The sequence below is a fragment of the Microbacterium panaciterrae genome (genome assembly GCF_039541635.1).
In the GTDB taxonomy this organism is placed as follows: Bacteria; Actinomycetota; Actinomycetes; order Actinomycetales; family Microbacteriaceae; genus Microbacterium; species Microbacterium panaciterrae.
The window spans coordinates 114,389-172,059 of the sequence record NZ_BAABGP010000022.1 but is presented as its reverse complement, the minus strand read 5'-3'; the positions used below and the strand labels follow the sequence as shown (position 1 = coordinate 172,059).

The following is a 57,671-nucleotide window of genomic DNA, read 5'->3' as shown; positions in this document are numbered from 1 at the left end:
CGGACCCGTGAACCGGATCGGGGGCCTCTGCTTCAACGGCCACGACGGTCTCGCGGCGATCCTGCGCGGCAGCCAGGTGCCGAACCAGATCTTCCCGGACGCGATGATGAGCGGCCCGTTCGGCGACGAGCTCAAGGCGCAGGAGCCCACCGGCCCCTTCCCCGCACCCGTGCTCATCGCGCAGGGGCTGGCGGATCCGCTCGTGAAGCCCGCGATCCAGCACGGCTGGGTGCAGGCGCGCTGCGCCGCGGGCGTGCCGATCGACTACCGCACCTACCCCGGTCTCGGTCACGTGGAACTCGTCGGCCCCGATTCTCCGCTCACCCCGCAGCTCGAGCAGTGGACGCTGGATCGCTGGAGCGGCGCGCCGGCGACGCCGGACTGCGACCACCTGCCGGGCTGACGCGAGGGCTGGGGCACGCGCCCTGCGTCGCATCTCCCCATCCGTGCGTGCAGGAAAGCTTGCAATGCTGTAATATTGCAGGGTTGCAAACTTCGTGCGGTGCCGCTGCCCGTGTCGATCGATGACGTCCGCGGGCGGGACTCGCACCGCCACCCCGTCTTCTCCCCCGGAAGGACCTGGATGTCCACCGCTACAGACACCATCGACACGATCGAGCACCTCGAGCCGGTCGTCGCACCGGCGTCGACGCCGATCATGACGCACAAGCAGATCATGCTCGTGATCTACGGCCTGATGAGCGGCATGTTCCTGTCGTCGCTCGCGCAGACCGTCTTCGGCACCGCGATCCGCACGATCGGCGACGACCTGCACGGCCTCGACCAGCAGGCCTGGGTCACCACGGCGTTCCTCATCACCTCGACCATCGCCGTGCCGATCTACGGCAAGCTGTCCGACATCTTCGGCCGCCGACCGCTGTTCATCCTCGGCATCGTGATCTTCATCCTGGGATCCACGCTGTCCGCGTTCTCCACGTCGATGATGATGCTGGCCGCGTTCCGCGCGCTGCAGGGCATCGGCGCCGGCGCGCTGATGGCGTTGCCGCTCGCCGTGATGGGCGACATCCTCGCTCCGCGCGAGCGCGCGAAGTACCAGGGCTACTTCTTCGCCGTGTTCGGCATCGCGACCGTGATCGGCCCGCTCGTGGGCGGCCTGTTCGCCGGCGCGAAGCAGATCCTGTGGATCGACGGATGGCGCTGGTGCTTCCTGATCAACATCCCGCTGGGCCTGTTCGCCCTGTTCATGGTGGTCACCTTCCTGCACCTGCCCAAGGTCGCGGGGCACAAGGGCCCCCGGATCGACTGGTGGGGTGCCGCCGCGGTCATCGTCGCGCTCGTGCCGCTGCTCATCGTCGTCGAGCAGGGCCGCACCTGGGGCTGGGCCTCGACCGCGTCGATTGCCTGCTACGTCCTCGGCGGCGTCGGCCTGGTCGCCTTCATCGTGATCGAGACGCTCATGAAGGATGACGCCATCATCCCGCTGAAGCTGTTCCGCTCCGGCACCTTCTCCATGGCCACCGTGCTCGGCTTCCTGGTGGGCTTCGCGATGTTCGGTGCCATGATGACGATCCCGCTGTACATGCAGATCGTCCTCGGCATGAACCCGACCGAGTCGGGCCTGTCGATGCTGCCGCTCATCATCGGCCTCATCATCGCCTCCCTGGTCTCCGGCCAGCTCACGGCGCGCACCGGGAAGTACCGCATCTTCCCCGTGCTCGGCACGCTGTTCACGGCGGTCGGCTTCCTCTCGCTCACCCTCATCCGGTACGAGACGCCGCTGTGGCAGATCTTCGCCGGCATGTTCGTGCTGGGTCTGGGCCTGGGCCAGCTCATGCAGCCGCTCACGCTCGCGAGCCAGAACTCGGTCGCCCCGCACGAGATGGGCGTCGCGTCGAGTGCGGCCACGTTCTTCCGCCAGATCGGCGGAACCCTGGGTACGGCCGTGATGCTCTCTGTGCTGTTCTCGATGCTGCCGGCCAACATCGTGCACGCCACCGAGGACACCGAGACACTGACCTCCGGCCTCGACGCGGCGCTGGATCCCGCCGTCGCGAGCAAGGCGGAGAATGCCGCGATCATGAAGAAGATGTGGACGCCGATCGTCGCTCCGATCCAGAAGAGCATTCAGGATCAGCTTGATGCGGGCGTGGCAGCCGGCGACGCGCAGGCGAACGCCGGCCTCGGATCGGCGGCGCACGCGGCCGTGCTGAAGGCGGTCGCCGAGAAGGCGCACGCCACGGTGCAGGGCGAGACGGTCGCCGTGGACTGGTCCGACAAGGATCAGCGCGCCTACTGGGTCGGCACGCTGGTGCCGACGCTGCAGGACGAGATGAAGAAGAAGGAGTCGGGATCCGCTGACGCGTCGTCGAGCGCCGTCAACGACACCTCCTTCCTCACCGGATCCGACCCGCACCTGTCGAAGCCGTTCATGTCGGGCTTCATCCAGTCGATCGTGATCCTGTACTGGGTCGGTTTCGCCGTGATCCTGCTTGCCTTCGTGCTGACCTGGTTCTTCACGGTGCCGCCGCTGCGCGCCCGCTCCGCACTGCAGGAGCAGGCCGACAAGGCCGGCGTGACCGAGACCGGAAGCATCAGGACCCACCAGGCCTGAGATCGGCCGGGGCGGGGATTCCCGCCCCGGCCCTCGAGGAGTACGAGATGACGAACATCGACGAGGTCTCCGCGGCGGATCCGCATGCCGAGGCCTGCGGGCGCCGCGAGCGCAAGAAGCAGCAGACCCGGCAGGCTCTGCACGAGGCCGCGCTGCGGCTGGTGGACGAGAACGGCCTCGACGGCACCACGGTCGAGCAGATCTGCGCGGCGGTGGACGTCTCGCCGCGCACGTTCTTCAACTACTTCCCGTCCAAGGCCGCCGCGGCCCTCGATCTGCCGGGTTCGGCGATCTCGCCGGAGGGCGCCGACGCGTTCCGCGCGGCCGACGGCGAGCTGGTGCCGGCGGTGTGCGAACTGATCGGCGCATCGATGGAGGACGCGCAGCACCGCAAGCGCATGAAGTCGCTGGTGGTGCGCCGGCCCGAGCTGATGCCCGCTTTCGCCCACTGGATGGGAAGCGTGCGCGAGCAGTACTACTCCCTCGCCCGCGAGCGCGCGGACGACGCGGAGGCCCTGGCCGCGGTGTCGCTCGCGATGGCGGCACTCAGCATGATCCTGCACGACGGATCCGCCGGAGGGGAACGTCCGGGCGCGGCACGCCTGCTGGAGGGCGTGGAGCAGCTGGTCGCCGCGCGGACGGCCGTGCTCGCCTCGTCCGCCCCGCCCGCGTGACGATCGCGCAGAATCCAGCAACTTCATAGCAACACTGCGCTTACGCAACCTTTCCCGTCGTGTAATGTTGCAGGGCTGCAACATTCTTTGCCGCCAACGTCGGCGCTCGGATCCGACGGGTGTCGTGACGAGCGTGACGTCCGGAACCACCCTGAAGGGCCGTCATGTCCACCGCAACCATCACCACGGGGACCACCCGCGCTGCACGCAAGCAGAGCGCCCCGATCATGACGCACAGGCAGATCCTGCTCGTCATCTACGGCCTCATGGCCGGCATGTTCCTCTCGTCGCTGGACCAGACGATCGTCGGCACGGCGATCCGCACCATCGGCGATGACCTGCACGGCCTCGACCAGCAGGCGTGGGTGACCACGGCCTACATGATCACGTCGACGATCTCTGTGCCGATCTACGGCAAGCTCAGCGACATCTTCGGCCGCCGCCCGCTGTTCATCTTCGGCATCTCGGTGTTCATCCTCGGATCCGTGCTGTCGACGTTCTCGACCTCGATGGTGATGCTCGCCGGCTTCCGCGCCTTCCAGGGCATCGGCGCCGGTGCGCTGATGTCGCTGCCGCTCGCGATCATGGCCGACATCCTCGCCCCGCGCGAGCGCGCCAAGTACCAGGGCTACTTCTTCGCCGTCTTCGGCATCTCCTCCCTGATCGGCCCGCTGGTGGGCGGGCTGTTCGCCGGCGCGAACGAGATCCTCTGGATCTCCGGCTGGCGCTGGGTCTTCCTGATCAACCTTCCGGTCGGCCTCATCGCGCTCGGCATGGTCATCGCCTTCCTGCACCTGCCGAAGGTCGCCAAGCACACGAATCCGCGGATCGACTGGTGGGGTGCGACGGCCGTGATCGTGGCGCTGGTGCCGCTGCTGCTCGTCGCCGAACAGGGCCGCGAATGGGGCTGGGGCTCGGCCGCAGCGATCACCTGCTACGTCATCGGAGGCCTCGGCGCGATCGGGTTCATCCTCATCGAGATCGCGATGAAAGATGACGCGATCATCCCGATCCGGCTGTTCCACTCCAACACGTTCTCGATGGCGACCGTCATCGGCGTGCTCGTCGGCTTCGGCATGTTCGGCGCCATGATGACGATCCCGCTGTACATGCAGATCGTCGCGGGCCTCACCCCGACCGAGTCGGGCTTCGCGATGCTGCCGATGGTCATCGGCCTGATGACGTCGTCGATGGCGAGCGGCCAGATCACCTCGAGGACCGGCCGATACGGCATCTTCCCGCGCACCGGCACGATCTTCACCGCCGCGGGCTTCCTGCTGCTCACCTTCGTGTCGTCGAGCACCCCGATCTGGTTCATGATGATCGGAATGTTCGTCGTGGGTCTCGGCCTCGGTCAGCTCATGCAGTCGCTCACGATGGCGAGTCAGAACGCGGTCGCCGCGCCCGACATGGGCGTCGCGACGAGCGCCGCCCAGTTCTTCCGCCAGATCGGTGGAACGCTGGGCACCGCGATCATGCTCTCGGTGCTGTTCACCCTGCTGCCGCTGAACATCACGCAGAGCATGGCCGACAAGCCGACGCTGACCTCCGCGCTGAACGCCGCGCTCGACCCCGCCGTCGCGGGCAAGGCGCACAACAAGGCCGTCATGAAGCAGCTGTGGAACCCGATCGTGGGGCCGCTGCAGACGAACATCCAGAGCGGGCTCGACAAGGGCGTGACCACGGCCAAGGCCGCCGCCGACAAGGCCGTGACCGACGCGGTGACCGCAGGTGTGAACCAGGCCGTCGCCGCAGGTCAGGTCCCGGCCGCCGCCGCGCAGACCGTGATCGACCAGAAGGTGGCGGAGGCGCTTCCCGGCGCCGAGGCCAAGGCGCTGCAGGCCGTCGCCGACGGCGCGCACGCCACGGTCACGAACGGCTCGGTCGCCGTGGACTGGTCCAACCAGTCCCAGCGCACCTACTGGGTGGACAAGCTCGTGCCGGACATCACCAAGCAGCTCGACAACGCATCGTCCAAGGCATCGAGCGGTTCCAGCAGCTCCGTCAGCGACACGTCGTTCCTGAACGGCGCGGATCCGGCCCTCACGAAGCCGTTCATGGTCGGCTTCACCAAGGCGATCGACGTCATCTACTGGGTCGGCTTCGGCGTGCTGATGCTCGCGTTCGTGCTGAGCCTGTTCTTCAAGGCGCCGCCGCTGCGCACCCGCTCGGCCCTGCAGGAGCAGGCCGACGATGCCGGTGTCAGCGAGACCGGCACCATCAGGACGCAGCAGGCCTGAGCGCGTTGCCGGGGCGGGACGCTTCCCGCCCCGGCAGCCGCACAGCCTCTGTGAGGAGACATGATGAGCATCGATGACAGCGTGCGCGACCCGGGTCGCGAGAGTGCCGGCGAGGGCCGGCGCGAGCGCAAGAAACTGCAGACCAGAGTGGCGCTGCACGAAGCCGCGATGCGGCTCGTGGAGGAGCAGGGCCTCGATCGCGCCACGATCGAGCAGATCTGCGAGGCGGTGGACGTCTCTCCCCGCACCTTCTTCAACTACTTCCCGTCCAAGGCCGCGGCGGCGCTGAACCTGCCCGAGCACGGTGTCGCCGCCGACGTGATCGAACGGTTCCTTGCCGCGCAGGGCGAGATCGTGCCCGCGCTGTGCGAGCTGGTCGGCTCGTCGATGGACGACGGCATGGACCGGCATCGGATCAAGGAGCTGCTCATGAAGCGGCCGGAGCTGCTGCCCGCGTTCTCGCAGTGGATGGGATCGGTGCGTGAGCAGTTCATCGAACTCGCCGAGCGCCGCACAGCGGATCACGACCAGGCGGTCAGTGCCGTGTCTCTCGTGCTCGCCGCGATGAACGTGCTCGTGCACGCGCGCACGACTCCGGATCGGCCGGGAGCGGAGCGCCTGCTGGTGGCGGTCGACGGCCTGGTCGCGGTGCGCGGCGTCCGGATGACGAGCGCCGCGCCTACGCTGGACGAGTGACGCACTCCCCCGACCCTCTCGCCGCGATCGCCTGGCCGCTGCGCACAGAACGTCTGACGGTGCGCCGCGCGACTCCGGCGGACGCGGACGTCATCTGGCCGTACCGCCGGATCGAGGACGTGAACCGCTGGCTCGGCGCCGCCCCGCAGGATCTCGACGCGTTCCGCACGTACTTCACGGACGAGGAGCGCCAGGCGGTCTCGCTGATCGTGGAGCGCGGATCCGTCGTGATCGGCGACGTCATGCTGCGCGTCGAGGACGCGTGGTCGCAGGCCGAGGTGCGCGCACAGGCGCAGGCCGTACAGGCGGAATTGGGCTGGGTGATGGATCCGGCCCATCACGGCCGGGGCTACGCGACCGAAGCCGTGCGCGCCGTGATCGCCGCGTGCTTCGAGCAGCTGGGGCTGCGCCGGGTGAGCGCCGGCTGCTTCGCGGCGAACGAGCCGTCCTGGCGCATGATGGAGCGTCTCGGGATGCATCGCGAGGAGTACAGCCGCGCCACCGCGCTGCACCGCAGCGGCGAATGGATGGACGGCATGGCCTACGGCCTGCTCGCCGACGACTGGCGCGTCGCCCAGGACGGGTGACGGATCCTCAGATCACCCGCCGCTCGCCCTGGACATCGCTGCCATCGGAGTCCTAGGGTTTGAAGCACGCACGTCGTCACGGCAGCTCCCGCCTGAAGTCCCCAGCGAAGGGCGGAAGGTCGTCCCCAAGACCGGCGGCCAGTACGTGCATTGGCCCCCTCGGAGCATCCAGTCCCCAATGGATCCCCCGAGGGGGTCGCCCTCCCCGGTATTCCGATGTACTGAGATGTTAGACCTCTTTCCATGACTTTGTCCCCCTTTTGGGGGACAAAGTGGGAAAACGTGCGTTATGCTGATCTCAGACGCACCCTCCGGTCGTCATCTGGACCCCCATCGCTCCCCCCGCGGTGGGGGTCCGTCCAATTTTCCCGCGAGATTCCGCGGATCCGGCCACCGAAGCGGCGCCCGCAGGGGCCGAAACGCGAACTCACGTCGTGCAACGTTTGTGTCACCATGTCTCACGAGGTGTTGCCAACAGGCCACTCTCGGCTAACGTTGGCAAAGTCGACGCGTTTGCGCCGACGTAAGCCCAAGCAAGAAGGCAGTACATGACTCAGGGCACGGTTAAGTGGTTCAACTCGGAGAAGGGCTTCGGCTTCATCTCCCCCGATGACGGTGGGGCTGACGTGTTCGCGCACTACTCCGCCATTACCTCGTCCGGTTACCGCTCACTCGACGAGAACCAGCGCGTCGAGTTCGATGTGGCACAGGGCCCCAAGGGCCTGCAGGCCGAGAACATCCGTCCGCTCTGAGCGACACGGACTTCTGACTCCCCCGGGGCTTCGGCTCCGGGGGAGTTCTCTTTTGCCCTGAGGCTCTCGAAGAGGTCAGCCCCGCGGCAGCAGGATCCCGAGCAGCTCCTCGGTCGTGGACGCCACGGCGACGGATCCGTCCGACTCCCCCGGCTCGCCGAATCCCCACGTGACGAAGATCACCGGGACGCCGAGCGGCTCCGCGCCCTCGATGTCGTGCAGGCGGTCGCCGATGAGCACGGGTCGGCTGACATCCACGCCCGCCCCGGACAGCCGATCCAGCGCGCGGCGCAGCACCGCCTCCTTGCCGTCGTGCAGCCCTGCGGCGTCCGGCAGAGCGCCCGCGACGATCACGAAGTCGTCGAGGAGCGAGTAGTGCTCCAGGATCGCGAGCACCTGGTTCTCCGGCTTCGAGCTCGCCGTGGCCTGCGGGATCCCTGCGGCCTTCACGGCCCTCAGCGCCTCGACGACGCCGGGATAGATCCGCACGCTCGCGGCGTAGCCGTCACGGGCGGCGAGCTCACGGTACCGCCGCACGGCGATATGCGCGTCCTCCGCCGACATGCCGCCGCGCTCGCGGAACGACTCGAACATCGGCGGCCCGATCCACTGCGACAGTTCGGCGACAGGCGGTGCGGGCAGGCCGAATGAGTCGAACACTTCGGCGAGGCGAGGCAGGATCCCTGCGGAGGCATCCGCGATCGTGCCGTCCACATCCCACAGGACACAGGTGTAGGGGGGAACGCGCATGCTCCCAGCCTAGGACCGCCGCGAGTGTGCGCTGAACCTCCGCCGCAGTCACGGGAGATCCCTGAAGCCGTCGGATTGCTGAAGCCGTCGGATTGCGCTGAAACCTGCAGTTTTATATGCATTTATGGGGTACTTTCTAACCGTGGTTAGGAGTAGTCTCAGGACATGGCCACGAAGCTACTGACCTCCGACCCCCGGCCCGGACTGCGCGCACATCAGGATTCCATCCTGTTGTCGTTCCCGGAGCTGGTCTCGCATCTGCGGGACATTCTGGGCGTGAAGCTGGTCGCTTACATCGGCGGCGTGAAGTCGGCGCGCCAGGTGTCTACCTGGGCAGACGGCGACGGCGAACCCGGTGTGGCCGATCGGGAGCGGCTGCGGCACGCGTTCCACGCCGCGTCCCTGCTGCGGGAGCGTTACGACGTCACCACGGTGCAGTCCTGGTTCAAGGGCATCAACCCGACACTGAACGATGAGGCGCCGGCGCAGCTGCTGCGCGAGGGCGACCCGGTTACTGGACCGCGTGCGGTGATTGCCGCCGCGAAGGCCTTCGCCTACATCGGATGATCGACGCGCACACCATCCGCGTGTCCTACACGTGGGTCGTCACTCAGGATCTGCCCGAGTTGGAGCTCACAGGTGACCCTGGCGAGGTGTGGCACGTCGGATTCGAGCCGGATCCGTGGGGGTGGGCGCCTTGGCATTACGCCAACGACTCCGGGCTGTTCGACGGACGCTGGGACGATCAGCTCGGCGAGTTCCGCACGCTGTACACCGCCGACAGCCTGCTCGGCTGCTTCCTTGAGCTGCTCGCCCGGTTTCGTCCCAGCGAACGGGTGCAGGCGGCCCTCGACGAGATTGTGGACGACGACGGCAGCGTCGGCCAGTACCCGGAGGCGCCGCAGGGAGGCGTCGGGTACCGATGGCTGGAGGATCGGCTTTACGGCCGCGCCCGGCAGGCCGGTCGGTACTGCGCCATCACCCACTCCCGCACCCTCGGTGCACTCAGCAAGTCCTATCCGCTGGGCCGCCACGGACTGACCCCACGCGACGTCGACGCCGCGCTGCTCAAAGACGCCCGCGATCGTGATTTCACTCGGTCGGTCGCGCGCTGGCTGCACGACCTGCACGATGGCGGCAGCCCGCTGGTCGACGGCGTCCAGTTCGCGTCCCGACACGGCGACGAGCTGCGGATGTGGGCGGTGTTTGAGCGTGCGGACTCCTCCTACCGCAGCTCCCACCTTGAACCGCTCAGCGAGCCCGTCCGCGTGACGCCGGATACCCCGGAGCTGTTGGAGGCATTCGAGCGGTTCGGGCTTCACTGGCACGAGGCCTGAGGATCACATTCGAGCCCGGGGCGCTCATCGACTCGACCCCCGTGCCGTGCGGGAAGCCCCGACCTCGGCGACGAGAACCCGAGGTTCGGGAAACTCGGGTGGATCCGGCAATGGGTCGAGTCCGTGTTCGACGCAAAAGGACTCACTCATCTACGGGAAGTCGACGATCGCGAGGTTGAGCGGGAGTTCGCGGGTCCGCGACTCCGACTTCGACAGCTTGCCCTGCAGGAACGTGCCCGACAGATAGCTGTCCGCATCGGCGATCGACTGCGGATCCACCTGGCCGTCGTAGTGGAAGCCCTTGAGCTCATACGGCAGCGAATCTGCCTCGAGGAGGCTCGGGCCGTCCATCAGCTGGAAGTGCAGATGGGACGCGTTGGCGTTGCCGGTGTTGCCGAGCTTGCCGATCACCTGACCCTCGGTCACCTTGTCGCCGGCCTTCACGGTGAGCGATCCGGAGATCATGTGGGCGTACATCGCGTACACGCCGCTGCCCAGATCCAGCACCACGTGGTTGCCGTCGACGTTCTCGACCGTCAGCTTCGCCGCCAATGCCGGATCGCTGGCCGGCAGGACGCCGGGCGCGTTCGCTTCCATGCCGTCGAGGACGGACACCACCGTGGCGTCGGCGACCGCGAGGATCTCGCTGCCGTAGTCGACATAGCTCTTGTTGCTCGTCTTGTCGCCCGAGTAGAACTCACCCTGGTCATTGGTGCGCTTCCAGTCGATCGCGAACCGCTGACTGTTGTTCAGCTTGCCGTTGACCGACATCACGGAGCTGCGGTGCGGGAAGCCCGGTTCGCAGCAGCCGTTGAGGGCGATCCAGTTGTCGCCGCGCAGCGGAGGCGCGATGACCGGCACGGTCTCGGTGGAGATCGCGAGCGGCGTGGTCAGGTAGTCGATCGGGCCCGACTGACCGAACGCGGGCGACGCGGCGCCGGTGCCGTAGAGGTGGTGCAGCAGAGCCTTCGGGGCCTGGGCGAGCGAGTCCAGCGCGAAATCGATGAACAGCACCCGGCTCTCCTGAGCCGGGATCGTCGCGGTGTCGAGGTACCCCGCGGGCAGCGAGCGCAGGCGATTGCAGTCGCCGAAGCTGCACGTCGTGTCGACCAGGGCGGTGCCCGAGAAGCTCGCGATGATCTTCTTCGGATGCAGGCCGTCCACGACCTCGATGCGCTCCAGCGTCGCCGGCGCTTTGGTGGCGTTGGTCAGCTGCAGGTCGTAGACGACGTGGTATCTGCCGTCTGATCCGCGGAACGGCAGGGGCGGATCGCCGATGGGAGCCACTGTGATGGCGGTGAAGGCGTCCGGCACCGTGACGCCAGGGACGGAGTCGGCCGGGGGCTGTGCGGTGCGCACGGGTTCGGAGCCCGCCGAGCATCCGGTCGCGACGAAGGCGACCACGACGGCCATCGAGACGAACAGCACGGGCACGCGGCGGATTGTCACGTGGTAACTCCATTCGTCGGGTTCCCGAAGCCTATCGGCCCGCGGAAGACGGGACGGACCAGCGCCTCCCGCCGTCGCGCGGCGGGCCGGAACGCTCAGAAGAGCGTCGGAACACCCGATTCGACGCCCTTCATCGCGGTGTAGTCGAGCGTGAGGGTGCGGATCCCACGGTCCCCGGCAAGCGTCTTCGCCTGCGGCTTGATCTCCTGTGCGGCGAACACTCCGGTGACGGGAGCGAGGTGAGGGTCGCGGTTCAAGAGTTCGAGATAGCGAGTCAGCTGTTCGACGCCGTCGATGTCGCCGCGCCGCTTCACCTCGATCGCGACTGTCCCGCCGGCGGCGTCTCGGAGCAGGAGGTCGACAGGGCCGATCGCCGTCGGATACTCACGACGCACCAGGGTGAGCCCGTCGCCGACAAGCGCCACCTGTTCCGCGAGCAGGCGCTGCAGGTCTGCTTCGACGCCATCTTTCTGCAGGCCGGGATCGACCCCGAGCTCATGGGAGGAGTCGTGGATGACCTCGTAGATGCTCACCAGCAGGGTGTCGCCGGTCTTCGTGTGACTGACCCTCCACTGTTCGGCGATACCCGCACCGGCAGCCTCCTTGGAGGGTTCCTCCACCGTCACGTTGCACGGCGGCGACATCCAATTCAGAGGCTTGTAGCTGAGCGAATCACTGTGGATGAGCACAGAGCCGTCGGCTTTCAGGACGATCAGCCGCGTGGCGAGGGGCAGGTGGGCGTTGAGCCGGCCGGTGTAGTCCACGGCGCAGCGGGCGATGACGAGACGCACTCGATGAGCCTAGCCGTCCCCGCCCCGGCCGGCGGCGGCTCAGGCGACCGGGGTCTTCTCGTCCGCACGGAGCGGGCGCGCCGCCCCGGAGAACAGCCCGGACAGCGCCGCGAGCACCACGAGGATGAACAGCGTGTTCAGCAGCCCGATGTGGTTGCTGATGAAGCCGAGGATCGGCGGCCCGCCGAGGAACGCGACGTAACCGATCGTGGCGGCGGCACTCACACGCGCGGCGGCCTTGGCCGGGTCGTCGGCGGCGGCCGACATCCCGAGCGGGAAGCCGAGGGAGGCGCCGACGCCCCACAGCGCGGCCCCGACGAAGATCAGTGGGGCGTTCGGCGCGAGGATGAAGAGCAGGATCCCGGCCGCCGCGGTGAGCGCGAGGACGCGCAGCACCACGACCCGGCCGAAACGATCCACGAGCGGGCCGCCGAACACGCGCACCACGGTCATCGCGACCGAGAACGTGGCAAGCGCTGCGGCTCCCATGGCGGGTCCGGCGTGGTGATCCTCCGCGACGCCGAGCGCGAGCCAGTCGTTCGCGCCGCCCTCCGCGAACGACATGCCCAGCATCACGATGCCGAGGAAATACGTGCGCGGCTCGCGCCAGGCCGCGAGTGCCGTGTGCATCCGCTCACGCCAGCGCGGCTTCTCGTGGGGCTGCGGATCGAGCACGGCTTCGCGGGTCGGCACGTTGGCGAAGCAGACGACGGCCAGCGCGGCGATCACGACGGAGACGAGCAGCGCGTGCCCCGTGACGTTCACGCCGAGCTGCACCATCAGTGCGCCCGCCGCGGCTCCGATGACGGTGCCGAAGCTGAAGAAGGCGTGGAACACCGGCAGGATCGTCTTGCCCATCTGCTGCTCGATCGCGGTCGCCTCGACGTTCATCATGACGTCGAGGGATCCGTTGCCGAGGCCGAACAGCACGAGTCCCACGATCACCAGCGGGACGGATCCGAGCAGGTTCGTGCCGAGCCCGATCAGCGCGACACCGGTCGCGAAGCTCAGCATCGTGACGAGCATGCCGAGGCGGGCGCCGGTGCGGGCCATCACCGCAGGGCTCGTGGAGATGCCGATGATCGACGAGATGCCCATGCCGAGCAGCAGCAGACCCATCTGGGCATTGTCGATGCCGAGAGCGATCTTGATGTCGGGCACGCGGGACGCCCAGGTCGCGATCGACAGGCCGCTCGCGAGGAAGATCGCGAAGATCGCCGCGCGCCAGCGCGCGAACTGGGAGGGGGTCAGCGCGGTGTCCATGAGTCAACGGTAGCGAATCGACGCGCTCCGGTCGAATCGATTCGATCACTGTGTTCTCAACGATGTTATGGTCGAATCATGAGCCTCGGCCCCGATCCTGTGAAGAGCCGCCGACGCGCGACGATCGCCGACGTGGCCCGTGCTGCCGGCGTCTCGCCGTCCACCGCCTCGGTCGTGTTCAGCGGCAAGGCCCCCGTCGCCGAGGCGACCAGGGAGCGGGTGCTCGCGGTCGCCGCGGATCTCGGCTACACCGGTCCCGATCCGCGCGCCGCGTCGCTGCGCCGGGGGAGGAGCGGCATCGTCGCCGTGGCCCTCGAGGAGCATCTGCGCACCGCGTTCCTGGATCCCGTGAAGACCGCGATGATGGACGGCCTCACCGACGGCCTCGCCGAACTCGGCGCCGGGGTGCTGCTGCTGCGCGACGATCCGGGCGCCGGGCCCGACGCGCCCACGCTCGCCACCGCGCCGATCGACGCGGCCGTGCTGATCGGCTGCAGCCCGCGGATGCGGGAGACCCTCGAGGCGGTGCGCGCGCGCGGCCTGCCCATCGTCGTGATCGAGGGGGATGCGGGCGACGACGTGCCGCGGATCGAGCTGGACAATCGCGAGGCGGCCGCGCAGATCGCCCGTCACCTGCTCGCGCTCGGGCACCGCAGGGCCGCGATGGTCACGCTGCCCTTCGACAGCGGGCGGGAGCGCGGGGATGCCACGTCTGAGCGGATCGCGGCCATCACCACGCCGGTGACCCGGGAGCGGCTGGAGGGCGTCCGCGAGGTGTACCCCGACGCGCGGGTCGTCTCGGCCGGCGCCAGCATGATCGACGAGGGCCTGATCGCCGGGCGTCTGCTCTTCGCCGACCCCGAGGACCGCCCGACAGCCGTGATGGCGCAGAGCGACCTGATCGCGGCCGGCGTCATCCGCGCCGCCGAGGAGGCGGGCCTGCAGGTCCCGCAGGACGTCAGCGTCGCCGGCTTCGACGGGATCGCCGTGGACGGTCTCGGTGAGCACGTGCTGACCACCGCGGTGCAGCCCGCGGCGGAGAAGGGACGGGCCGCGGGCGCGGCGATCGCACGGATGCTGGCGGGGGAGCAGGCGGCGTCGATCCGGTTCACCTGCACGTTCCGTGAGGGCACGACCACCGGTCCTGCGCCGTCCTGAGCCTCCTGCCACCTCGGGACCCGCGCTCGCGGCCGGTAAACTGAGGCGGAACCGCCCGCCTGCGTCACCGAGACCGACGAGCCAGAGGAGCCGATACTGCTGATCCTCCTCTGCGTGTTCGCCGTCACGGCCCTGCTGCTGCCGCTGCTGGTGGCCCGGATCGGGGCGCGCGCGTTCGCGGTCGCGGCGCTGGTTCCCGCCGCGGCGTTCGTGCACGCGGCGGTGCTCACGCCGCAGGTGCTCGCGGGAGCCACGGATCCGCGCCTCACGCCGCAGGAATCCGTCGCCTGGATTCCGCAGCTCGGCCTCTCCCTCTCCTTCCGCATGGACGAGCTCAGCTGGCTGCTGACGCTCATCGTCACCGGTGTCGGCGCTCTGGTGCTGCTGTACTGCCGCTGGTACTTCCGGGGCGAGCGAGCGGGGATCGGCCAGTTCGCCGCCGTGCTGCTCGCGTTCGCGGGCGCCATGTACGGCCTGGTCACGACCGACGACCTCGTGCTGCTGGTGATGTTCTGGGAGGGCACGAGCATCCTGTCCTACCTGCTCATCGGGCACTATCACCGCCGTGGCGCGAGTCGCCGTGCCGCGCTGCAGGCGCTCCTGGTCACTACGCTCGGGGGCCTGGCGATGTTCGTCGGGGTGGTGTTCCTGGCCGTCGACGCCGGCACGTCCAGCATCTCCCGGATCCTCGAGATCGCGCCGACCGGCCCCCTCGTGGATGCGGCGGTCGTGCTGCTGCTGGTGGGGGCCCTCAGCAAGTCGGCGATCTTCCCCTTCCACTTCTGGCTGCCCGGCGCGATGGCCGCCCCCACCCCCGTGAGCGCGTATCTGCATGCCGCCGCGATGGTCAAGGCCGGCATCTACCTGATCGCCCGGTTCGCGCCGGTGTTCGCGCTGAGCGGTCCGTGGCGGCCGATCACGATCGCGCTGGGCGTGTTCACGATGCTGCTGGGCGCCGTGCAGGCGCTGCGCGAGACCGACCTGAAGCGGATCCTCGCGTTCGGCACCGTCAGCCAGCTCGGCTTCTTCACCGTGGTGCTCGGCTACGGCACCTCCGACGCGATCCTCGCGGGCCTCGCTCTCGTGATCAGCCACGCCCTGTTCAAGTCGGCCCTGTTCCTCATTGTCGGCGTCATCGACCGTCAGCTCTCCACGCGCGATCTCACTGAGATCTCCGGACTCGGGCGGAAGGCTCCGCTGCTCGCGACCGCCGGGTTCCTCGCGGTCGCCTCGATGATGGGGATCCCTCCCACGATCGGCTTCGTCGCGAAGGAGGCGACGCTCGCCGCCCTCTACGACGAGGCGCTGCGCGGTTCGCCCTGGGGGATCGTGGCCCTCGCGGGCGTGATCCTCGGATCCATCCTCACCGCGGCATACGGGGCGCGGTTCCTGTGGGGCGCGTTCTGGCGGAAGAAGGATCCCCGGCACGCCGCGCTGAGCGGATATATGCCGGACACGGAATGGCCGACGCCGCCGTTCGGGTTCCTGGTGTCGCCCGTCATCCTCGCCGCCGGCACGATCGTGGTGGGCGCCATCGCCCCCGCGGTCGACGCGATGCTGTACGGCTACGCCGACGACGCCACCGCGCCCGGTTTCGACGGGCAGGACCTCTCGCCCGGGCATCTCGCGCTCTGGCACGGCTTCGCGCCCGCGCTGTTCCTGTCGCTCGGCGCGGTGCTGCTCGGCCTCGGCCTGTTCCTCGTGCTGCAGCGGATCGGCTGGGATCGCCGCCCGCGCCTGGTGCGCCTGACCGCGCAGGACGCGTACTACTTCGTGATGCGCGGCGTCGATCGCCTCTCGGTCTCGATCACCACGCTCACCCAGCGCGGATCGCTGCCCGTGTACGTCGGCACGATCTTCGTCGTCGTCATCGCGGGGGAGGCCACGGCGCTCATCGCAGGGGGACCGGCGAACGCGAACCTGAGCGGCTGGCACACCCCGATGCAGCTCGTCGCGGCCCCGGTCATGATCGCCGCCGGGATCCTCGCCGTCCGTGCCCGCAAGCGGTACACCGGCGTGGTGCTGGTCTCGGTCACCGGGCTCGGCATGGTGGTGCTGTTCGGCACGAGCGGCGCCCCCGACCTCGCGCTCACGCAGATCCTCGTCGAGACCGTGACGCTCGTCACCTTCGCCCTCGTGCTGCGGCGGCTGCCCGCGCGGATGGGCGAGCACAACGCCTCGGTCGGCCGGGTGCCGCGGGCGATCCTGGCGATCGCGGCCGGCGTGATGATGGCTCTCGTCGCGATCGTCGCCACCGGATCCCGGGTCGCTGCGCCGATCTCGGAGGCGTTCCCGAAGCTCGCCTACGAACTCGGGCACGGCAAGAACGTCGTGAACGTGGCGCTCGTGGACCTGCGCGGCTGGGACACGATGGGGGAGCTGTCGGTGCTCGTGCTGGCCGCCACCGGCGTCGCATCGCTCGTATTCGTCTCGCACCGCGCCGATCGGCTCTCTGCCACCAAGGCGCTGCCCGAGGGACCGCGCCGGGCGCGGCGCCGTCCGCTCGTCGAGACCACCGAGGGCGTGCGGGTGCAGACCGCGGGCGACACCGCCCCGAGGGCCTGGCTCATCGGCGGCGGCAACGTGAAGCCGGAGAACCGGTCGATCCTGCTCGAGGTGATCGTGCGGATCCTGTTCCACACGATCATCGTCGTGTCGATCTACCTGCTGTTCGCCGGGCACAACGCCCCCGGGGGCGGCTTCGCAGGCGGTCTGGTCGCCGGGATGGCCCTGTTCATGCGGTACATCGCCGGCGGACGCTGGGAGCTGGGCGCCGCGGCGCCCACGGACGCCGGACGGCTGCTCGGCGCGGGGCTCATCCTCGCGGTCGGCGCGGCCGTCGTGCCGCTGCTGTTCGGGCTGGCGCCGCTGTCCAGCACGGTCTGGGAGGCCGAGATCCCCGTCGTCGGTCACATCGAGTTCGTCACCTCCACCTTGTTCGACATCGGCGTGTATCTCGTCGTGATCGGACTCGTGCTGGACGTGCTGCGCAGCCTCGGCGCCGAGGTCGACCGGCAGGCCCTCGCCCTTCGACAGGCTCAGGGACCGCGCTCGGGCGCTGAGTCTGTCGACGCTCAGCGATCGCGCACGCGGGGGGTGGGCACCTGATGGACGTCTCCTTGGTGCTGATCATCGTCATGGCCGTGCTGTTCGGGTGCGGCGTCTACGCGATGCTCGAGCGCAGCCTGACCCGCGTGCTGATCGGCTTCCTGCTGCTCGGCAACGCGGTCAACCTGCTGCTGCTGATCGTGATGGGGAGGCCCGGCAAGGCGCCGTTCTTCAGTGCGACGGGCTCGGGGACCGAGCGGCTGAGCGATCCGCTGCCGCAGGCGCTCACGCTCACCGCGATCGTGATCACCTTCGCGGTCTCGGCCTTCCTGCTCGCGCTCATCTACCGCTCCTGGCAGCTCGGCCAGGCCGACACGGTCGAGGACGACGAGGCCGACATCGCCCTGCGCGCACGTACCGAGAGCGAGGAGGACCTCATGGACGACGAGGTCGACCTCGAGGACGACGAGGCGACCACCGACTTCGTGGGCGTGGTCACGTCGCCGATCCGGGTGCTGCACGCCAAGGACTTCGCGGGGATGGTGGACGACGCGCCGGTGGACCGGCCGACGCCTGCCGCTCCGGATGCCGACGACGGGGAGGATGCCCGGTGAACGCGCTCGTCCCGCTGCTGGTCGCCCTGCCGCTGCTCGGCGCCGCCGTCGCACTCGTGTTCGGCCGGAACCCGCGCGTGCAGATGATCGTCACCGTCGTGACGCTCGCGCTGGTCTCGATCATCGCGGCCACCCTGCTCGTCGTCGTGGACCGGACGCATGCGATCGCGGTCATGGTCGGCGGCTGGCCCGCGCCCTTCGGGATCGTGCTGTACGTCGACCGGCTCGCCGCGCTGCTCGTGCTCGTCTCGAGCATCGTGCTCGTCGCCGTGCTGCTGTTCTCGATCGGCCAAGGCGCGGCAGACGGCGATGACGAGACCCCGATCTCGATCTTCAACCCCTCGTACCTGATCCTCGCCGCAGGCATCTTCAACGCCTTCATCGCGGGCGACCTGTTCAATCTGTACGTCGGCTTCGAGATCCTGCTCGTCGCCTCGTACGTGCTCATCACGCTGCGCAGCACCGAGTCCCGGATCCGCACGGGCGCGGTCTACATCGTCGTGTCGCTGGTGTCGTCGGTGCTGTTCCTGGTGGCGATCGCGCTCATCTACGCCTCCCTCGGAACCGTGAACATGGCGCAGATCGCCGAGCGGATCGGCCAGATCCCGCCGAGCACGCAGCTCGTGCTGCACCTCATGCTCGTGATCGCCTTCGGCATCAAGGCGGCGGTGTTCCCCATGTCGTTCTGGCTTCCCGACTCCTATCCGACCGCCCCCGCGCCGGTGACCGCGGTGTTCGCCGGACTGCTCACGAAGGTCGGCGTGTACGCGCTGATCCGCACCGAGACGCAGCTGTTCAACGTGTCCAGCATCAACACGCTGCTGATGATCGTCGCGCTCGCGACCATGGTGATCGGGATCCTCGGTGCCGTCGCGCAGGCCGAGCTGAAGCGGATCCTGTCGTTCACGCTCGTCAGCCACGTCGGCTACATGGTGTTCGGGCTGGCGATCGCGACGCCCGCCGCGATCGGGGCGACGGTGTACTACATCGTGCACCACATCATCGTGCAGACCACGCTGTTCCTGGCCGTCGGGCTCGTCGAGCGCCGGGCCGGCAGCACGTCGATCCTGAAGGTGCGCGGGCTGATGAAGGCGGCGCCGCTGATCGCGGTGCTGTACTTCGTGCCGGCGATCAACCTGGGCGGCCTTCCGCCGTTCTCGGGCTTCATCGGCAAGTTCGCGCTGTTCCAGGCGGCGGCGCAGGTCGCGACGCCGCTGATCTGGGTGCTGATCGTCGGCGGCGTGCTCACTTCGCTGCTCACGCTGTACGCCCTGATGCGCGCGTGGAACCTGGCGTTCTGGCGGGAGAAGGAGGAGGTGCCGGAGGACAACGAGCGGATCGCGCACCTCGGCACCGCCCCGGCCGCCGACGACGAGCGGCAGGAGCGCCGCCGGATCCCGCCCATCATGACCTGGGCGACCGGGGGCATGGTCGCCGTCACGCTGGCACTCACGGTCTTCGCCGGGCCGATCTTCGGACTCTGCGAGCGGATCGGATCCGCGCTGCTCCAGCCCGTGCACCTCGCGACGCTCGAGACCGACGGCGGCCGGTCCGGCGGCGACGGGAGCGGACCATGAGCCCCGGGACGAAGCAGCGGCTCTGGCGGGAGATCGGTCTGCAGCTACCGTTCCTGCTCTGGCTCATCGTGCTGTGGATGCTGCTGTGGGGCCAGTTCACGGTGCTCTCGGCGCTCACGGGCATCGTGGTCGCGCTGTTCGTGACCCGTGTGTTCCGGCTGCCCACGATCGAACTGTCCGGGCGGATCAACCTGTGGTGGACGGCGATCCTCGTCGTGCAGTTCTTCGCGGCCGTCGTGCACGGCTCGCTGAGCGTGGCCGCGCAGGTGCTGAACCTGCGCCGCCAGCCCGGGGCGGCGATCGTCGCGGTGCCGCTGCGCTACGCCGACGACCTGGTGATGACGCACGTCGCCGTGACATCGTCGCTGATCCCCGGCTCGCTCGTCGTCGAGGCAGATCGCGGCACCCGCACCCTGTATCTGCACGTGATCGGGGTGCGCTCCCGCACCGATGTCGACCGGCAGCGTGCGGGGGTGCTGCGCTGGGAGCGCCGGATCGTGCGCGCGCTCGGATCCCCGGCGCAGATTCGCGCGCTGCGGGCGGATGAGCACGGGGTCGAGCAGCACGGGGTTGATCAGCACGGGGCCGATCCGGCCCGCGGAAGAGGGGAGAAGCGCCCATGAATCCGCTGCTGATGATCATCATGATCGTGTTCGGGATCGCCGGGATCCTGACCGTGATCCGGATCGCGATCGGTCCGTCGATCCTCGATCGCGCCGTCGCGAGCGACGTGCTGCTGACCGAGGTGATGTGCGTGCTCGGCGCCGACATGGCGATCAACCACCACACCCGCACGCTGCCCGTGCTCATCGTGGTCGCGGCGGTCGGCGTGTTCGGATCGATCGCCGTCGCGCGGTACGTCGCGCGGAGGGACAACGAACCGTCATGAACGTCTTCGAGTTCCGCATTCCCGACGTCGTGATCGACAGCGCCGTCTGGGTGCTCGTGCTGATCGGGGCGCTGCTCTGCCTCATCGCCGCGATCGGCGTGCTGCGCTTCCGCGACGTGCCGACGAGACTGCACGCCGCGACGAAACCGCAGGTGCTCGGATTGCTGCTGATCTGCCTCGCGATCGCGCTCTCGCAGCGCTCGCTCATCGGGATCGTGGTGGGGCTGCTGCTGGTCGTGCCCGTCGTGATCGTGCAGTTCGCGACCGCTCCGCTGTCGGCGCACATGGTCGGGCGTCAGGCGTACCGCAACGGCACGATCGATCAGCGTTCGCTCGTCGTGGACGAGCTCGCCGAGTCGAAGGAGACCCCGCCCGGAGCGGGGTGAGCGGGGCGGCTTCCGGGGGATGCTTTTCGCCGCCGGGAACGGGCCACGGGCGGCGTTTTCCATCCCCACGAGACGTCCGCGCGTTGTCAGGGATGGATCGTGTCGCGGGGGAGGCGCCACGAGCGACGAAAAGCATCTCCAGCGCAGGGGGCGCGGGCGCTGTCGGGGGGCCACGACGAGCGGCGGCGGGCACTTCACCTGCTGTTTCCCCGCCCGCGATACTCTGAGCGCGCACGCGCCAGGGCGTGCGCAGGGCGGAACGGACACCGATGCAGGAGATCCTCGATCGAGCCGCGCTCGCCGCGTCGCCGCGCACGCTGATCGACATCCTCGTCGACACCGCGCGGCGGCACCCGAACGCGTCGGCCATCGAGGATGCCGTCGGCGCGCTCAGCTACGGCGAGCTGCTCGCTCAGGTCTGGCGCACCGCGACCCGGCTGCACGAGCACGGCGTGGCGCGGGGCGACCGGGTCGGGATCCGCATGCCGTCGGGCGGCCGCGAGCTGTACATCGCGATCCTCGGCACGCTCGCTGCCGGCGCGGCGTACGTGCCCGTGGACGCCGACGACCCGCAGGAGCGCGCCGATCTCGTGTTCGGGGAGGCGCAGGTGCGCGGCGTGATCGGGGCCGGCGGCGCGTTCTTGCCGCACGAGGTCGCCGAGACCGCCGCAGAGACCGGATCCGGCCTGTTCGCGGGCGAGGATCCGCACCCGAACTCCGTCGCGATCACCACCGTGCCGCGTCCCGCGCTCGAGGACGACGCCTGGATCATCTTCACCTCCGGCTCGACCGGCGTGCCGAAGGGTGTCGCCGTGACGCACCGCTCGGCGGCCGCCTTCGTCGACGCCGAGGCGAACCTGTTCCTGCAGCACGCGCCGCTCGGCCCGGGCGATCGGGTGCTTGCCGGGCTCTCCGTCGCGTTCGACGCCTCGTGCGAGGAGATGTGGCTGGCATGGCGTTACGGCGCGTGCCTCGTGCCCGCCCCGCGCGCGCTGGTGCGTTCGGGCGAGGATCTCGGCCCGTGGCTGCTCGGGCACGGGATCACCGCGGTGTCGACCGTGCCCACGCTCGCCGCGCTCTGGCCGCAGGACGCGATCGAGAACCTGCGGCTGCTGATCTTCGGCGGCGAGGCGCTGCCCCCCGAACTCGCCGCACGCCTGGTCGGGGATGACCGCGAGGTCTGGAACACGTATGGCCCCACCGAGGCCACGGTCGTCGCCTGCGCGGCGCTCATGGACGCGGACGCGCTGCGCGCCGGTGAGCCCGTGCGGATCGGGCTGCCGCTGGACGGCTGGACGCTGGCGGTGGTCGATGCGAGCGGCAACCGGGTCGCGGACGGCGAGGTGGGCGAGCTCGTGATCGGCGGGGTCGGGCTCGCGCGCTACCTCGACCCGGCGAAGGACGCGGAGAAGTACGCGCCGATGCCGTCGCTGGGCTGGGAGCGCGCCTACCGCTCCGGCGACCTCGTCAGGTTCGAGGAGGCCGGGCTGGTGTTCCAGGGCCGCGCCGACGACCAGGTCAAGATCGGCGGTCGGCGCATCGAACTCGGCGAGGTCGAGGCCGCGCTGCAGAACCTCACCGCGGTGACGGCGGCGACCGTCGTGGTGCAGCGCAGCGAAGGCGGGATCCCGCTGCTCGTCGGCTACGTCGTGCCGACGGCGGGCTTCGACCGGCAGACCGCGCGCGCCGAGCTCGCCGAGACCCTGCCCGCCCCGCTCATCCCGCTGCTCGCGATCATGGACGACCTGCCCGTGCGCACCTCGGGCAAGGTCGACAAGGCCGCCCTGCCGTGGCCACTGACCGATCCTGACGCTGACGATTCGACCCTCACCGGCACCGCCGCGTGGCTCGCCGAGCAGTGGTTCGCCGCGCTCGGCACCCGCCCACGCGACGAGGACGCCGACTTCTTCCAGCTCGGCGGCGGATCCCTCGCGGCCGCGCAGCTGGTGAGCCGGATCCGCACCCGCGCCCCCGAGTTCACGATGGCCGACGTGTACGACCTGCCGCGGCTGCGCCGCATGGCCGACGCGGTCGAGGCCGAAGCGGGCCAGGAGGACGACGAACACGGCGAGTTCCACGAGTCCCGCCCGACCCCGCGGCGCATGCAGTGGAACCAGACGATCTCCGGGGTGCCGCTGTTCGTGCTCGGCGGGATCCGCTGGCTGCTCTGGATGCTGACGGGCAGCGCGATCCTGCACCTGGTCCCCGGCTTCGAGTGGCTGCCGACCGCGCCGCTGTGGGCGCTGATCCTGGGCCTCGTTGTGTTCGCGACCCCGTTCGGCCGGATGGCGATCACCGCAGTCGCCGCTCGGCTGCTGCTCGCCGGCGTCCGCCCCGGTGACTATCCGCGCGGCGGCGGGGTGCACCTTCGGCTCTGGCTCGCCGAGCAGGTGAGCCACCAGATCGACCCGGTCGGGTTCGCCGGCGCACCCTGGGTCAGCTACTACGCGAGGGCGCTGGGTGCCACGATCGGGCCCGACGTCGATCTGCACACGCTGCCGCCCGTGACTGGCATGCTCGTGATCGGCCGGGGTGCGGCGATCGAGCCCGAGGTCGACCTCTCCGGCTACTGGATCGACGGCGACGTCGTGCGCATCGGCGGGATCAGGATCGGCGCGGGTGCGGTCGTCGGCGCGCGCAGCACACTCGCCCCCGGCACCCGGATCGGACGCGGCGCCGAGGTGGCGCCGGGATCCGCGGTGTTCGGCCGCGTGCGGGCGGGTCAGCGCTGGGAGGGGTCTCCCGCGGTGCGGGTGGGCGGCAAGTCGGCGTCCCTCGCGCCCGAGCGTCCTCCGACGCGACGCCGCTGGCTGTGGGCATATGCCGTATCGAGCATGGGTCTCGGACTGCTGCCGATGCTCTCCTTCGCGGTGGGCGCACTCGTGCTGGCGCAGGGCGCGCGCGGAGCCGCGTCGCTGACCGCGGCGATTCCGGCGCTCGCCGCATGGCTGGTGCCCGGCGTGCTCGTCACGGGGCTGGTCTTCGCCGCGTGCGTCGTGCTCTTCACCCGGCTGCTCGCGATCGGTCTGACCGAGGGGATCCATCCGATCCGCGGCCGGGTAGCCTGGCAGGCGTGGACGACGGAGCGGCTGGCGGACTCGGCGCGCACGCTGCTCTTCCCGCTCTACGCGAGCCTGTTCACGCCCGTCTGGCTGCGGATGCTCGGTGCGAAGGTCGGCGCCGAGGTCGAGATCTCGACGGTGCTGCTGATCCCCTCGATGACCACGATCGACGACGGGGCCTTCCTCGCCGACGACACCATGGTCGCCTCCTACGAACTCGGCGGCGGGTGGATGCGGATCGCCGGAGCCCGCATCGGCAAGCGTGCGTTCCTCGGCAACTCCGGCATGGCCGGCGCCGGCCATCGGGTGCCCAAGGACGGCCTGGTCGCCGTGCTGTCGGCGGCGCCCGACAAGGCGAAGGCGGGATCATCCTGGCTCGGATCTCCGCCGGTACGGCTGCGCCGGGTGGTCAACGAGTCGGATCTCGAGCGCACATACCGGCCGCGCCGCTCGCTGCGGGTCGCACGCGGACTGTGGGAGCTGTGCCGGATCGTCCCGGTGATCCTCAGCTGCGCGCTCGGAGTCGCGGTGCTGCTCTCGCTCGCTGCGCTCTCGGCCGCATTCGGTCTGGTGTGGGCCGCCGTGCTGTCCGGCATCGTGCTGCTGATCGCCGGCGCGGTGGCTGCGGGGTTCGCGACAGCGGCGAAGTGGATCATCGTGGGCCCGATCCGCCCGGGAGAGCATCCGCTGTGGTCGAGTTTCGTGTGGCGCACCGAGGTCGCCGACACGTTCACCGAGATGATGGCCGCGCCCTGGTTCGCCAACGCCGCGGCGGGTACTCCGGCCCTCGCGGTCTGGCTGCGGACGCTGGGCGCGAGGATCGGCAAGGGTGTCTGGACCGACAGCTACTGGCTGCCCGAACCGGATCTGGTGACCCTCGGCGACGGCGCCACCGTGAATCGCGGATGTGTGGTTCAGACGCATCTGTTCCATGATCGAGTGATGAGCATCGACACGGTCACGCTGGAGGCGGGCGCTACCCTCGGCCCGCACAGCGTGATCCTGCCTGCCGCGACGATCGGCGCCGATGCCACGGTGGGACCGGCCTCGCTCGTGATGCGCGGCGAGACCGTGCCCGTGGGCAGCCGCTGGAGCGGCAATCCGATCGGACCGTGGCGCGCGGTGAAGGTGCGCTCGTATCAGGAGCCCCCTGCCGAGCCGGAGGGCCCGCTCGACGCATGAGCCCCGACGACTACACCCCGCACAGCGGCGATTCCCGCTTCACCGTCGAGCACTACGACCTGAGGATCGACTACCGCGTCGCGACCAACCGCCTGGACGGCGTCGCGGTGGTGCGCGGGCGGATCCTGCGGCCGACGAAGACGATCGCGCTGGATCTCGCCGGGCTGCGCGCGACGAAGGTGCTCGGGGGAACCGGCCGGATCGGCTTCACGCAGACGGATCGCAAGCTGAAGATCACGCTGGGGCGGGAGTTCGCCGCGGGTGACCCGTTCGAACTCACGGTCTCGTATGGCGGGGCGCCCCGCCCGCGGCGGACCCGCTGGGGGACTCTCGGCTGGGAGGAGCTCGAGGACGGCGCGATCGTCGCCTCGCAGCCGATCGGGGCACCGTCGTGGTTCCCGTGCAACGATCTGCCCGGCGACAAGGCCTCGTACCGGTTCGCCATCACGACCGATCCCGGCTACATGGTCGCGGCCGCCGAGCCGGTCTCGACGTCGACCAAGGGTGGGCGCACGACGTGGGTTTTCGAGCGCACCGCCCCCACTCCGACCTACCTCGCGACGGTGCAGATCGGGAGATATGTCTCCCGCGGCATGGACCTCGCGGGCGTGCCGGGCCAGGTGCTGCACCCCGCGGCCCTCGGCGACCGGGTGCAGGCCGATCTGGCGCCGCTGCCGCAGATGATGGCCGTGTTCACGGAGGCGTTCGGACCGTACCCGCTGCCGTCCTATCGAGTCGTGGTGACCGCCGACGATCTGGAGATCCCGCTCGAGGCACAGGGGATCGGCGTCTTCGGCGCGAACCACATCGACGGGCACGGCAGCCTGGAGCGCCTCATCGCGCACGAGCTCGCGCACCAGTGGTTCGGCAACAGCGTCGGCGTCGGACGCTGGCAGGACATCTGGCTGAACGAGGGCTTCGCCTGCTACGCCGAGTGGATCTGGTCGGAGCGCAGCGGCCGGCACACCGCGCACGCGAAAGCGCTCGGGCACTGGGCGGCACTGGCGGCCGAGCCGCAGGACCTGGTGCTGTCGGATCCGGGGCCCGACCTCATGTTCGACGACCGGGTGTACAAGCGCGGCGCGCTGCTGCTGCACGCGCTGCGGCTGACCGTGGGCGACGACGCGTTCTTCCGGATCCTGCGGGAATGGGTCGCGCGATACGGCGGAGCGACCGCGACGACGACCGACTTCCGCCTGCTCGCCGCCTCCGTCGCCGGTCGGCGACTGGAGGCGTTCTTCGGCGCCTGGCTCGACGCGACGGCCTTGCCGCCGCTCCCGTCGGCCCCCGCCGAGGATCCGGCCCCCGTGACGCAGGCGCTGAACGTCACCGCGCGGGGATAGTCCGCCTCGGGCCCTCCCAACTCGGAACCTACAATTACACGGCGGCCTGAATCGACTGCCAGAGGTCGTGAAGAGCGCCACGCAACTCCGCCTTTTCTACGCCGGCGATGTGCTGCAGCACGACACCATCGAGCGTCGCGAAGACGCGCCGCGCCATCGAACGCACGTCGCCGCTCATTCCTGCCTGGCGCAGGCTTTCTTCCATGAATGACTGGTATCGGTCGTAGAGTCGTGCAACGTCGGCGCGGAACAACGGGTCTCGGCGCGCCTCGAGGATCATCTCGTACTGAAACGCCTGCAACTCCGGTCGATCGGTGATCGATGCGAGAAGCGCGTCTGCGAACGCCTCTTCAGACCCGAGCGCCAGAAGTCCCGTCGACTCGATCGATTGCTCGACCGCCCATTCGAGAGCGGCAGCGAGCAGAGCCTGTCGAGTCCCAAAATGGTGCGCGACCAGTGAGTTGTTCACACCCGCCCGGGCGGCGACCGCTCGGAACGTGAGACCGCGCAGACCCTTCTCCGACACAACCGCCACCGTGGATGCGACCAACAGGTTGCGCCCCTCGCCGTAGGAAACCGTTCGCGTCACGCGTCCCATGCTACGCACCGACAGGAGTTGGGGATCTGCTCTTGCGAAAGAACTAAGCAACTGCTTAGATTCATTTCGAGTAGTACACACCCCATGTCAAGGAGGACACAATGACCGCACTCGACTACGTCGTCGCAGGATCAATCGATCGCAATGCAGCAGAGCCGTTCGAAGTGGGCACCGTCCAGTGGGTGCGTCGCCCGGGTGACGGCGAACGGGACGCTCTCGGCGCAGGATTCTGGTTCGTCTCGCCAGACGACGCCCCGAAGCCGATGGAGGTTGTCGGTCATGCCGATGAGACCGTCTACATCGTCGAGGGGCGTGTCCGCGTTCAGATTGCAGACGGCGAACCGGCGGACCTCACTGCGGGATCCGTGGCGTCTTTCAACAAGGACGTCGCCGCGGTCTGGACCGTCGTCGAGCCGACTATCGAATTCTTCGTCTACTCCTGAGGGACCGGAGCATTACATCATGACCGAGAAGTACGACACTGTCGTCATCGGTGCTGGCTTCGCCGGCCTCACCGCCGCGCGAGAGCTGTCACATGCGGGACAGCGAGTGGCCCTGATCGAAGCGCGGGATCGGATCGGGGGGCGGACCTGGCTCGCGGAGCGGATGGGGCTGAACCTGGAGCTCGGGGGCACGTGGGTGCACTGGACCCAGCCATTCGTGTGGGCAGAACTCACCCGCTACGGAATCGGTCTCGCCCCAAGCCCGACCCCGCAGACCGCCTCGTGGTGGAACGGCACCGAGGCCGTCGTCGGAAGCCCCGACGAACTGCTCGAGCTTCTCGATCACCCCAATCAGCTCCTGACTCAGCGATCGCGTGAGATCTTCCCAGAGCCGTTCGCTCCGCTGACGTCTGAGCGCTCTGCCGATGTCGATGAGGAGTCTCTCGCCGCGCACATCGCCGCACTCCCGCTCACGGACGCGCAGCGAGCGCTTCTGACCTCGTTCTGGACGCTGAACTTCAACGGGAAGCTTGGTGACGCCGCTTACACACAGGCGCTGCGATGGGTCGCACTCACCAACGGGGACTGGAAAGTCACCTTCGAGGCATGCGCGACATACAAGATCGCCGGCGGCACGAAGGCTCTCGCCGACGCTATCCTCGCCGACTCCGACGTCGACCTCCTGTTCAACACCGACGTGACGGCTGTCTGCACTCGTGATCGACGGGGCGCGGCGGTGTCGAGCGCCGACGGACGCGAGTTCACTGCTGACGACGTCATCGTGACCGCCCCGCTGCACAGTCTTGGACGCATCGACTTCCAGCCACCCCTCGATACGCGGAAACAGGCAGCGGTGAAGGCTGGACAGCTCGGACTCGGCACGAAAATCTGGTTCACGATCGATGGCGAGCGACCTCATTTCGTCGCGCTCGGCGGCGCCGACTGGCCGCTCAACTTCTTCCAGTCCGAGTATCACCGAGACGGGAAGACCTACGTCATCGGATTCGGGTCCGACGCTCACGCGATCAGCCCCGATGACGTCGAGGCCGTGCAGGCGACGCTGCGCCGGCTCGTGCCCGACGCAGTCGTGCTCGAGACTGCGGGCCATGCGTGGGTCGACGACGAACTGTCCGGAGAGACCTGGCCCATGCATCGCACGGGGTATCTCACCACCTCCCTCGCCCATCTCCAGCAGCCGGCCGGCCCGATCCATTTCGCCGGCTCTGACATCGCCGACGGCTGGGGCGGATTCATCGACGGGGCCATCGAAAGCGGTTTGACCGCAGCCCGCGCGATCCTCACCAACCGGGCTCCCGTTCCTGCTTGACCCCCCCCATCGATCCAATACCCGAAAGATCAAGGACGATCATGACCACTGAAGAAGCAACGAAGCGATCGGCGCCAGCCGCAGAGCACTCGACAGCACTACGCCAAGGCGCGATCGGGGTCCTGGGAATCCTGTTCTTCGTGCTGTCCGCTCAAGCGCCGCTGACCGGGATCGCCGGCGCACTGCCGCTGACCGTGTTCCTTGGCAACGGCGCAGGGGCGCCCGGAGCCTACCTCGCGATCGGCGTCATCATCGTGCTCTTCGCCGTCGGCTTCATCGCGATGAGCCGGCGCGTCGAGGCCAAGGGTGCCTTCTACGCTTACATCACCGCCGGCCTGGGCCGACGAGTCGGCACCGGATCAGCGTGGCTTGCCCTGCTCTCCTATGCCACGGTACAAGCCGCAATGTATGGCCTGTATGGGGCCATCGTCGCAGGGCTGTTCGCTTCTGTCGGGATCACGGTCCCCTGGTGGCTGGCGGTTCTGGTCACGATCGCGATCGTGCAGCTTCTCGGTTCCTTGAACATCGAGCTCGGCGCGAAGGTGCTCGCCGTCCTCGTCGGTTGCGAGGTCGCGATCCTACTCGGGTTCGCCATCGGCACTCTCATTCACGGCGGCGGCCCGCAGGGAGGGATCAATCTCGCGGCCAGCTTCTCCCCCTCCGCTGTGCTCGCTGGAGCACCGGGCGTGGCATTGATGTTCGCCGTCGCGTCGATGTTCGGCTTCGAGTCGACGGCCATCTACTCCGGCGAAGCGAAGGACCCGAAGCGCACCGTTGCCCGAGCAACGTACCTCTCGGTCGCCGTGATCGCACTTTTCTTTTCTTTCGTCTCATGGATGTTCGTCTCTTACTACGGAGCGGGCAATGTTGCAGCCGCCGCGAAAAAAGCAGTCGAGTCGGGTGACTCCACGAGCTTCGTGTTTCAGGCGATGAGCGGGATCCTGGGCCCGTGGGCGGGTACGGTCGGAAACCTGCTGCTCGTCACCTCTCTGTTTGCGGGCATTCTCGCGTTTCACAACGGCATCAACCGCTACCTCCACGCCCTCGCCAGCCAGCGCTCGCTGCCCGCGAAGCTCGCCCGCACGAACCAGCACCAGGCCCCGCACATCGCCGCCTGGGCGCAGAGCATCCTTTCGATCATCCTCATCGCCCCGTTCGCAATATTGTCGCTCGATCCCGTTCTGACCCTGTTCTCGTGGTTCAGTGGTCTCAGCGTCGCCGCACTCGTTGCGCTGTACGTCCTGTGCTCGGTCGCCGTGATCGTCTATGGAATCCGGAACCGTCTTGAGGATCGCTGGCAGACCAGGGTTGCTCCCGCTCTCGCCGCCGTTCTGCTGCTCGGAGTGCTGGTGTTGATCGTCGTCAACTTCACGGCGCTGATCGGCGGCGAACTCGTCACCGCCGTCATTCTGCTCGCGGTCGTGCCCGCCGCATTCATCGTCGGCGCGGTCACCGAACGTCACCCCCGCCAACTTCTCACCGCCTGAGCTGAGGAAGGACTCATCAAATGCACGACGAGTCAGTCGGGCGGCTCGAATCGATCAGCTCGGGGTCGCTCAGAGATTTCCCGACCGATCAGCCGCGGCCGATCCTGCGCAGCGAGCGATCGAACACCGTGATCACGAGGAACACCGCGGCGATCCCGACGACGACCCAGCCCAGGGTGTGCAGGCCGGCCGTCGTCGCGCGTGCGCCGTAGGCGTTGCCGTAGATCACGGCGGAGACGATCGCACCGAGGTAGAAGAAGGTGCGCAGCAGCCCTGCGGAGGACGCGATCCGCTCGGGCTCAGCCTGGAAGTACAGCGCGTTCTGGATCGCGAGATTGTTCAAGCCCTGCGGGATGCCGAGCACCAGCATCGCGAGCACGAGGAACCAGATCGGAGAGGATCCGGTCATGAACAGCACCAGCACGCCCGCCGCGAGCTGCGCGAGGGATCCCACCAGCAGCTTCCAGACCACCTCGGGACGCCGCCCGAACGCGATCGCCACCGCCACCCCGGCCGCGAACACCGGCAGCAGCACCAGCCCCGACACGGTCGGCGTGAGACCGCGACCGTCTTCGAGCCACTGCGTGAAGCCGTACACGAACGTGTACGAGATCGTCGCGGTCAGCAGCGAGCGCGCATAGCTGAGCAGCAGCGGCACGTTGCCGGAGAGCACGCGCACGTCGATGAACGGATCCGCTGTCCTGCGCTCCCACCACACGAACCCGGCGCCCGCGATGAGCGCGACGGCGAGCAGCCAGAGCAGCGCGGGCGCGATGTTCTGCAGGAAGACGAGCAGGGAGAGCATGGCGACGGCGAAGAGCACGATCCCGATGCCGTCGATCCGCGGCCGGTCCGAGGGAGCCGGCTCCAGCCCGGTGCGGCGGGGGAAGAACATCGCGCCCAGGATCAGCGACGCGAGCCCGAGTGGGATGTTCACCGCGAACGTCGCGCGCCAGCCCCAGGCGCCGATGAGCAGGCCGCCGAGAGCCGGCGCGACGACCGCCACGGTCTGCGTCGTCACCGACAGCAGGGTCAGGATCGTGGCGGGCGACGCGAGGCCGGTGCGATCGGCCTCCGCGCGGATCATGTGCATCGCCGCCGGGTAGCCGGCGCAGGTGCCGAGGCCGAGGATCACGCGCGCGGCGACCAGCCACCACACGCTGTCCCGGTTCTCGGGCGCGAACAGGCCGATCGCGCCCGCGGCCGCGACGAGGACCGCGCCGAGCAGGAAGAGCGAGCGCACTCCGAAGATGTCCACCAGACGTCCGACCAGCGGCTGCCCGATCGCCGTCGCCAGATACAGGCTCGAGACGAGCCAGACCGTCTCGCTCGCGGGCGCCCCGAGCGCGATGCCGATCGGAGTGAGCGCGACGGCGATGATGGCCGTGTTGATCGGGTTCAGGATCGACCCGACCATCATCGGGGCGAGCAGCCGCCGGTCGAAGCGGCCCTCGGGGGCCGGTCTTCCGAGCAGACCCTGGCGGTTCCGCATCAGGGCAGCATCCGCTCGAGCACGCGCATCGCACCGGACACCGTGCCGAGATCGTCGGCGTCGAGCTCGGCGAGGGCGTGTTCGAGCCAGGCCGCCGCGGCGTCCTTCTGGCCCTCGATGCGCGCCCAGCCGGCGTCGGTGAGATCGATGATCTGCCGGCGGCCGTCGCTTGGATCCTGGCTGCGGGTCACGAACCCGGCACCCTCCAGCGCCTCGACCGTCGCCGCCATCGACTGCGGCCGCACGCGCTCGGCGGATGCCAGAGCGCTCACCGTCGACACGCCGCCCTTGCCCAGCCGTGCGAGCGCCGACGCCTGAGACGGCGTGAGGGCGTCGTCGGCCCCCGCCTCCCGGAAGCGACGGAGCAGGCGCGCCACGACGGTGCGCAGATCGAGGGCGGTCTGCGAGGGGCTCGGGAGTGCGGCGGAGGGCTCAGGCGATGTCGTGGGCATATCTGTCTAACTTTTGCGAAGATGCCCGAATGACCACCGGACGCCTGCGCGGATCAGGATCCCGAGGTGCATCGCGTGCTCCTCGAGAAGGTGTTCCCGCGTCAGGCCGATGTGATCACGGTCGAGGAGTGGGCGGCGGGGCTGGGAGCCGGCTCTCGATAGCGAGCGTCACGATCATGCCCGGATCGGCATATACCGGGCTGATCCGGAACGACCGGCCGCCGGGGACCGTCGCCCCGCCGTCGGCGGAAAACACCACCTGATCCGGCGACACCAGGACGCCGCGCCCGTCGGCCTTGAGGACCGCCTCGATCGCCGTCCATCCGCGCAGATCCGGCGGATCCAGGGGAGCGAACAGCGCAGCGAGATCGCGGGGGCTCGCCCTCCGCTCTGCGTCATCGAGCTCGGCGTCGATCCCGATCGCCGCATATTCGTCATCGCGGGCGACCGCCACGACTGCCCGGTCGCCCGCGTAGGCAACGCTCGCGACGAGCGGTGCGCCCGGGAACCTCAGGCGCCCGTGGGCCCCGCCGCAGTGCACGCATCGCTGCTCGATCCGCACATCAGTGCCCGGTGCGAGCTCCGATGCCAGCATCCCGAGGAGCGCTCGCGCGGTGTCCCGGCGACTCGCGTTCGTCACGGGTGCCCAGGCGATCCGCACCCCCTCGACCGTCGTCCTCTGCATCGCCCCAGCGTAGAGCGGGCCGATGCACACGGGATGGAGCCGCCCGTGAACTCTCGTCAGATGCGCGACAGGAACTCCCGGATGCGAGAGGCCGCAGGCCCGGCATCGCGGATCATCGTCTCGTGCCCGCTGCCCGTGAGCTCCGCGAACTCAGAACCCGGGATCGCGTCGGCGACCGTGCGGCACCAGATCCGAGGGCAGACCGGATCGTGCTCGCCGCGCAGGATCAGCACCGGTGCGGAGATCCGAGGGTAGAGATCCTCGGGGTCGTGGTTCACGGTCGCGCGTACCTTTCGCACCAGGTGCGGGCCCGCACGCAGCAGCTCGCGCACTCCGCGGATCATGACCCGGGGATTCACGGACGCCGTGTCACGCAGGAACCGCAGTATCTGACGGGAGACCCGGCGCGCTCCGGCATCGACGGTGGGAGCGGCGAGCACGACCGCGCGGACGCGGTCGGGGTATCGGGTGGCGAGCTCGGCGGCGATCTGGCTGCCCATGGAATGCCCGATGACCGTGACCGGACGGACCCCCGCGGCGTCGAGGGAGGACGCGAGCAGTGCGGCGTGCTCCGCCATGGTGAGCGGGAGATCGGGTTCGGGAGCGGCGCCGAACCCGGGCAGGTCGACCGCCAGCACCGTTCCGCCCGGCACTGCGCCGTCGTCCGCCTCGCTGCTCAGCCGCCGTGCGAGATCGGCGAATACGCTGCGGCCCATGCCGAGCCCGTGCACGAGAAGGAAGACCTCGGGGCCGGACCCGATGCGCTCCGCGATCAGCGTCGCCGATCCGTCGGTGTGCGCCGTGACGCTCCCGCCGAGTTCCGGGGTCAAGTCGGGATCGCTCACCGCACCACTTCATCACATCCGGCACGGACGGGTCGCTACCGCTCGGATCAGGCGGCCGGTTTCAGCGTCAGCGTGTCGACGGTGGCGGCATCGACGGCCTTCTTCGAGAACGGCCACGGCTTCTGCAGGCCGTGCTGCCAGTCGTCCGTCTGATCCGTGTAGTGCGGGCTGAACGCGTGTCCGCTCGCGCCGGTGAGGTGGATCCAGCTCGAGGCGTCCAGATCGGACAGGTCCACCACCATCCGCATCGAGGGCACCGTGGTGGTCGTGTACGAGCCGCCGAGCTGCCAGCCGGTCGCGTCCACGAGGGAGGATCCGCCGCCGACCGGGTACGGCCCGCGGTTGAACAGCCACTCGATCGGCGCGATCCCGCTCTTGCCCAGCGTCTGGTGCGTCAGCGTGATCGCGTGCAGGTCGCCCCAGTTCCAGTGGCTCGGATCGGATCCCTGCGCCGCGACCAGTTCGTCGTACGCCTGCTTCGCCGACAGTGCGAGCATCTGATCCCGGCCGGTGACGCCGATCTTCGGGTTGGTCCAGAGCGGGTCGTCGGGATGGTCCAGCATCGCTCCGACGACCGTGAACAGACGGCCCTGGCCGGACATCGGCAGGGGAGCCGCACGGTTCTCGAAGATGTTCTTCGCGAGGTTCTGCCAGAGCACGCTCGCATAGGCCGCCGCGGGGGAGTCGGCGGTCGCCTGGGTGTCCCACGACTCCATCAGGTCGACCGCGGCCTTCACTCCCGATCCCTGCAGAGGCACCTTCGCGAACGCCGCGGAGAGCCGCTTGCCGATCCAGCTCTGCTGGTCGAACTGGATGTCGCGCATGTCCTGCGCGGTGAGCGGATGCTGCTTCGCGGTGCGCTGGATGAGCTCGGCGATGCGGGCGGCGCGGTAGCCGTAGTCCCAGTCCCTGGAGAGGAAGTACGGATAGCCGTCGGTCACGATCGCGTTGTTCGCGGTGACGATGTAGCCCGCCTCCGGGTTGTACGACACGGGGAGCTTGTCGAACGGGATGTATCCGGTCCAGTCGTAGGCGCTGTTCCAGCCCGGCTGCGGGTAGTAGCCGTTGCCGGCGCCGCGGATCGGCAGCCGGCCCGGGGTCTGGTAGCCGATGTTGCCCTTCTGGTCGGCGTAGATGAGGTTCTGCGCCGGCACGTCGAAGAGCGATGCCGCGTGCCGGAAGTCGGTGAAATCCTTCGCCGTGTTCATCGCGAAGATCGCCGTCGATGTGGTGCCGGGATCCAGCGCGGTCCAGCGCAGGCTGACGGCGTACTTTCCGGGCAGCGCGGCGGTGGCCGCATCCGGGGCGACGCCGGTCTCGCCACCGGGACCGGATGCCGCAGTCCCCACGATCGGGTGTCCCGCCAGCGCGGTGAAGTCGTCGGTGAGGCCGGAGACGATCGGGCCGTGCACCGTGGAGCGGATAGTGAGCGTGATGTCGGCGGATCCGGCGACCGTGATCGTCTCGGTGCGGGTGGTCAGCGGCACGAGCTTCCCGTCGCGCCAGTAGCTGTCGCCGTCCACCTTCTCGATGTACAGGTCGGTGACGTCGGTGGTGAGATTCGTGAAGCCCCAGGCGACGTTCGCGTTGTGCCCGATCACGATGCTGGGCAGCCCGGAGAAGGAGAAGCCCGCGACGTCGAACGGGCACTGCACGCTCACCGTGCGGCAGCGCAACTGCATCTGGTACCAGACCGAGGGGAGCGCCGCCCCGAGGTGCGGGTCGTTCGCGAGCAGGGGCTTGCCGCTCGCGGTGAGGGATCCGGACACGACCCAGGAGTTGGATCCGATGCCCTCGCCCGGGTTCCCGAGCAGCGTCTGCACGGCCGCCAGGGTGCTCGGCGCGGTCGACCAGTGCACGGTCGCGGTCGTCGAGGCGCCGTTGCTCGCGGCCGTGGTGGTGGACGCGCTCGCGGAGGCTCTCGCAGCGCCGGATCCGCCGCCCTGCGTCATCGGGGTGATCGTCGGGACGATCACCGGATGCGTGCCGAACGGGTACGCCGGGTAGATCTCGTTCATGGTCGCGGCGTCGACCGTGGGGGCGAGCAGCGCCCGGGTCGTCTCGTCTTCGACGTTGCCGCGCAGATCCCAGGCCATCGCCTTCAGCCAGGCGACCGAATCGGCGGGCGTCCAGGGCTCGGGGGAGTAGCCGGGAGCCGTGAGGTCGAGCACCGCGTACTCGAACGACGCCTCGGCGCCCTTGTGGTCGGCGAGGTACGCGTTCACGCCGTCGGCATAGGCCTGGTAGTAGCCGCGGGTGGTCGCGTCCATCGCGTCGACCTCCTTCTGGGCGATGCCGTGCCAGTCGAGCGTGCGCAGGAAGGCGTCGGTGCCGGCTTGCGAGGATCCGAACAGCTCGGCCACCCGGCCGCTGGTCACGTGCCGGCGGAAGTCCATCTCCCAGAACCGGTCCTGCGCGTGCACGAAGCCCTGTGCGAAGAACAGGTCGTGCGTGCTGTCGGCGGTCACCGTGGGGATCCCGCGGTCGTCGCGCTGCACGGTGACCTGCGCCTGCAGCCCGTGCAGCGCCAGCGATCCCGTGGTCTGCGGGAAGGAGCGCTGCACCGTCCACACCAGGAACAGCGCGGCCGCGGTGGCGAGCACCACGATCCCGGCGAGGATCCCGAACGCGACGCGGCCGATGATGCGTCCCCTGTGCCGGCGCGGTTTCACCGTGGGTTCGGCTGACGTCATCGGACGCTCCTTCGGGTGACACGGAGTGTCACGACCGCAAGGATCGCGTCTCCGCTGTGAGACGTCTTCGCATCCTAGCGCCCGCCCCGTCCCTGCCCCGAAGACCGCGGAGAGGGATGTGGTCTTGGGGGAAGGGTGGGACGCGGCCGGGTCAGCCGATCAGGCTGGGCTGCAGGTCGCGCAGGGTGCGGGTGTGCGTCATGCGGGTCACGCCGATCATCGCCAGGATCAGCGCGCCGACGAGCCAGATGCCGAGCACGGCGATGTCGGTCATCGCCCGGCCCACCTGTCCGCCGTACATGAGCTGACGCATCGCGTCCACCACGTACCCCATCGGCAGCACGTGATGCAGCGCCACGAGCGGCCCGGGCAGCGTCTGCCAGGGGAACGTCCCGCCCGCCGTAACGAGTTGCAGCACCATGAGCACGAGTCCCACGAACTGCCCCACCGAACCCAGCCAGACGTTCAGGGCGAGGATGATCGCGGCGTACGTCGCCGACGCGAACACCATGATCCCGAGCGCGCCCCAGCCGTTCTGGAACGTGAATCCGAGCGCCCACGCGAGCACCCCGAGCAGGCCGACCATCTGCACCGCGCCGAACGCGGCGGGTGTCAGCCAGCCGGCCAGCGTGATCCGGATCGGCGAGTGCAGCGCCGTGACCGCGCGGCGCGAGATCGGCTTGATGATGAGGAACAGCGCGTAGATGCCGATCCAGCCGGCCAGCGCCGCGAAGAACGGCGCCAGGCCCTGCCCGTAGTCCTTGGCCGCCGCGACCTTGTCGCTCGACACGTCGACCGGGTTCGCGATGGTCTTCGCCTGCTGCGCGCGCAGCGCGGGGGTGGATGCCGGGATCGCGTCCACCCCGGCCTGGAGTCCGTCGCGCAGCGTGCCGACGCCGGTCGCGAGAGTGCCGAGGCCGTCGTGCAGGCTCTTCGCGCCGTCGCGCGCCGAGGCGGCTCCCGTGCTCAGGGCTGCGGCGCCCGATGCGGCGGTCGCAGATCCGTCGGCCAGCTGCTGGGACTTGTCGGCGAGCGTCGCGCTGCCCGAGGCGACCTGAGCGCTCCCGGCGGCGAGCTGGTCGATCTGGCCGACCGCTCCCTGCACGGTTTCGTTGCCGCTGCGCAGCTTGTCGGCGAGCGGATCCAGGTTCGCGAGCACCGCGTCGATCTCGGCCTGGGAGAGTCCGCGGTTCGCGAGCGCCGTGGCGATGTCGCTGCGCACCTGCGGGAGGGTGTCGGTGGCCTGCTGCACGAGGGATCCGGCCTGGTCGGCGTACCCGGCGAGCTGCTGATTGCCGGCACTCACCTGCTGCGCGCCGTCGGCCAGTGTCGCCGCACCCGCGGCCAGCTGCTGAGAGCCATCCGCGAGCTGCTGCGTGCCACCGGCGAGCTGAGAGGCGCCGTCGGCGAGCTGCGCGGTGCCGTCGGCGAGCTGTCCGCTGCCGGTCACGGCCGTGTTCGCGCCGTCGAGGAGCTTGTTCGCGCCATCGGTCGCCTCGCCGAGCTTGTCGCGCACATCGCTGAGGCCGGTGAGCAGCTTGTCCGCCGCCTCCTGGCCGACCATCTCGGCGACCGAGCGCCGGATCTTCTCGACCGCGGCGGATCCGATCGACGACGCGAGATAGTTGTTCGCGTCGTTCGTCTCGAGCTCGATCCTGGCCTGGTGCGGGGCCGTTCCGGAGGAGGACAGCAGCGCCGCGGAGAACGTGGTCGGGATCGTCACGGTGAAGTCGACATCACCGCTCTTCAGGGCGGCGCGAGCGCTGTCGGCGCTCATCCGCTGCCAGTCGAAGGCGTGCCCGTCGACGAGGTTGCCGGCCACCTTCTCGCCGTAGTTCGTGGTGGAGCCGTCGGCGGTCGAGCCCGCATCGTCGACGACGAGCGCGACCGGGACCTCGGTGAACTTCCCGTACGGATCCTGGTTCGCCCACAGGTACAGGCCGCCGTACAGGATCGGCACCGCCATCAGCGCGATCAGCGCGATCACGGCCATCGGGCTCGCGGTCAGCCGGCGCAGTTCGGCGGCGATCATCGCGGGGACCTTCATCGCGCTGCTCCGTTCGTGGGGGTGGGGTCGTCGGTCCCTGAGCCCGTCCCTGAGCCTGTCGAAGGGACGTCGGGAGAGTTGGGGTCCGGATCCGCTCCGCGATGGCTCCGTCCGTCGCGCAGTCCCCCGCCGTCCTGATCCCGGCTGGCGCCGGGCTCAGGACGGCTCCCGCCAGACCCGATGCCTGCGCGATGGCCGGAGCCATCGCTGCGCTCGGCTGGGTCCTCGGGGACGGGTTCGGGGTCGTCGGGGACGGGGGCGGGCTCAGCGACCGGGACTGTTCTTTCGGGGTCGTTGAGCGAGGACGGCGAAGCCGACCGAGACGAAACGGGGTCTGCGACGGCCTCCGCCTGCGCTCCTCCGTCGGATAGCCGCGTTTCGTCTCGCTCCGGCTGCGCCGGTGCTCGCTCAACGACCCCAAGGGGAGGATCCTGCACGGCTGTCGCTGCGGTGATGTCGGCGAGGGGGCGGACCGGGACGGTGGCGTTGGAGGGGTAGGGCGTCTCGAGCGCCTCGGGGAGGCGTTCGATCACCGCGGCCGCGGATCCGCCGACGATCACGAGCACCGCGAAGCCGCGCTCGGCGAATTCGGTCGCGATCCGCCACCAGCCCTCCGGGCGTCCGCCGTGGCGATCCGGGGAGACCAGCACGAAGCCCTCGACGTCGTCGCGCAGCACGGCCAGCTCGGCCATGACCCGCACGCGCACCGACGGCTTGATCGTGCCGATCGGCCGCGATGCGAGTTCTGCGAAGCCGATCTGCTCCAGCCAGCGCCGGGCGTGCAGTGGCGAGGCGGGGAGCCCCGCGAACATCAGCTCCTCGCCGACGACGCCGGCGAGGGTGACGCCGGGGTGCGGATCGCTGACCTCGGGCGCGTCGACGAGCGCGGTGCGCCGGCGCAGCTCACCCGCGTTGCGCGCGCCATCGATCGTGACCGTGCCGGAGTTCGGGCGCATCCGACCGGTGGCGATGAGCCCCAGCACGGTCGGGCGCAGCTCGGTCTCGGCGAGCACGAAGCGCGCGTGACCCGTCTCGATCTCGAGCGACGTGGCGGGCAGCGCCTGCCCTTTCTTGCCCTTGCTGACCTCGTGCAGTGCGATCCTCATGCGCGGCCCTCCTCGGCGGGAATCGGGGCCAGCGTACCGGCCGGAGGTGGCGTCATCAGATCGGGATGCGCGATGAGCAGCGCCGCGGTCTCGCGCCATGAGAGCCCGACGATGCTCAGCACCGTGCGCACCGCGATACCGCTCGCGGCCGGAGAGGCGGTGTCGGCACGGGTGACCACGGTGCGGGCGGTCTCCTCGATGAGGCGCGCGAGGGTGGGGGCGGCGATGTCGGTGCGCAGCTCGCCGTCGTCCTGTCCGCGCCGCACGAGCGCGGCGAGCACGCGCCGCAGCGGGGCGAGCGCAGTCGCGGTCTCTTCGACGTGCGCCTCGTCCAGCGCGATCGCCGCGGCGACCTGCACGTGTGCCGCCTCGCTCCACAGGTTCGCGGTGAGCCGGGCCAGCGCGATCCGGCTGTCGGCGTCGTCGACCTGCTGCGCGATCGCGTTGAACCGCTGCGCCCCGGCGGCGATGAGCTCGTGCACGAGGGCAGTGCGGTCGTCGAAGTGCCCGTACAGGGCGCGGCGGCTGAGGCCGGCCGCGCGGGCGATCTGGTCCACGGACGCGTGCGGATCCGCCGCGAGGGTCTGCGAGGCGGCGGCGAGGATCCCCGCCCGGTTCGCGCTCGCATCGCGGCGCTGACGGCGGGGGGCGGAAGTGTCGGTCACCGGACCAGTGTACGCCTATCTTGCACATGTGTGTGCAAGATAGCTCCTTATGTAGACCCTACGACGTCGGGAGCAGCAGGCGGAACGCCTCGATGACGGCGCCGGCGCCGGACGTGGCGAGCGCCTGGGAGACCGCCGGCTGGGTGATGCCCTCCGCAGCGGCGAGATCCCGCTGGAACACGCCCAGGCAGCGGCCGTACGTGAGCCGGCGGGTCCGTGCGCTCATGTCGGTGATGAGCTGATCGCGCGCGAGCAGGGCGATGTCGGCCTGCCGGGCGAGGAGGTGCGCGGCCTCCGGCTGGGCGTCATGCGCGACCACCCAGGTGCGCGCACCGGGCACCGTGCGCCGCTGCAGCGCGTGCACGCGGTCGATGGCCTCCCGTGCCGCCCACCATCCCGGCCCCTCGGGGAGCGCGCCCGCCGCGGAGTCGATCTCCTCGACGGGGCCGATGCCCACGCCGAACCGGCAGTCGACGCCCTCGGGCTGCGCGAGGCGCAGCAGCAGCAGGGAGGCGAGGGCGGCGTCGAGCGTCGGATAGACGCCCTGCTGCTCGTCGCCCACCGTCGGTCGCAGCGGCTGTACGGCGAGCGGAGTGTCGGCCTCGACGCGCGCGATGGCGTCGTCGAGCGCGAGCTGTGCGCCGGAGCGGTCGTCCAGGGCGCGAGAGCCGACGATGTCGAGGATCACGGCGATCATGCGAAAAGCTTAACGCTTATCTGCGTCAAAAATATGCGAATCACTGATTTTCTGGTCATATCGACCGTGTTCAGCGGTGACAGAGCGGACGCTCGTAGATTCGCCATATGGCAAGCCGCAGTGAACCGACGGTCGTCCATGGGCCGACGGTCGTCATCGACGGAGCCGGGCGATGACCGCGCTGACCGACGCCCTCGCCGAACTGCTGGCGGAGGGCCTCGAAGACGAGCTGTACACCGCGGGCGCGGCAGGCGTGCGGATCGGCGACGAGCGCGCCCTCGCGGTCGTGGGCCGGCACGGACTCGACGATCCGACCCCGGTGAGCGGCGACAGCCTGTTCGACCTCGCGTCGATGTCGAAGGCCTACGTGGGCGCCGCGATCCTCCGCCTGATCGACGAGGGGCGGATCGATCCGGAGGCGCCGGTGGCGGAGATCCTCCCGGTCGGCGCGGGGGAGGGGCATGACCGGATCACGATGCGGATGCTGCTCACGCACGCCGCCGGATTCCCCGCCGAGCAGCTCTTGTGGAAGGACCGCGCCATCCCCGCCGAGGAGCGCCGACAGCGGGTGCTGTCGACGCCGCTCGAGAGCGCACCGGGGGCCGAGTTCCGCTATTCGTGCGTCGGGTTCATCGCGGCCGGCGCTGTCGCCGAGGCGCTGACCGGGCTCCCGCTTCCCGACCTCGTGCGCACGCTCGTGACCGAACCGCTCGGCCTCGTGCGCACCGGTTACGGCCCGGTCGATCCTGCGCATGCGGTCGCGACCGAGGACGAGTCCTACGTCGGTCGGGGGATGGTCCAGGGTGAGGTGCACGACGAACTGTCCTGGTCGCTCGGCGGTCGGGTCGCCAACGCGGGGATCTTCGCGCCGGTCGGCGAGGCCCTCTCGTTCGCGGAGAGCTACCTCGACGATCGGCTGCTGGGTCCGCGCGGGTGGAGACTCGCCACCTCGCCCGCCCCGGCTCCTGCCCTCCCGGCAGGGTTCGCGCACTCCTACGGACTGCGGATCGCGGATCCGGGGTTCCTCGGCGACGTGCCCGCGATCGGGCACACCGGGTTCACCGGCACGATGTTCTGGGTGCAGCCCGAGCGCCGCGTCGCCGTCACGCTGCTCACCAACCGCGTGCATCCCCGGCGCGACCGGGCCGACATCGGCGCGTTCCGGGTGCGGTTCTCACAGGCGATCGCACGGCTCGCCGCGTCCTGAGCCTTCGCTGACCGTTCCCGGCGCGAGCACGGCTACGCCGCAAGAACTATTCGAGAGGCTGTCGGCGGCTCTCGTGTACTGGGACAGGAAGGCGGCCTTTGAGGTCTTCTCGGAAGAGCACGGCACGGCTGTCTTCTACGACCACCGCGAGGATGTCGGTGGCGAGGATGCGTCTTTCGAGATGTTCGTTGCATCAGGACGTAGCGACAACCCCACGGGGCCAAGGGTGTTTGCCGCGGAGCCTCTGCGGGTCTACACCTGCTATCGGATTGACGTCTCCTTCAAGAACGGTTGGCTCTCCGGCTTCTACCGCGGCAGTGACTCCGACCCGCATCGCCTCGAGTGCCCGAAGGACCTGGTCGGTGCGCTCGGCGACGGGTCGGAGTATCGAGAGCCGTGGATCTTTGACGGATAAGACCTGGATCCACCCCCAGGGACGTTCGAAACCGTTCGGCAGGTACTGCACGACCCGTTAGTAGCGGAACCTCAGTCGGTGCCGGAGTCGAACGCGGCGCCCTCGCTGGCGGCGTCCACGGCGTCGGCGAGCTCCTCGGTAGCCGCCGAGGTCGCCTCGACCGCGCCCGCGATCTCGCCCGCCTCGCCCGCGGTCACGCGGCCGACGAGCTCGCCCGTCGCGCCGCCGACCAGGCCGAGGCTCGCGTACTGCTCGAGGCGGGCGCGCGAGTCGGCGATGTCGAGGTTGCGCATCGTGAGCTGGCCGATCCGGTCGACCGGGCCGAAGGCGGCGTCGCCGACGCGCTCCATCGACAGCTTCTCCGGGCCATAGGACAGGTTGGGGGAGACGGTGTCCAGGATCGTCCAGTCGTCGCCGCGGCGCAGGCGGATCGTCACGGTGCCGGAGATCGTCGATCCGACCCAGCGCTGGATCGACTCGCGCAGCATGAGCGACTGCGGCTCGAGCCAGCGACCCTCGTACATCAGGCGCCCGAGGCGGCGGCCCTGCTCGTGGTACGTCGCGAGGGTGTCCTCGTTCAGGATGCCGTTGACGAGGCGCTCGTAGGCGATGAAGAGGAGCGCCATGCCGGGGGCCTCGTAGATGCCGCGCGACTTCGCCTCGATGATGCGGTTCTCGATCTGGTCGCTCATGCCCAGGCCGTGCCGTCCACCGATGCGGTTCGCCTCGAAGACGAGCTCCACCGGATCCGTGAACTCGACGCCGTTGAGCGCGACGGGGCGGCCGCCGGCGAAGGTCACCGTGACGTCCTCGGTCTCGATCGCGACGGAGGGATCCCAGTACTTCACGCCCATGATCGGGTCGACGGTCTCCAGCGACACGTCGAGGTGCTCGAGGGTCTTCGCCTCGTGCGTGGCGCCCCAGATGTTGGCGTCGGTCGAGTACGCCTTCTCGGCGGAGTCGCGGTAGGGGAAGCCGTGCGCGACGAGCCATTCGCTCATCTCCTGGCGTCCGCCGAGCTCGGTGACGAAGTCGGCGTCGAGCCAGGGCTTGTAGATGCGCAGGCGCGGGTTGGCCAGCAGGCCGTAGCGGTAGAACCGCTCGATGTCGTTGCCCTTGTAGGTGGAGCCGTCGCCCCAGATGTCGACGCCGTCCTCCTTCATCGCGCGCACGAGCAGCGTGCCGGTGACGGCGCGGCCGATCGGCGTCGTGTTGAAGTAGGTCTTTCCGCCGGAGCGGATGTGGAACGCGCCGCAGGCCAGGGCGACGAAGCCCTCCTCGACGAGCGCGGTCTTGCAGTCGATCAGGCGCGAGTCCTCGGCGCCGTACTCCAGTGCACGCCCGGGGATCGAGGCGATGTCGTCCTCGTCGGGCTGGCCCAGGTCGCCCGTGTACGTGTACGGAACCGCACCCTTGTCGCGCATCCACGCGACCGCCACGGAGGTGTCGAGCCCTCCCGAGAAGGCGATGCCGACGCGCTCGCCGACGGGCAGGGACTGGAGGACCTTGGACATGGTATCCAGTCTATCGGCGGGATTCCGCGGGTTTCGACGGATGGTCGGGCGTCGGGGCGTGCGCCCTGCAGCCGTCAGATCAGGCGGACGCCGACGCCGAGGGCGGCATAGGCGGAGGCGGCTCTGCGGTCGCAGGACAGCAGTGTGATGCCTGCGGCTTTGGCGGCGAGGCCGACCAGGCCGTCGTAGACCGCACCGCCGGAGATGCCCGCTTCACTGAACGTGGCCAGCGCGTTCAGGGCGATGTGCGGCGGCAGCGCGACCGAGGCGGGGAACTCGCGGGCTATCACATGCGCCGCGTACGATGCGCTGAACCGGTTGCCTCCTGGCAGGCGAGTCAGAACGGAATAGGTCTCGAACACGGCATGGCCGGAGAGGCCGAGAGTCATCCCCTGCGTGAGCGCAAAGGCCGTTTCGTGTGAAGGGCTCGCGTCTCGCAGGATCGCCAGGGCCGCGCTGGTATCGAGGAGGAGCTCAGCGCTGGTCGGCAAGGCGCAACTCGCGAATGTCGTCTGCGGTGAGCGCGGGCCCACCGGTTATGACGAGTCGTCCGTCCTTCTCGATGACGTTGTCATGGGTCTCGATCTCGATCCGGATCCCATCGCCGTCGATGATCAGATCCACAGGTCCCGGCACCATCCCGAGCCGCTCGCGGATCACAGCAGGGATGACGATCCGTCCCGCCTTGTCCATGGATGCCTTCATGCCATCAAAATACCATTCGAATGGCATGCGTGGTGGGTGGCTTACGCTCCGCGCTTGCGCGACGCCCACACGACCCCGGTGCCGACGGCGAGGATCGCGACGGCGATGCCGACGATGTAGCCGACGACGCCGAGATACCCACCGGGGGCCAGGTGCGGATCGAGGAACGGATACGGGTACCACCAGTGGTTGCCGGTCGCGGGGGCGATGATGAAGTCCGCGCGGATCAGCGTGTAGCCGGCCCACGCGATCGGGAACACGGCCGTGATCCCGACGACGCCCCAGCCCAGGCAGCGCCGGCGCGGAGCGAACAGCACGTCGGCCAGCATCAGCAGCGGCCCCACGACGTGCAGCATCTCGTTCGCCCAGACCACCGTCGTGCCCTGCGGCAGCTCGATGCCGCGCAGCAGGGTGTTGTAAACGATGCCGGTGACGATCATGTACGTCGAGCCGCACGCGAGCAGGATCGCGATCCAGCGCGGTTCCGGCGCGGTGGAGTTCGCGGTGCGCAGGCTCCAGATCGCCACGATGATGAGGATGATGGCGGCCCACAGGTTCGACTCGATCGTGAAGAAGCTGAGGAAGTTCGTCGCGACCGTCGGGACATGGGATCCGTACGGCGTCGGGGACTGCGCGGCGTTGGTCATCGTCACGACGAGCTGGTTGACGACTGCGGTGAGGATCGCGGCGGCGCCGGCGAGACGCACGATGGACCAGACCCTGACCCGGGTCGTCTGCTTCTGCATTCCTCGAAGATAGCGGGGGATCGCGACCGATCGACGGATCACGGTCGGCGGAGGCGCCGAAGGATCGGGTGCTGTCGCCGTGAGAGTCGTTCGTCATTGCCTCCGCGGGCGGCGCGGCCTAGTCTGTGAAGACAGATTCACTACAGAATGGATATGCACGTGGAGCACAGGCACCTCGCGCGATTGATGCTCGGCGCGTCCGGTCTCGGGCGGCGAGCGGAGTCGCCCGGCGATGAGGCCGTGGCACGCGCGACCGCCAGAGCACTTGTCGCGTCAGGACGTCCGATCGACACCTCGAATGCATACGCGTCCGGTCGCTCCGAGCAGCTGCTCGGGCGCGCTCTGCGCGAACTCCCTGCGGCTGAGGCCGCCGACGCCGCGGCGCGCATCGTCACGAAGGTCGACGCCGACCCGCAGACCGGGCGTCTCGATCGGGAACGCGTCCTGCGTTCGGCAGACGAGAGCCTCAGCCGCTTGGGGGTCGACCGGATCCCCCTCCTGCATCTGCATGACCCGTATTCGATCACCTTCGACGAGGCCTGCGCCCGCGGGGGTGCGATCGACGCGCTCGTGGAGCTCCGGGACTCGGGAGTGGCCGGCGCGATCGGCATCGCAGCCGGCCCGGTGCCGCTGGTTGCTCGCTACGCCGACATCGGCGTCTTCGACGCGGTGCTCGTGCACAACCGCTGGACTCTTGTGGATCGCAGCGCGCGGGCCCTCTTCGAACGCGCGTCGCTGCAGGGGATGACGGTCTTCAATGCCGCCCCGTTCGGCGGCGGACTCCTCGCTCGCGGTGCGGCATCGGGATCGACGTACGCCTACCGGCCCGCGACGGAGGAGCTGCGTCGGTGGGTCGCCCGGGTCGAAGCGCTGTCCGCCCGCCACGGCGTGACGCTCGCCGCCGTCGCGCTGCAGTTCTCGCTGCGCGCGCCTTTCATCCACTCGACGATCGTCGGCGCATCCTCCGTGCGGCGGATCACCACCCTCGACGACCTCGCCGACGCCGTCGTCCCCGACGAGCTGTGGAGTGAGCTGGCGGCGATGCCGTCCGCCCCGACGTGGATCGACGACGACCAGGAAGAACGACGATGACCGACTACTGGGAGAGCACCGAGCCTGGCGACGGGCGGCGTGAACCGCGAGCGCAGCGACGCTCCGACGCCCGCACGCAGAGCCTGAACGGGATCTGGCGGTTTCGACTCTCGCCGACCGGCGCGGGAACCGGCGACGCCTTCCTGGGTGAGGAGTTCGACGACACCGGATGGGACGAGATGCCGGTGCCTTCGCATTGGGTGCTCGAACCGTTCACGCCGCTCGCCGGTGGCGCGGCGCGCTCGATGCGCGGAACGCCGGAGGGGCCTCTGTACACGAACACGTCCTATCCCATTCCGCTCGATCCGCCGAACGTCGGGCCGGACAATCCCACGGGCGACTACCGCCTGGTGTTCGATGGTCCGGAAGGCTGGGATGCCGCCGTCCTCCGATTCCAGGGCGTGGATTCGTGCGCGAAGGTATGGCTCAACGGGACGGAGCTCGGCTGGTCGATGGGCAGCCGGCTTCCATTCGAGTTCGATGCGCCGCTGCGGCCGGGGCCGAACGTCCTCTGCGTGCGGGTCCACCGCTGGTCTGCCGGAACGTACCTGGAGGACCAGGACATGTGGTGGCTTCCCGGCATCTTCCGGGACGTCGAACTCCTGGAGCGTCCGGCAGACGGGATCGAGGACTTCTTCGTCCACGCCGATTTCGATGCCGCCACAGGGATCGGGACGCTGCGCGTGGACGCGTGGGGCACGGACGGCGCGATCTGCGCGAGGGTCGAGGTGCCGGAGCTCGGCGTGCACGCGGAGTCCGGCGAGACGGTCACGATGCTGGTCGAGGCCTGGAGTGCCGAATCGCCGAGGCTCTACACGGGCGTGCTGCGCACACCCGGCGAAGCGGTGGAGCTGAGGATCGGGTTCCGCCGTGTCGAGGTGCGCGATGGCGTGCTGCTCGCCAACGGCGCGCCGCTCGTGTTCCGCGGAGTCAATCGTCACGAGCACCATCCCGACACGGGCCGCACGCTCGATCGCGACACGATGCGTCAGGACGTCATGCTCATGAAGCAGGCGAACATCGATGCCGTTCGCACCAGCCATTACCCGCCGCACCCCGAGTTTCTGCGCCTGTGCGATGAATACGGTCTGTGGGTCGTCGAGGAGTGCGATCTCGAGACGCACGGATTCATCTTCGCGGGTTGGGAGGGCAACCCTCCGGCGGAGCCGGCCTGGCGCCCTGCGCTGCTGGATCGGCTGCACCGCACGGTCGAACGCGACAAGAACCATCCCAGCGTCGTGATCTGGTCGATGGCGAATGAGAGCGGGATCGGGGAGACCTTCGGAACGATGCGCGGCTATCTCGCCGAGCGCGACCCCGCGCGACCGGTTCTGTACGAGCGGGATCCGTCGTATCGCGACTCCGACTTCTTCTCACTCATGTACCCGTCGCTCGATGAGCTCGATGCCATCGGGAGACGGGAGGAGCCACGCCCTGACGGGGTGACCGGGGCCGAGGACGAGCGCCGGCGCGGGCTCCCCTTCCTCCTCGTCGAGTACGCGCACGCCATGGGCAACGGCCCCGGTTCGCTGCAGGACTACTGGCGCATCATGACCGCCCACGACCGCATCTGCGGCGGTTTCGTGTGGGAGTGGATCGACCACGGCTTCTCCGCGGTCGATGAAGACGGCCACGCGTACGTCATGCACGGGGACGACGTCATCGGCTACGAGCCCCGTGGCGGGAGGTTCAGCCTGCACGGTCTCGTCTTCAGCGACCGCACGCCGACCCCGGGGCTGGTCGAGCTGGCGCGGGCATATGCGCCGCTCGAGATCACGATCGAGGTCGACGCGCGCGGGCGGGCGACCGCCACCGTACGCAACACTCGGCATGATGCGGACACCTCCGACGTCGTGTTCTCGTGGACGGCCGAGTCGGACGGCGTCACGATGGGGAGCGGATCGCTGGCAGTCCCGATCCTCGACGCCGGCGCGGCGGCCGTCGTCGAGCTCCCGCTCCCCGCGCCCTTGCATGAGGCCGTGGTGACCGTCGAGGCCGCTCTGGCAGCGGATGCGGCCTGGGCTCCGGCCGGCCATGTCATCGCGTGGGGTCAGGGCCTGTCGGAAGGGGAACCGCCGTCGAGGAGCGAGACGGCGCTGCCGCCGGTCAGCGGGGGCGTCCGCGCGGCGGGGCTCGTCTCGGTCGGATCCGCACGGTTCGACGGGGCGACAGGACGGCTCGTGCAGCTGGGAGGGATCGAGCTCGACGGGCCCTGGCTCGATCTGCACCGCGCGCCCACGGAGAACGATCACGGGCAGGGCTCGCTGAACGACATCGCTTCCGTCTGGGCCGCGACGGGCATGGATCGCATGCTCCAGCGCGTCGATGACGTGTCGCACGGCGACGGCTGGCTGCGCACGCGTGGCCGCACGGCGCCGAGCACCCACCCGCACGCCGTGGAGTGGACGATGACCTGGAGGGCGGAGGGGCAGGGCGTCCTGCTCGATGTGGATGCTGACTTCGTCGGACCGTGGCGAGACACGCCCTACCAGCACCGGGACATCTGGGTACCCCGGCTGGGGCTGCTGTTCGCGCTCCCCGGTGGCATGGACCAGGTGCGGTGGTACGGCCGCGGACCGGGTGAGACCTACGTCGACTCGTGCGAGGGCTCACGGACGGGACGATTCGCGTCGAGCATCGATGCCTTGCAGACCCCTTACCCGGTCCCGCAGGAGAACGGCAATCACGTGCAGACGAGATGGCTGGAGATCGAAGGCGCTGGCGCGATGCGGGTGACCGGTCGGCCCGAGTTCGACTTCACCCTCCGCCGCTGGACATCGGTGGACCTCGAGCGCGCGTCCCGTCCGGCTCAGCTCGTCGATTCCGGCACCGTCTGGCTCAACGTCGACCATCGTCAGCAGGGGATCGGATCCGCGTCCGTGGGCCCGGCCCTCCCCGAGCGCTACCGGGTACCGCGTGAGCGGACCCGCTGGTCGGTGCACCTTGCGTGAGCAGACGTCACGTGCCGAGCGTGCGGATCCGCTCGAAGAGATCGTCCGCGCCGACCTGGCCGCCCTTCAGGAGCAGCTCGACCCCGTCCACCTCGAGGCCGGGAGCGATGGCGCGCAGGAGCACGATGTTGCCCCACGGATTGGCGGCGATCTCGAGCGACCTGGCTCCCAGCAGCCCTGCGATGCGGCTGGACGTGTCCCCTCCGCAGACGACGACGCGGCGCACGCCCGCGTCCGTGATCGCGGCGCGGACGAACTCCGCAGCGGCCCGAGCGATGGCCGGTAGCGGGTCGCTCGCCGCGACGACCGCGTCATCGGAGGTGAGCACGACGCTGGTCCCGGCGCGCAGGTGACCGACGACGGATGCGATCGCGTCGCTGTCTGCGGGCAGCGGCAGCTGCTGAACATGCCAGCCCGCGCTCGCGGCGGCCATGGCCTGCCGTCGCGTCTGCGCCGATCGGCTCCCGGAGACCACCAGCACGGGCCCGGGCGTGGTCGTGGTCGTCGGGAGCGGCGCCGCGAATCCCCCGTCTGCCGTGGCGAGCCCGAGGCTGAGCCCACCGGAACCGATCGCGAACACCGGCGGGCGCAGCAGGGCGAGCGCCCCACCGATGAGCGAGACGTGGTGGTCGTCGAGCGCATCCAGCACGACGCCGACCTCGCCGTCCGCCCCGTGCGCGAGGAGCCGATCGGCGAGATCGGCGGGCGACGTGTATTCGGTGAAGGGGATCGCACCGATCGGCAGCTTCGTCTGACGGCCGAGATGGACCGCGAGCTCCGACTCCGTCATGGGGGTCGAGGGGTGCCGCGACATCGTGGGCTGCCGGTCCAGCCGGTACACGTGGCCGTTCTCGGCGGCGAAGTGATGACCGAAGACCGTGTAGCGGCCGAAGTCCGGCTGGGCGAACAGCAGCGGGATCACCGCCGGGGCCACGATCTCTCGGCCGAGTTCGATGACCCGGCCGAGGCTGCCGATGTCCGGCGAGGAGTCCGCAGTCGAGCACGCCTTGAACTGGATGACGGGAGGCCGCAGCGACGTCAGGGCTTCGAGTGCGGGTCGCACCTCCGCCTCCCAGGCATCGGAGCCCAGCGAGCGCGCGATGCCGGCGATGCCGACGACATCGACCTCCGTGGCCGCTTCCGCGAGCACCGTGCGATCCGGGACGCCGACGAACAGTCGGCCACGCCAGCCGCGGCGGGCGAACTGCAGGAGCGCATCGACGCTCCCCGTGAAGTCGTCTCCGTAGAACGCTGCGCGCAGTCCTGAACCGGACGTGACATCCGCCGCGCCCAGTTCCTCGGGGCGTTCAGTCACGGGCCGGTCCGAAGAGCTCCGTCGCCCTGCGCAGCGGCTGCGATGCCGCGAGGGCGTCCTGCACGGAGTCGCCGCGCGCAGCCGATGCCCAGGCGTCCCGCATGCTCTCGACTCCTGCGCGGGCACCGTCCGGATGACCGTGGATGCCGCCCCCGGCGAGCACGAGAAGATCTGTGGTGCCGACGGCGGCGTGCGTCGCGTGGGCGAGCCCGCCCCACTGGCCGGAGGACAGCACCGGCACGGTCGGCGTCAGCCCCAGGAGCGGTTCGCGCACTGCGGCGATCGAGTCGAGCACGGCGGCATCCGTCTCATAGAACTTGTTGCTGATCCCGTTGGTGTGCAGATGATCCGCCCCCGAGAGGCGGGCGAGCTTCTGCCACGCTCGGAAGCTTATCCCGATCTGCTCGGACCGGCCGATCGCGCCGAACATCGCGCGGTGGCCGTGGATGGGTAGGGCGGAGCGTCGGCGCAGGTATTCGAGCCCGGCGAGGCCGATGAGATTGATGCACGCCATGACGCAGGTGCCGCCCGCACGGACGACGAGATCGTGGTTCGCCTCCAGGCGATCGATGTCGTCCGTGATGTTGAACGCGTACATCGGCTTGCGCCCTGTTCGGTCGGCGTGCCGTTCGAGCACCGGCATGACGGCCCGCACCCGTTCGACGAGCGGCGACGCGGGGCTGTTGCCCTGGAGCTCGTCGTCCTTGATGAAGTCGATCCCGGCGTCGCACAGCTCCTGCACGACCTCGGCCAGCTCGTCGGGGGAGAGCCCGATGCTCGGTTTGATGATGGTGCCGATCATCGCACCATCGGGACGGCCCATCAGACGGCGGGTGCCTGCCACGCCGTAAGCGGGTCCCGCATAGCGATCCGAGAACGCCGACGGCAGCTCGAGATCGACGAGCCGGACGGCCGCGAGCTCCTTCAACTCGAACAGGTTGCCGGCGACGGCGGCGAGCAGGTTCGGCAACGACGGTCCGAAATTGTCCAGCGGGAACCTCAGGCGCAGGCGTGCGCGGCGTCGCTCCGCCGGATCCCCGATCGTGCCGGGAAGAGGAGCGAAGGCGCTCGGCTCGAGTTCGTCGACCGATTCCACCTGAGCGGCGAAGCGCGCACGGACGTCGTCGGATTCGCGCGCGACGCGGACGAACGTGCCGGTCGACTGTTCGCCGGCGAGCACCTCTGCGGCGTGCAGGAGCGGCATCGACGTCTCGATGATGTACGTCGCGATCACATGCTGCGGTGTCGTCATCGGTTCACCACACGACCGGGAGCCACACGGACATCTCACCGGCACCGCGGTTGCTCCACGCGAAGTACGGCACGAGCCTGGTCCGCACCGTCTCGAGCGGATCGTCCGCGAGATCCTCGTAGAGCGCGCTGTCGCCGCCGAGGGGCAGCAGGGCGAGCTCCGCCTCGAGGGCGATGACCGGCACCCCCGCGATCTCGGTCTGGACCGGCACGAACTCGGTGCCCCGCCGCACGGCGACGCGCTCGAGCGCGATCCCCTCGGGCAGGTCTGCGCTCTCGAGGCAGTACACGACGGGTCCGCGCTGGACGGCCACGTGCCCGGCGACCTCCTCCGCCAGCCGGTGCCCTCGCAGGATCCGGACAGGCATCGGAACGACGAGCTCGACGGTGTCGCCCTGCTGCCAGGCGCGCTCGATGCGTGCGTACCCCGGGCTGACGGCGGTCGCCGGGGCTCCCGCGACGGAGAGCGTCGAGCCGTCCGCCCAGTCCGGTACGCGCACGTGCAGGGGGATCCCGCCGTCGACGGCCTCGGTCGCCACGAAGCGGATCCGCCCGTCCCACGGATAGTCGCTCTCCTCGCGCAGTGCGAGGACGCGGGTGCCCTCGACGGCGCGGACCGCCCCGCCGCCGTAGAGGTGCAGGTGAAGGCCGTCGGCGGAGACGGATGCGGCGCGTTCGTGGAAGCGCGCGAGGGTGCGCGCGGTGTTCGGCGGGCAGCAGAAGCAGCTCAGGTACGTCTCACGCAGCCGGGCGTCGGAGGGCGGCGGCGCCGGGACGGGGTGCAGCGCGGTGTCTCCTGGACGCCGCAGCGGAAACGGCAGGCCGCGGACCTGGCGCAGCGGGTTCGTGTAGAAGAAGTCGTCACCGGACAGTCCGATCCCGGCCAGCAGGCTGTTGAAGGCGATCTTCTCGATGATGTCGGCGTAACGCGAGTCGGCGGTGAGCGCCAGCATCCGTTCGCTCCACAGGATCATCCCGATGTTCGCGCACGATTCGTTGTGCGCGGTGGTGTTCGGCAGCTGGTACGCCCGGCCATAGGCCTGGTGCACGCGGCTGATGCCCTCCTGCCACGGCGAGCCGTCGGGGGAGGCACCGTCATAGAGGGCGCCGCAGCCGCCGGTGATGTACAGCTTCGTGTCGACGACGTCGCGCCATAGATTCTCCAGGACCGCCTGCAGCTCATCGTCGCCCGTCTCGGCGACCAGATCCGCCAGCCCCGCGTACAGATAGTTGGCGCGCACCGCGTGGCCGGATGCGACGGTCTGCTCGCGCACGGGGAGGCGATCCTGGTTGTCGTCGCCGCCTTCCTCGAAGTCGTCGCGCACCTGCAGGAACCGCTCGGCGAGTCGCAGGTACTGCAGTTCACCTGTTGCACGGTACAACTCGATGACCGCCATGTAGTGAGAGGGGCAGATCGCGCTGCGTGCGAGCTCGAGCGGCCGGTTCCGGGCGAGGTCCTCGAGGAATCCCGCCGCCTTCTTCGCGGCATCCAGCAGCAGCTCGCTCCCGGTCACCTCGTGGTGACGCACGCCGGCGGTGATCAGATGACCGAGGTTGTAGGTCTCGAACGCGAATCGGTCGCCGAGCTCGACCGCGTCCTGTTCGTGGGCCGCCGCGATGATCGTCGGGGTGTGCAGGTACCCATCGGCGCGCTGCACCTTGGTGACCAGCCGGGCGAAGTCGTCGATCGTCGCGCGCAGCTCGTGCGTGGGGTCTGTCTCGAGTTGCGCGATCGCTGCTTCGAGCCACTTGTAGACATCGCCATCCATGAACGGCGGCCCGGCATGCTCGCCCTCCTCCATCCCGGCGGCGACGCGGAAGTTGCGCATACCAGGGCTGATCGCCGGATCGTCGAGCAGGGAGCTCATCCGGGGGATCGTGACGTCGTGCGTGCGGGTGGTCACGCCGCCCCAGAAGCCGGAAACCCAGCGTGCGCCGTCGGCGCCGAGCGGAGCGAGCACGGCGTGCGGTCTCGGCGGGGGATTCGTCGACATGGGATGCGTTCCTCTCTGCCGTGCCGTTCCTTGTGACGCGGCACTTCCCTCGCGGATCCGTGTGCCACAGGGGGGTCTGCACGTTCTCGCGAACCTGCATGATGATGCAGTGTAGCTCGAACGCGGGTCGAAAGTGAATAGAATTTCAATACCAACTATTGACACACCCTCCATCTCGTCCTACTCTCGCCTACATAACCCGTCACCAAACCTGCATTGTCGTCGTCAAGGAGGACGCTATGATCACCCGCCGAACCCGCCGCAGCTTGCTCGCGGTCGGAATCGCGCTTGCCACGGTCGTCCCGCTGGCCGCTTGCTCCTCGGGCACCGGCTCGAGTGGGAGCACCGCCGCGAGTGGCAAGGATCCCGCCAAGTTCACGGTGCTGACCGCGAACGAGAACACCACCATCGCCACGGAGCTGGATGCGCTCGCCGCCGGCGCGTGCAAGGCGGAGAACAAGGCACTGCCTCTCGAGCACCAGACGGTCGCCCAGGCCGATGTCGTGCAGAAGGTCACTCTCCTCGCGAGTCAGGGCGCCCTTCCGTCCCACTTCATCGCGGGCACCGCGATGGTGCGTCCCGCGGGCGACCTCGGTGCCGCCAAGCTCACGCTCGACTACAAGTCCGCATTGACCGATCTCGGTGCCTGGGGCGACGTGCTCCCGGCGGCCTCATCGACCGTGCAGAGCGTCTACGGCCAGATGGTCTCCCTGCCCTACCAGTACAACGTCGAGGGCATCTGGTACAACAAGGAGATCTTCACGAAGCTGGGTCTCACCACGCCGAAGACGTTCGATGATCTGCTCGCCGACGCGAAGACGATCAAGGATGCCGGCTACACGCCGTTCGCGATGGACGGCAAGGATGCGTGGCCCATCACGCGTCTCATCGGCATGTACATCTTCCGCAACGTCGGACCCGACGCTATGCAGGCCGTCAAGGACGGGAAGGCGAAGGTCACCGACGCCGAGTACCTCAAGGCCGCGCAGGAAGTCCAGAAGATGGCTCAGGCCGGCTACTTCGGCGACGGATTCATCTCGAAGGACGGGGCCACCGCGAACAACGACTTCCTGACCGGCAAGGCCGCCATGAAGTACGACGGATCGTGGTTGCTCAGCAACATCAACGACAAGGCGCAGGACACCATCGGTGCGGACAACATCGGACTGGCTCCGTTCCCTGCCGTCGACGGCGGCAAGGGCAGCATCGACCAGTGGGCGGCGAACGCGGGTGCGGCGATGGCGATGAACGCCAAGTCGTACGGCCCCAAGACGGGCGCCTGGCTCAAGTGCATCACGCAGAACTACGGTGCACAGGCGCTGCAGGATGCCGGCGTGATCTCCGGCTTCAAGGTCAACAAGGATGTGACGGGCGTGCCCGCACCGACGAAGATGGTCCAGGAGAAGGTCGCCGGCATCAAGGAGACCGTGCTCTGGTTCGAGGCGCTGATGGATGCCAAGTCCACCGGGCTCGCACAGTCCAACATCTCGTTGCTGACCACCGGTCAGATGACTCCGCAGGACTACATGTCGCAGTTGCAGACGAGCCTCGACGCCAACAAGTAACACGCATCCGAGATCGGTCCGGGTCGCCGCGCGCGGCCCGGACCGACGGATACGGGAGGTTCCAACCATGAAGCGCGTCTTCGGTGATCGCAAGACGATCATCATCCTGCTTGCCCCCACGCTCATCATCTACGTGCTGCTGAAGCTCGTTCCGGTGCTGTGGTCGCTCGGGCTGTCCTTCTTCGAGGGCAACACCCTGCGCGGGTTCGAGTTCGTGGGAATCTCGAACTTCACGAAGTTCTTCACTGATCCCGCGGCGATGCAATCCCTGTGGGTCAGCGTGATCTTCGCCGTGCTGGCCACGGCGGGTCAGATCGTCTTCGGGTACCTCCTCGCACTTCTGTACGTGTTCGTGCTCCGCAAGGGCTCCGCGTTCGTGCGTACGGCGGTCTTCTTCCCCATGGTGCTGCCGACCGTCGCCGTCGCGCTGCTGTTCCGCAGCTTCGTCTCCGTCGGGAGCAATCAGGGGCCGGTGAACGGCGTCATCAACTTCTTCGGCGGGCACAGCATCGAGTTCCTCGCTTCGACGATCGGCACGATGGGCGTCGCGCTCGCCATGACCTACTGGAGCTCGATGGGCTTCTACGCCGTGTTGTTGTACACGGGGCTTCTCGACATCCCGGACGAGATCATCGAATCGGCCCGGCTGGACGGTGCCAACGGGATGAGGCTCGTGCGGCATATCGTGATCCCGCTGTCACTGCCGATCCTGATCTCATCGATCATCTTCAGCTTCAATTCCACCCTGAAGGTGTTCGACAGCCTGCTGGCGCTCAACAACGGCGGGCCCGGCACCTCGACCTCTCCCCTCACGCTGTACATGTATCGCACCGCGTTCGAGTATTCGCAGTACGGATACGGCAGCACGATCGCCCTGGTGCTGACTCTTCTCTGCCTCGTCTTCACACTCGCGGTCTTCCGCTCGTCGACACGGAAGGCGGATGCCTGACATGACCGCCACTCAGACCCTGATCCAGGCCCGCCCTGAGTCGCGCAAGCTCGGTGGGCGCGACCGTCGGCCGGTGGGACAGCGGGCGATCCGCGTCATCCGACGGCTTCCCGTCTGGATCCTCGTCGCCGTCCTGCTCGTCATCGTGCTCTACCCGCAGCTGTGGGTGGTCCTCGGCTCGTTCAAGTCGCAGACCGAGTTCTTGTCGAACCCGACCTGGGCGCTGCCAGAGGGCTGGGACCTCAGCAACTACGTGCAGGCATTCACGCGCGGCAACGTCGCGGTGAACTATCGCAACAGCCTCCTGGTGACGATCCCGTCGGTGGCGCTGATCCTGTTCCTCGGCGTGGCCGCCGGCTACGCGCTCGAGATCATGGTGTGGCGCGGACGCAACGCGACGCTGCTGCTGATCCTCGGGGGGATCATGGTCCCCGGCCAGATGATCCTCGTGCCGTTGTTCACGACGTATTTCCGCATCGGGATCACCGACACGCTGTGGCCCATGATCATCACCTACACCGTCATGGGGATCCCCCTCACGACGTTCCTGATGGCCGCATACTTCCGCACCGTCCCCCGGGAGATCTTCGAGGCGGCGACCGTCGACGGCTGCGGACCGCTGCGCGCGTTCTTCCTGCTCGGACTTCCGCTGATGCGCAACGCGATCCTCACCGTCGCGCTGGTGCAGTTCTTCAGCGTCTGGAACGACCTTCTGATCGCGTTGACGTTCACGACGAGTCCCTCGCTGGCGACGATTCAGGTGGGCCTTCTCAGCCTGAACGACGAATACGGTTCCACGCAGTACGGGCCCCTGTTCGCGGCGATCTCCATCAACATCGTCGTGCTGGGGATCATCTTCGTCTTCCTGAACAAGAAGATCATGGCTGGCCTCGCGGCGGGCTCACTGAAAGGATGAGGTCATGACGCGGATCGCGTTCCTGCACACCGGCGCGGTGAACATCGCGCCGTTCGGAGAACTCGCGGGCGAGCTTCTGCCCGGGGTCACCGTCGTGAACTATCTCGATGATCGCATCGTCGCAGACCTCGGCGACGCCGATCG

At 69.1% G+C, this 57,671-nt stretch carries 50 protein-coding genes (2 of these 50 running past the window's edge); 29 read left to right on the top strand and 21 right to left on the bottom strand.

The window, feature by feature from the left end:
- The 7 genes from ABD882_RS15935 to ABD882_RS15905 all read left to right on the top strand — a co-directional run.
- Positions 1-403, top strand: partial view of a lipase family protein gene (locus tag ABD882_RS15935; RefSeq protein ID WP_345188364.1) — the 3' portion only. 1,463 nt of this gene lie to the left of the window's left edge; only the last 403 of its 1,866 coding nucleotides appear in the window; the start codon falls outside the window, past its left edge; its stop codon occupies positions 401-403.
- A gap of 180 nt (positions 404-583) precedes the next feature.
- Positions 584-2,572 carry an MDR family MFS transporter gene (locus tag ABD882_RS15930; protein WP_425563385.1) on the top strand — a complete coding sequence of 663 codons (1,989 nt, stop codon included), beginning with the start codon at positions 584-586 and terminating at the stop codon, positions 2,570-2,572.
- A 47-nt stretch (positions 2,573-2,619) separates the two neighbouring features.
- A complete protein-coding gene (locus ABD882_RS15925; RefSeq protein WP_345188363.1) occupies positions 2,620-3,246 on the top strand; it encodes a TetR/AcrR family transcriptional regulator in 627 nt (208 codons plus the stop codon).
- Positions 3,247-3,410: 164 nt separating this feature from the next.
- Entirely contained in the window at positions 3,411-5,486 is a 2,076-nt protein-coding gene (locus tag ABD882_RS15920; RefSeq protein WP_345188362.1) for an MDR family MFS transporter, read from the top strand.
- 63 nt (positions 5,487-5,549) lie between these two features.
- A complete protein-coding gene (locus ABD882_RS15915) occupies positions 5,550-6,182 on the top strand; it encodes a TetR/AcrR family transcriptional regulator (protein ID WP_345188361.1) in 633 nt (210 codons plus the stop codon).
- Positions 6,179-6,769, top strand: coding sequence for a GNAT family N-acetyltransferase (locus ABD882_RS15910; RefSeq protein WP_345188360.1), 591 nt, complete (start codon positions 6,179-6,181; stop codon positions 6,767-6,769). The genes ABD882_RS15915 and ABD882_RS15910 overlap by 4 nt, the downstream gene beginning before the upstream one ends.
- Before the next feature lie 548 nt (positions 6,770-7,317).
- The gene (locus tag ABD882_RS15905; RefSeq protein WP_345188359.1) at positions 7,318-7,521 is read left to right on the top strand and encodes a cold-shock protein; all 204 of its coding nucleotides are present in this window, start codon (positions 7,318-7,320) and stop codon (positions 7,519-7,521) included.
- 75 nt (positions 7,522-7,596) lie between these two features.
- On the opposite strand, the gene ABD882_RS15900 is transcribed toward ABD882_RS15905, so the two are convergent.
- Complete coding sequence (locus tag ABD882_RS15900; protein WP_345188358.1) at positions 7,597-8,271, bottom strand: HAD hydrolase-like protein; 675 nt, start codon at positions 8,269-8,271, stop codon at positions 7,597-7,599.
- A 165-nt stretch (positions 8,272-8,436) separates the two neighbouring features.
- On the opposite strand from ABD882_RS15900, the gene ABD882_RS15895 reads away from it, so the two are divergent.
- Positions 8,437-8,838 (top strand): hypothetical protein, encoded by a 402-nt coding sequence (locus ABD882_RS15895; protein WP_345188357.1) that lies wholly within the window; start codon positions 8,437-8,439, stop codon positions 8,836-8,838.
- A complete protein-coding gene (locus ABD882_RS15890) occupies positions 8,835-9,608 on the top strand; it encodes an RES domain-containing protein (protein ID WP_345188356.1) in 774 nt (257 codons plus the stop codon). Before ABD882_RS15895 ends, ABD882_RS15890 begins: the two co-directional genes overlap by 4 nt.
- Before the next feature lie 150 nt (positions 9,609-9,758).
- On the opposite strand, the gene ABD882_RS15885 is transcribed toward ABD882_RS15890, so the two are convergent.
- The 3 genes from ABD882_RS15885 to ABD882_RS15875 all read right to left on the bottom strand — a co-directional run bounded on the left by ABD882_RS15885 (position 9,759) and on the right by ABD882_RS15875 (position 13,111).
- Positions 9,759-11,057: a M23 family metallopeptidase gene (locus tag ABD882_RS15885; RefSeq protein ID WP_345188355.1), complete on the bottom strand. Its 1,299-nt coding sequence runs from the start codon at positions 11,055-11,057 to the stop codon at positions 9,759-9,761.
- Between the two features lie 95 nt (positions 11,058-11,152).
- Positions 11,153-11,848: an endonuclease NucS gene (nucS, locus tag ABD882_RS15880; RefSeq protein ID WP_345188354.1), complete on the bottom strand. Its 696-nt coding sequence runs from the start codon at positions 11,846-11,848 to the stop codon at positions 11,153-11,155.
- A 39-nt stretch (positions 11,849-11,887) separates the two neighbouring features.
- A complete protein-coding gene (locus ABD882_RS15875; protein WP_345188353.1) occupies positions 11,888-13,111 on the bottom strand; it encodes an MFS transporter in 1,224 nt (407 codons plus the stop codon).
- 78 nt (positions 13,112-13,189) lie between these two features.
- Between ABD882_RS15875 and ABD882_RS15870 the strand changes: the two genes are divergently transcribed.
- The 9 genes from ABD882_RS15870 (at position 13,190) to ABD882_RS15830 (ending at position 26,370) form a co-directional block, all read left to right on the top strand.
- On the top strand, positions 13,190-14,269 hold the full coding sequence (locus ABD882_RS15870) for a LacI family DNA-binding transcriptional regulator (protein ID WP_345188352.1): 1,080 nt from the start codon (positions 13,190-13,192) through the stop codon (positions 14,267-14,269).
- A 96-nt stretch (positions 14,270-14,365) separates the two neighbouring features.
- Positions 14,366-17,377: a Na+/H+ antiporter subunit A gene (locus ABD882_RS15865; RefSeq protein ID WP_345188478.1), complete on the top strand. Its 3,012-nt coding sequence runs from the start codon at positions 14,366-14,368 to the stop codon at positions 17,375-17,377.
- Positions 17,377-17,931 carry a Na(+)/H(+) antiporter subunit C gene (locus ABD882_RS15860; RefSeq protein ID WP_345188351.1) on the top strand — a complete coding sequence of 185 codons (555 nt, stop codon included), beginning with the start codon at positions 17,377-17,379 and terminating at the stop codon, positions 17,929-17,931. The genes ABD882_RS15865 and ABD882_RS15860 overlap by 1 nt, the downstream gene beginning before the upstream one ends.
- Positions 17,928-19,508, top strand: coding sequence for a Na+/H+ antiporter subunit D (locus tag ABD882_RS15855; RefSeq protein ID WP_345188350.1), 1,581 nt, complete (start codon positions 17,928-17,930; stop codon positions 19,506-19,508). Before ABD882_RS15860 ends, ABD882_RS15855 begins: the two co-directional genes overlap by 4 nt.
- On the top strand, positions 19,505-20,131 hold the full coding sequence (locus ABD882_RS15850) for a Na+/H+ antiporter subunit E (RefSeq protein ID WP_345188349.1): 627 nt from the start codon (positions 19,505-19,507) through the stop codon (positions 20,129-20,131). Before ABD882_RS15855 ends, ABD882_RS15850 begins: the two co-directional genes overlap by 4 nt.
- Entirely contained in the window at positions 20,128-20,397 is a 270-nt protein-coding gene (locus tag ABD882_RS15845; protein WP_345188348.1) for an MrpF/PhaF family protein, read from the top strand. The genes ABD882_RS15850 and ABD882_RS15845 overlap by 4 nt, the downstream gene beginning before the upstream one ends.
- Positions 20,394-20,783 (top strand): monovalent cation/H(+) antiporter subunit G, encoded by a 390-nt coding sequence (gene mnhG, locus ABD882_RS15840; RefSeq protein WP_345188347.1) that lies wholly within the window; start codon positions 20,394-20,396, stop codon positions 20,781-20,783. Before ABD882_RS15845 ends, mnhG begins: the two co-directional genes overlap by 4 nt.
- Before the next feature lie 269 nt (positions 20,784-21,052).
- Entirely contained in the window at positions 21,053-25,027 is a 3,975-nt protein-coding gene (locus tag ABD882_RS15835) for a Pls/PosA family non-ribosomal peptide synthetase (protein ID WP_345188346.1), read from the top strand.
- Positions 25,024-26,370: a M1 family metallopeptidase gene (locus ABD882_RS15830; RefSeq protein WP_345188345.1), complete on the top strand. Its 1,347-nt coding sequence runs from the start codon at positions 25,024-25,026 to the stop codon at positions 26,368-26,370. The genes ABD882_RS15835 and ABD882_RS15830 overlap by 4 nt, the downstream gene beginning before the upstream one ends.
- A 34-nt stretch (positions 26,371-26,404) precedes the next feature.
- Here ABD882_RS15830 and ABD882_RS15825 read toward each other — a convergent pair whose 3' ends face one another.
- The gene (locus ABD882_RS15825) at positions 26,405-26,968 is read right to left on the bottom strand and encodes a TetR/AcrR family transcriptional regulator (RefSeq protein ID WP_425563384.1); all 564 of its coding nucleotides are present in this window, start codon (positions 26,966-26,968) and stop codon (positions 26,405-26,407) included.
- A 101-nt stretch (positions 26,969-27,069) separates the two neighbouring features.
- Here ABD882_RS15825 and ABD882_RS15820 point away from each other — a divergent pair, with 101 nt between their 5' ends.
- The 3 genes from ABD882_RS15820 to ABD882_RS15810 are packed head-to-tail and all read left to right on the top strand — an operon-like array spanning position 27,070 to position 30,225.
- The gene (locus tag ABD882_RS15820) at positions 27,070-27,411 is read left to right on the top strand and encodes a cupin domain-containing protein (protein WP_345188343.1); all 342 of its coding nucleotides are present in this window, start codon (positions 27,070-27,072) and stop codon (positions 27,409-27,411) included.
- Positions 27,412-27,430: 19 nt separating this feature from the next.
- Positions 27,431-28,738 carry a flavin monoamine oxidase family protein gene (locus ABD882_RS15815; RefSeq protein ID WP_345188342.1) on the top strand — a complete coding sequence of 436 codons (1,308 nt, stop codon included), beginning with the start codon at positions 27,431-27,433 and terminating at the stop codon, positions 28,736-28,738.
- Positions 28,735-30,225 carry an APC family permease gene (locus ABD882_RS15810; RefSeq protein WP_425563383.1) on the top strand — a complete coding sequence of 497 codons (1,491 nt, stop codon included), beginning with the start codon at positions 28,735-28,737 and terminating at the stop codon, positions 30,223-30,225. Before ABD882_RS15815 ends, ABD882_RS15810 begins: the two co-directional genes overlap by 4 nt.
- 88 nt (positions 30,226-30,313) lie before the next feature.
- Here ABD882_RS15810 and ABD882_RS15805 read toward each other — a convergent pair whose 3' ends face one another.
- The 9 genes from ABD882_RS15805 to ABD882_RS15765 form a co-directional block, all read right to left on the bottom strand.
- Positions 30,314-31,717: an MFS transporter gene (locus tag ABD882_RS15805; RefSeq protein ID WP_345188341.1), complete on the bottom strand. Its 1,404-nt coding sequence runs from the start codon at positions 31,715-31,717 to the stop codon at positions 30,314-30,316.
- On the bottom strand, positions 31,717-32,169 hold the full coding sequence (locus ABD882_RS15800; RefSeq protein ID WP_345188340.1) for a MarR family winged helix-turn-helix transcriptional regulator: 453 nt from the start codon (positions 32,167-32,169) through the stop codon (positions 31,717-31,719). The genes ABD882_RS15805 and ABD882_RS15800 overlap by 1 nt, the downstream gene beginning before the upstream one ends.
- Before the next feature lie 115 nt (positions 32,170-32,284).
- Positions 32,285-32,854 carry a 4'-phosphopantetheinyl transferase family protein gene (locus tag ABD882_RS15795; protein ID WP_345188339.1) on the bottom strand — a complete coding sequence of 190 codons (570 nt, stop codon included), beginning with the start codon at positions 32,852-32,854 and terminating at the stop codon, positions 32,285-32,287.
- A 56-nt stretch (positions 32,855-32,910) separates the two neighbouring features.
- The gene (locus tag ABD882_RS15790; RefSeq protein WP_345188338.1) at positions 32,911-33,699 is read right to left on the bottom strand and encodes an alpha/beta fold hydrolase; all 789 of its coding nucleotides are present in this window, start codon (positions 33,697-33,699) and stop codon (positions 32,911-32,913) included.
- A 47-nt stretch (positions 33,700-33,746) separates the two neighbouring features.
- Entirely contained in the window at positions 33,747-36,392 is a 2,646-nt protein-coding gene (locus ABD882_RS15785) for a penicillin acylase family protein (RefSeq protein ID WP_345188337.1), read from the bottom strand.
- Between the two features lie 151 nt (positions 36,393-36,543).
- A complete protein-coding gene (locus ABD882_RS15780) occupies positions 36,544-38,439 on the bottom strand; it encodes a YhgE/Pip family protein (RefSeq protein WP_345188336.1) in 1,896 nt (631 codons plus the stop codon).
- Positions 38,436-39,545 carry a hypothetical protein gene (locus tag ABD882_RS15775; protein WP_345188335.1) on the bottom strand — a complete coding sequence of 370 codons (1,110 nt, stop codon included), beginning with the start codon at positions 39,543-39,545 and terminating at the stop codon, positions 38,436-38,438. The genes ABD882_RS15780 and ABD882_RS15775 overlap by 4 nt, the downstream gene beginning before the upstream one ends.
- On the bottom strand, positions 39,542-40,210 hold the full coding sequence (locus ABD882_RS15770; protein WP_345188334.1) for a TetR/AcrR family transcriptional regulator: 669 nt from the start codon (positions 40,208-40,210) through the stop codon (positions 39,542-39,544). The genes ABD882_RS15775 and ABD882_RS15770 overlap by 4 nt, the downstream gene beginning before the upstream one ends.
- 58 nt (positions 40,211-40,268) lie before the next feature.
- A complete protein-coding gene (locus tag ABD882_RS15765; RefSeq protein ID WP_345188333.1) occupies positions 40,269-40,907 on the bottom strand; it encodes a SatD family protein in 639 nt (212 codons plus the stop codon).
- 172 nt (positions 40,908-41,079) lie between these two features.
- On the opposite strand from ABD882_RS15765, the gene ABD882_RS15760 reads away from it, so the two are divergent.
- Both ABD882_RS15760 and ABD882_RS15755 read left to right on the top strand, forming a co-directional pair.
- Positions 41,080-42,114 carry a serine hydrolase domain-containing protein gene (locus tag ABD882_RS15760; RefSeq protein ID WP_345188332.1) on the top strand — a complete coding sequence of 345 codons (1,035 nt, stop codon included), beginning with the start codon at positions 41,080-41,082 and terminating at the stop codon, positions 42,112-42,114.
- 73 nt (positions 42,115-42,187) lie between these two features.
- Positions 42,188-42,529 (top strand): hypothetical protein, encoded by a 342-nt coding sequence (locus ABD882_RS15755; RefSeq protein ID WP_345188331.1) that lies wholly within the window; start codon positions 42,188-42,190, stop codon positions 42,527-42,529.
- A 71-nt stretch (positions 42,530-42,600) separates the two neighbouring features.
- Here the strand turns inward: ABD882_RS15755 and argG are convergent, their stop codons facing one another.
- From argG to ABD882_RS15735, 4 genes are all read right to left on the bottom strand, one after another.
- Positions 42,601-44,043 carry an argininosuccinate synthase gene (gene argG, locus ABD882_RS15750; protein WP_345188330.1) on the bottom strand — a complete coding sequence of 481 codons (1,443 nt, stop codon included), beginning with the start codon at positions 44,041-44,043 and terminating at the stop codon, positions 42,601-42,603.
- Between the two features lie 74 nt (positions 44,044-44,117).
- Positions 44,118-44,534 (bottom strand): PIN domain-containing protein, encoded by a 417-nt coding sequence (locus tag ABD882_RS15745; RefSeq protein ID WP_345188329.1) that lies wholly within the window; start codon positions 44,532-44,534, stop codon positions 44,118-44,120.
- Positions 44,518-44,748 (bottom strand): AbrB/MazE/SpoVT family DNA-binding domain-containing protein, encoded by a 231-nt coding sequence (locus ABD882_RS15740; RefSeq protein WP_345188328.1) that lies wholly within the window; start codon positions 44,746-44,748, stop codon positions 44,518-44,520. Before ABD882_RS15740 ends, ABD882_RS15745 begins: the two co-directional genes overlap by 17 nt.
- 41 nt (positions 44,749-44,789) lie before the next feature.
- Complete coding sequence (locus ABD882_RS15735) at positions 44,790-45,494, bottom strand: Pr6Pr family membrane protein (RefSeq protein WP_345188327.1); 705 nt, start codon at positions 45,492-45,494, stop codon at positions 44,790-44,792.
- 159 nt (positions 45,495-45,653) lie between these two features.
- Between ABD882_RS15735 and ABD882_RS15730 the strand changes: the two genes are divergently transcribed.
- Together ABD882_RS15730 and ABD882_RS15725 are read left to right on the top strand one after the other, a co-directional pair.
- Entirely contained in the window at positions 45,654-46,586 is a 933-nt protein-coding gene (locus ABD882_RS15730; RefSeq protein WP_345188326.1) for an aldo/keto reductase, read from the top strand.
- Positions 46,583-49,537 (top strand): glycoside hydrolase family 2 TIM barrel-domain containing protein, encoded by a 2,955-nt coding sequence (locus ABD882_RS15725; RefSeq protein WP_345188325.1) that lies wholly within the window; start codon positions 46,583-46,585, stop codon positions 49,535-49,537. The genes ABD882_RS15730 and ABD882_RS15725 overlap by 4 nt, the downstream gene beginning before the upstream one ends.
- A 7-nt stretch (positions 49,538-49,544) precedes the next feature.
- Here ABD882_RS15725 and ABD882_RS15720 read toward each other — a convergent pair whose 3' ends face one another.
- From ABD882_RS15720 to ABD882_RS15710, 3 genes are read right to left on the bottom strand one after another with little or no spacing between them, the layout of a single operon-like run.
- Positions 49,545-50,852, bottom strand: a complete 1,308-nt coding sequence (locus tag ABD882_RS15720; protein ID WP_345188324.1) for a four-carbon acid sugar kinase family protein — start codon at positions 50,850-50,852, stop codon at positions 49,545-49,547.
- Entirely contained in the window at positions 50,845-52,104 is a 1,260-nt protein-coding gene (locus ABD882_RS15715; RefSeq protein WP_345188323.1) for a RuBisCO large subunit C-terminal-like domain-containing protein, read from the bottom strand. The genes ABD882_RS15720 and ABD882_RS15715 overlap by 8 nt, the downstream gene beginning before the upstream one ends.
- 4 nt (positions 52,105-52,108) lie before the next feature.
- A complete protein-coding gene (locus tag ABD882_RS15710) occupies positions 52,109-54,097 on the bottom strand; it encodes a glycoside hydrolase family 127 protein (protein ID WP_345188322.1) in 1,989 nt (662 codons plus the stop codon).
- A gap of 239 nt (positions 54,098-54,336) precedes the next feature.
- On the opposite strand from ABD882_RS15710, the gene ABD882_RS15705 reads away from it, so the two are divergent.
- From ABD882_RS15705 to ABD882_RS15690, 4 genes are all read left to right on the top strand, one after another.
- Positions 54,337-55,662 carry an ABC transporter substrate-binding protein gene (locus ABD882_RS15705; protein ID WP_345188321.1) on the top strand — a complete coding sequence of 442 codons (1,326 nt, stop codon included), beginning with the start codon at positions 54,337-54,339 and terminating at the stop codon, positions 55,660-55,662.
- A gap of 67 nt (positions 55,663-55,729) precedes the next feature.
- Entirely contained in the window at positions 55,730-56,611 is an 882-nt protein-coding gene (locus ABD882_RS15700; RefSeq protein WP_345188320.1) for a carbohydrate ABC transporter permease, read from the top strand.
- 1 nt (position 56,612) lies between these two features.
- Positions 56,613-57,527, top strand: a complete 915-nt coding sequence (locus ABD882_RS15695; RefSeq protein ID WP_345188319.1) for a carbohydrate ABC transporter permease — start codon at positions 56,613-56,615, stop codon at positions 57,525-57,527.
- Positions 57,528-57,531: 4 nt separating this feature from the next.
- Positions 57,532-57,671 carry the 5' end (the start) of an aspartate/glutamate racemase family protein gene (locus ABD882_RS15690; protein ID WP_345188318.1) on the top strand. It continues 505 nt past the right edge of the window, so only the first 140 of its 645 coding nucleotides appear in the window; the start codon lies at positions 57,532-57,534; its stop codon lies off the right edge, out of view.

Excerpts from the sequence above, each read along its gene's own strand:
- ABD882_RS15925 (WP_345188363.1), top strand. The coding sequence starts at position 2,620 with ATGACGAACATCGACGAGGTCTCCGCGGCGGATCCGCATGCCGAGGCC.
- ABD882_RS15820 (WP_345188343.1), top strand. The coding sequence starts at position 27,070 with ATGACCGCACTCGACTACGTCGTCGCAGGATCAATCGATCGCAATGCA.
- ABD882_RS15835 (WP_345188346.1), top strand. The coding sequence starts at position 21,053 with ATGCAGGAGATCCTCGATCGAGCCGCGCTCGCCGCGTCGCCGCGCACG.
- ABD882_RS15760 (WP_345188332.1), top strand. The coding sequence starts at position 41,080 with ATGACCGCGCTGACCGACGCCCTCGCCGAACTGCTGGCGGAGGGCCTC.
- ABD882_RS15830 (WP_345188345.1), top strand. The coding sequence starts at position 25,024 with ATGAGCCCCGACGACTACACCCCGCACAGCGGCGATTCCCGCTTCACC.
- ABD882_RS15850 (WP_345188349.1), top strand. The coding sequence starts at position 19,505 with ATGAGCCCCGGGACGAAGCAGCGGCTCTGGCGGGAGATCGGTCTGCAG.
- ABD882_RS15845 (WP_345188348.1), top strand. The coding sequence starts at position 20,128 with ATGAATCCGCTGCTGATGATCATCATGATCGTGTTCGGGATCGCCGGG.
- ABD882_RS15930 (WP_425563385.1), top strand. The coding sequence starts at position 584 with ATGTCCACCGCTACAGACACCATCGACACGATCGAGCACCTCGAGCCG.
- mnhG (WP_345188347.1), top strand. The coding sequence starts at position 20,394 with ATGAACGTCTTCGAGTTCCGCATTCCCGACGTCGTGATCGACAGCGCC.
- ABD882_RS15795 (WP_345188339.1), bottom strand. The coding sequence starts at position 32,854 with ATGCAGAGGACGACGGTCGAGGGGGTGCGGATCGCCTGGGCACCCGTG.
- ABD882_RS15695 (WP_345188319.1), top strand. The coding sequence starts at position 56,613 with ATGACCGCCACTCAGACCCTGATCCAGGCCCGCCCTGAGTCGCGCAAG.
- ABD882_RS15900 (WP_345188358.1), bottom strand. The coding sequence starts at position 8,271 with ATGCGCGTTCCCCCCTACACCTGTGTCCTGTGGGATGTGGACGGCACG.
- ABD882_RS15815 (WP_345188342.1), top strand. The coding sequence starts at position 27,431 with ATGACCGAGAAGTACGACACTGTCGTCATCGGTGCTGGCTTCGCCGGC.
- argG (WP_345188330.1), bottom strand. The coding sequence starts at position 44,043 with ATGTCCAAGGTCCTCCAGTCCCTGCCCGTCGGCGAGCGCGTCGGCATC.
- ABD882_RS15780 (WP_345188336.1), bottom strand. The coding sequence starts at position 38,439 with ATGAAGGTCCCCGCGATGATCGCCGCCGAACTGCGCCGGCTGACCGCG.
- ABD882_RS15915 (WP_345188361.1), top strand. The coding sequence starts at position 5,550 with ATGAGCATCGATGACAGCGTGCGCGACCCGGGTCGCGAGAGTGCCGGC.
- ABD882_RS15805 (WP_345188341.1), bottom strand. The coding sequence starts at position 31,717 with ATGCGGAACCGCCAGGGTCTGCTCGGAAGACCGGCCCCCGAGGGCCGC.
- ABD882_RS15725 (WP_345188325.1), top strand. The coding sequence starts at position 46,583 with ATGACCGACTACTGGGAGAGCACCGAGCCTGGCGACGGGCGGCGTGAA.
- ABD882_RS15710 (WP_345188322.1), bottom strand. The coding sequence starts at position 54,097 with ATGTCGACGAATCCCCCGCCGAGACCGCACGCCGTGCTCGCTCCGCTC.
- ABD882_RS15875 (WP_345188353.1), bottom strand. The coding sequence starts at position 13,111 with ATGGACACCGCGCTGACCCCCTCCCAGTTCGCGCGCTGGCGCGCGGCG.
- ABD882_RS15785 (WP_345188337.1), bottom strand. The coding sequence starts at position 36,392 with ATGACGTCAGCCGAACCCACGGTGAAACCGCGCCGGCACAGGGGACGC.
- ABD882_RS15920 (WP_345188362.1), top strand. The coding sequence starts at position 3,411 with ATGTCCACCGCAACCATCACCACGGGGACCACCCGCGCTGCACGCAAG.
- ABD882_RS15800 (WP_345188340.1), bottom strand. The coding sequence starts at position 32,169 with ATGCCCACGACATCGCCTGAGCCCTCCGCCGCACTCCCGAGCCCCTCG.
- ABD882_RS15735 (WP_345188327.1), bottom strand. The coding sequence starts at position 45,494 with ATGCAGAAGCAGACGACCCGGGTCAGGGTCTGGTCCATCGTGCGTCTC.
- ABD882_RS15705 (WP_345188321.1), top strand. The coding sequence starts at position 54,337 with ATGATCACCCGCCGAACCCGCCGCAGCTTGCTCGCGGTCGGAATCGCG.
- ABD882_RS15870 (WP_345188352.1), top strand. The coding sequence starts at position 13,190 with ATGAGCCTCGGCCCCGATCCTGTGAAGAGCCGCCGACGCGCGACGATC.
- ABD882_RS15700 (WP_345188320.1), top strand. The coding sequence starts at position 55,730 with ATGAAGCGCGTCTTCGGTGATCGCAAGACGATCATCATCCTGCTTGCC.
- ABD882_RS15740 (WP_345188328.1), bottom strand. The coding sequence starts at position 44,748 with ATGAAGGCATCCATGGACAAGGCGGGACGGATCGTCATCCCTGCTGTG.
- ABD882_RS15895 (WP_345188357.1), top strand. The coding sequence starts at position 8,437 with ATGGCCACGAAGCTACTGACCTCCGACCCCCGGCCCGGACTGCGCGCA.
- ABD882_RS15890 (WP_345188356.1), top strand. The coding sequence starts at position 8,835 with ATGATCGACGCGCACACCATCCGCGTGTCCTACACGTGGGTCGTCACT.
- ABD882_RS15775 (WP_345188335.1), bottom strand. The coding sequence starts at position 39,545 with ATGAGGATCGCACTGCACGAGGTCAGCAAGGGCAAGAAAGGGCAGGCG.
- ABD882_RS15715 (WP_345188323.1), bottom strand. The coding sequence starts at position 52,104 with ATGACGACACCGCAGCATGTGATCGCGACGTACATCATCGAGACGTCG.
- ABD882_RS15860 (WP_345188351.1), top strand. The coding sequence starts at position 17,377 with ATGGACGTCTCCTTGGTGCTGATCATCGTCATGGCCGTGCTGTTCGGG.
- ABD882_RS15905 (WP_345188359.1), top strand. The coding sequence starts at position 7,318 with ATGACTCAGGGCACGGTTAAGTGGTTCAACTCGGAGAAGGGCTTCGGC.
- ABD882_RS15765 (WP_345188333.1), bottom strand. The coding sequence starts at position 40,907 with ATGATCGCCGTGATCCTCGACATCGTCGGCTCTCGCGCCCTGGACGAC.
- ABD882_RS15825 (WP_425563384.1), bottom strand. The coding sequence starts at position 26,968 with ATGGGACGCGTGACGCGAACGGTTTCCTACGGCGAGGGGCGCAACCTG.